The following is a 57,473-nucleotide window of genomic DNA, read 5'->3' as shown; positions in this document are numbered from 1 at the left end:
GACCACGCCGCCGGGCTTGCGCGCCGCTTCGATCCTCGCGTAAAGCGCCTGCTTGACGTCGAGGCGCTCGATCACCGCTTCGATGATCCAGTCGCAATCGCCAAGGAGGTCGAGATTATCCTCGACGTTGCCCGTGGTCACGAATTTCGCTGCGGCCTTGCTCATGAAGGGCGCGGGATCGGCCTTGAGCAGCTTTTCCAACGCGCCTTCGGCGATGGCGCTGCGGTTTGGATTGTCTTTTGCGACGATGTCCAACAGTACGACAGGGACGCCCGCATTGGCGACATGGGCGGCTATGCTCGCGCCCATCACGCCGGCCCCGATGACCGCGACCTTTTTGATCTCCGTCATTATACCGCCTCGAGAATGGTGGCGATGCCCTGGCCGCCGCCGATGCACTGGGTGGCCAGCGCATATTTGCCTTTCTCGCGCTTGAGGAGCAAAGCCGCCTTGCCGACGAGGCGCGCGCCCGTGGCGCCGAGCGGATGGCCGAGCGCGATGGCGCCGCCATCAATGTTCACCTGATCGGGCGAGAGCTTCAGCTCGCGGATACAGGCGATCGACTGCGAAGCGAAGGCCTCGTTTAATTCGACGACGTCAAGCTGGCTCACGTCGAGGCCGGCGCGGGCCAGCGCCTTCAGCGAGGCCCCGACCGGTCCTATCCCCATGATCTCGGGGGCGCAGCCGCAGACGGCGACAGACCTGATCGCGGCGAGAATTTCGAAATCGTGGCGTTTTGCATAGTCCTCCGAGCAGATCAGCAGGGCGGCCGCGCCGTCCGTCAGCGGCGAGGAGGTGCCGGCGGTCACGACGCCCTCGGCGCTGAAGGCAGGCTTGAGGGCTGCAAGGGCGTCAAGCGTGGTTTCAGGGCGGATGCAGCCGTCCTGCGTCACCGCGCCCTTCTTGCCTGTGATCGGTATGATCTCGTCCGCGAACCTGCCGGCCTCGCGCGCCGCCGCGGCGCGCTGCTGCGAACGCAGGGAGAACTCCTCCTGTTCGCGGCGGCCGATTTGCCATTTGGCGGCGACGTTCTCGGCCGTGTCGCCCATGCTGATATAGGCGCCGGGCATGGCTGCGGCCAAGTCTGGGTGTGGCAGGGGATTGAAGCCCATAATCGGCACGCGGCTCATGCTTTCGACGCCCGCGGCGATGAAGGCTTCGCCCGCCTCCATCTTGATGGCGCCGGCGGCGATATGCACAGAACTCATGGAGGAGCCGCAGAAGCGGTTGATGGTGGCGGCGCCGAGCGAGTTCGGAAGACCGGCCAGGAGACTGACAAGACGCGCGAGATTGAGGCCCTGCTCGCCCTCTGGAAAGGCGCAGCCGAGCAGGAGATCCTCGATGTCGCCCGCCGCAACGCCGGATTTCGCGACAAGCGCGCGAATCACCTGCGCCGCCAGTTCGTCAGGCCGAACGGAGGCTAAATCCCCCTTCTTCGCAAGCGTGAACGGCGAGCGCGCATATCCGGCGACAACTGCCTTGGTCATCAAAAATACTCCACCCGGTAATGGTTCCTGAGGGCAAGACTAGGCCATGATCCTCGCATAAGCGAATGGTCGGGCGTGTGACGCCCTTCAAAAGCTGGCGGCCGAAGGCAGGTTCGCCTTGGCAGGATAGCTCCCGCCCGTGACCCCAGCAACAGCTTTAAGAAGGTGGCAATAATCACACGTTTAAGCCGAGCTTCACGATTGATGTTTGGTTCATTCGCGGGCTGATCTCCCGTTGCAGCAATCCTCGATCAGAGTATGTTTTGTTCGATGACTGAATTTCCAAAAGACGGGTTCAGTTCTATGCTGAACACAGCGTCGTCGCGGCAATATCGCGCCTCGGAGAAGAGAAAGCTCACGCGTGAGCAGAACTGCGCCGCGATCCAGGCCGCCGCATGGCGCGTGTTCTGCTCGATCGGCATGGACGCAGCGACGGTCCGCGACATCGTCAATCTGAGCGGCGTTTCTCCGGGGACATTCTATAATTACTTCCGCACCAAAGAAGCGATCTTCGAGGTCCTTTCGCAAAACCTCTTCGAGAAGATCCGGATTGAAACCAGACAGGCGGCGGCCGAAGCCACGAATGCGGAAGAGCTTCTGTTTCTGACATACCGGGCTTATCTCGATCTGCTGCAGTCGATCGACGGCGCCATGGCTTTCATCGAGCGCAACCAGCACAACGTACGCGCGCAGCTCTATCGTTCGACAACAATCCGCGGGCTTTCGGCGAATTTGGAAGAAGATCTCCGGCGCTTCATTCCCGCCTCGATCCTGTCTCAACACGATCTGATGCTGGCGTCTTCGATTATCATCGCCGCCGGCGCCGAAGCGGTTTTTCACGGCGGCCGGCCGCTGGCCATCAGCGCGCCAGATCTGCACGAATTTTTGACAAAATTCATGATGGGCGGGTTGAATGCGTGGCTGGTCCCGGTAGGCCAGCGGCCAGGCTGAAGCGCGCTTCGCTATCCCTCTTCACGCCGCCTGCGCGTCATCCGCGCGGTCCCGGACGGCGGCGCGCTAGACCGCGACGGAATGACGAACAGGGGCGGCGCGAAGATAAGCGTCGAAAACCGAGGCGACGATGCGCGCGAAATGCATCGAATCCGGGGCGAGCGCCAAGCGGTCCTTCTCCTGGGAGATCACGCCATCGCCTTGCAGTTCAGCGAGCATCGTCTTCTCGACAGTCCACCACTCCTCCTCGAACCCAAAGGCGCGTCCGGCCGCTGAGAGATCAATTGCGCCATCGCACATGATACGTTCGATCACATGAGCGCGAAGCGCGTCCTCCGCGCTCATAGAATGGCCGCGCGCGACGGACAGCCGTCCCGCGGAAACGGCGCGTGACCAGGCCCCCGTCTCGGCGGCGTTCTGGACGTAGCCCTTCGGCGTTCGGCCGATGGAAGTAGCGCCGACGCCGATCAGCGTTTGGGCGGCGTCGCTCGTATAGCCCTGGAAATTGCGCCGCAGCTCTCCGGCGCGGGCGGCGATCGCAAGCGGATCGCCGGCAAGCGCAAAATGGTCGATGCCGATCCGCGCGTAGCCGCCGGAAACGAGCGCGGCCGCAGCGGCCTCCGCCTGAGCCGCGCGCTCCGTGCTCTGGGGCAGGGCGTCCTCTGGAATCATGCGCTGATTTTTGGCCATCCACGGAACGTGAGCGTAACCGAAGAGGGCGACACGATCCGGCCTCATCGCGACGCACTGCTCGACAGTCTGGCGAAGCGCCGTTGCGGTTTGATGCGGCAATCCGTAAATCAAATCGAAATTGATGCGCCTGACGCCAGCCGCGCGCAGGCCTTCCGTCGCCCGCGCGACCATTTCAGGCGGTTGTATCCGGTTGATCGCCGCCTGCACTTTAGGGTCGAATTCCTGCACGCCAAAGCTCGCGCGGTTGAAGCCAAGGGCGCCGATCCGCTCGATCATCGCATCGGTCAGCGTTCGCGGATCGCTCTCGATCGCCAGTTCGGCGCCGGGCTCCAATTGAAAGCGCTCTGCGATGCGCCCCATAATCGCGGCGAGATCGCCGGGATCGAGGGCGGTCGGCGTGCCGCCGCCGAAGTGAACATGTGCGACCCGCATCCGCGCCGGCAAGGCGCCCGCGACAAGATCGATCTCCGCGATCAAACATTCGACATAGGCGGAAACCGGGGCGTAGCGAGCCGACAGCTTCATATTGCAGCCGCAATACCAGCACATCTGCTGGCAGAACGGCACATGCAGATAAAGCGAAATGGGCTCATTCGGGTCGAGCCGGCCGAGCCACTCGCGATAGAGCGCTTCGGAGAACTCCGCTTTGAAATGGGGCGCGGTCGGATAGCTCGTATAGCGCGGCACGCTGCGCTTCGCGTATTTGTCGAAGACAGATGACATCGAAGCGTCTCTCAAATCGCGCAATCAACCCTGATCAGGGCCGCGATTTCTTGGCCCCGTTTAGCTCGATTACGCCGTTCGCGCGGCGTTGGCGTAATGGATCTGCTTTGCTGGATTGCATATGGCGCGTCCGGGCAAATTGACCAGGATCAAAGGGGACGAAAAGCCGCAAGCCCACGTAAATTCCCGGTTGAATGGAACTAAGCGTCCTCGCGGCGTCACGCTGAAAGGACGCTTTCGAGGTCGGTTTGCGAGAAGTCATTTCCGACAAACAATAAAGCGCAGGCATTTTCCCTGGCTGCTTCATAAGCGAAGCAATCGCCGAAGTTCAGCCCCGCCGGATGCGCGCCCTTTCCCCAACGCGCATAGGCCTCGGCTATCCGCCGCGCCGAAGCAGGGGTTACGGTGACGACCTCGAAGCCGAGGCCATCTATGAGCCTTGTCATTTCTTCGCCGACGTTACGGCGGCCTGCGACGATCAGGGCTTCCGCCAGCGTTCCCGCCGAAATCAGAACCTTCGGCTCGATTTCGAGCGCCCTGATGCAGGCGTCGGACTGAGCCTCGTTGAGAACGATCGCCATGAGCGCCGATGTGTCAATTGCGATCATGGACGGTCAGGCGCGCGCGATCATTCGGGCAGACCGTCCTCGCCGTAGAGGAAGTCCTGACTGCGCGCCGCGCCCGGTCCAGAACTCGCCTTGGCGCCCCCGCTGGCGCGGATCGCTTCAAGAAGCTTCCTGCGCTCTTTTGCCTCGGGGACTGCCTTGACCGGCACAAGGCGGACGGCGGCCTGCCCGTGGCGCGTTAAGATGATTTCGTCGCCCGCTTCGGCGCGGCGGACAAGATCGGTCAATTGCCCTTTGGCTTCGGTTACGGAAATCCTCATTGCTGTATCAAATGGACCAGTCGTTGGTCCATGTCAACCTCTGCCGGGCGAGGACGACCGCATAAGCGTGCCGCTGATTTTCTGAGAAAAATACTTATAAGTCCCCGCGTCTTTCGTCGGAATAGGCGGGAAGCGTCAGAATGCGCGGATCTTCGATCGGCGCCCCGACGGTAAAATGATAGAGGTCCTGAAACTGCGTTTCTGCGACGGGCAGGCCGAGCAGGGCGTGAACCTCGTCATCGAAGAAACAACCGATGCCGGTTCCAGAGAGCCCGGCAGCCGTCGCCCACAGATAAAGCGATTGGCCGATAAGTCCGGCTTCCCAGTGAAGGCGCCGGTAGCCAAAAGCGCCGTCTTCACGAAGAGTATGGTCGAAATCGGCGACCATGGCGAGGCTGAAACAGCCATTGCCCGAAATCGGCTGCAGGCAGGCAAGGCGCGTTGCTTCCTTTTCGACGGCGCCGCCGCGCAGGCGATACAATGGCGATCCGTCGAGATCGACGGGCGCCCAGTCGAACGCGGGCGCAGCCGCTCGCAGTCGCGCGGCGGCCTGCCGATTGCGCTCCAGCGCATATAATCCGGGCTCGACGCCGTCGACACGATGCACGAAGAGAAGCAATGTCAAGGCGGCGGGCCAGGGAAAAGCGGCAAGCAGCGGCTTGGCGCCCGGCGCCAAGGCGGCCAGCATCGCGCTAAAGGAGGCGCGCGGCAAAATCGCTTCCCCGTCGAAGCGTTGCGCGCTTCGGCGCCGGCGAACGACCTCGGCCACCTCGATCTTGCCAAAATCCGGCGCCGGCGTTGCGCTCTGATGCGATGGAGCCGGGTCTTGCGCGATCATGCGCGGCTTGCGGCAAAACTGCGCCGCGAGATCGACCAGCGGCCATCCGTCATGATCTTCACTCAGCCGATTGGCGGTCCCGCGCCAAACGCGCGCCGCATCGACCAATGGGCGCATATCGATAGGATGCATGGGCGCATCATCCGTCGCGACCCAAAGCAGAAGGTCCGGATGCTCCGGCTCGCGGCGATGCGCCGCGTCCGCCCGCGTGAGGCCGAGGAGCGCTGCAACATCTTCGTCGGAAGGCTCCGGCAAGAGGCGGGCGCTCCAGCCGAGCGCCGCGGCGGCTTGCGCAACGGAGCCAATCGCATGTCCCGCGTCGAGCTGACAATAGCGGAAGGCGCGCTCGCCATATTTCCATGCCTCCCGCCACGGGATCGAGCTGAGCGCAAGGGCGAAGCCGCGCGCCGGCAGGACGCGGGCGCCGGCATAGATTGCCCGTTCCTCCAGCTCATGGCCGAGCGGCGCATAGTGATAGAGCGCGGCTTTATCGCCGACGCCGGCCATACTGTCGATGACGAGATAGGCCTCGGTTGGATGCAGATTGCCGCTTGAGGGATTGTTGCGCAGCGCCCAGGTTGATCCTTCATAGTTCTTCCATGCGCTGAGCCCGAAGGCGAGCTCCAGAAACAGGCCAAGAGCGTCTTGATCGAGCGGCGCCGGCTCGGCGGCGGAGCCCGGAAACAGCGCGGTCTCTTTTGCGCTGGGCAGCGGCAACAACACACGGCGGCAGCCTTCGAATAAACGATAGGGCGATGGCTGCGACGTCCAATCGAGAAACGACGGCCCAAGGGCATAGCGGTTCGGCGCATGTTTGGTGCGCTGATGGTAGCCGCGAATGTCCGCCGGCATTCTATCGTCGGTGTGAGAATTCATTCAGATCCTCGCCGCGTCAAAACCAGTTGCTCTCGCTCGCCGCCGCGTCTTGTCTTAGCGATAACCTTCTTCCGCCAGAACCTGCCGGACTGCGGGCCGCGTCAACATGCGCCGATAGTGGGCGAGGCAATTGGACGGCAGCTCCATCTTCGTCTTGTCCGCCCAGAACTCGACGTAGAACAGAGCGGCGTCGGCGATGGAGAATGCGTCGGCGACGTAATCCTTGCCGGCCAGTTCGTCGTTCACCACCTCGAAGGCCTTGGCGACGATTTCGCGTCCTTCTCCCTTCACCGCCTCCACCGTATTTTTTTTCGAGGCGTATCGCTCAGGCGTAAAGACGCGGCGAAAACCCTCGCCGTGGATATGTTGCGTGTAAAACCGCAAGCTCGCCATCGCGGCTTCCGCCGCTCGCGGGTCGTTCGGCAACAACTGCCGGCGTGGATAGGCCTCGGCAAGCCATGTCGCAATAGCGACAGAATCCGTCAGAACCACGCCATCGTCACGGACCAATGTCGGAATTGTGCCACTGGGATTGATCGCGAGATATTCGGGCTTCAGATGATCGCCTTTCACAAGATTGACGATGTAAGCCTCGAAAGCCAGACCGGTCTCCTCGAGCAGAATGTGGATGCCTGTCGAGCAAGACCCCGGCGTCATGTAGAACTTCATTCAATCCGTGCCTTGTTGAGCGGGCCTGCATTGCAATGCGGACAAATCGCCTGTTGTCGAGCAATTCCGGCGCCAGGGATTTGCGGGACTGGAGAATATCAGGGCCGCATGGCTCAAGTGCGGCGCAGAACCTCTCTCGATTTATTCATGTCGGCGCCTCTGCGTCAATGTAGGAGATGACGGGCTTTCGCGCATTGTCTATGTAGGTGCGCGATAGAGGCTGCGTAACAACATCAAGGAACGATGTCATGACGGAAACGCCGAATCTCGAGGTCGAAGAGTCAATCAACAATTTGGTGCGCGAATTCTACCGCGAGGCGCGCCAGGATTCGCTGCTCGGGCCCATCTTCAACAGCGCCATCGAGGATTGGGACGTTCACCTGCGGATCGTCGCCGACTTTTGGTCGAAGGCGCTCTTGAAAACGGAGCGCTATAGCGGATCGCCGTTTCCGCTCCATATGAAAATGCCCGTCGAACTCGAGCACTTCGAACGATGGCTCGCGCTTTTCGAAGAAACGGCGAAGGCGACATTGCCAGCCGAATATGGAGCGAAGGCGATTGCGAAAGCGCGCCACATGGCGGAGAGCTTCAAGGCTGGCATCTTCATTTTCGTCGACAAAAACGGCAGGCCGGCGCGTCATCCCGGGTGAAAACGCCTGCAGCGAAGGTCCTTGGCGTTCACTACAATCGAACAAACCGGCCGCGGCTGTTATCGCCGCGCGCATGATGGCAAATCGGCTTGTCCCGTGCGATTGGCCGTTTCCGGCATAGCCGGTCAAGACCCGCGCGCCCTCGAAACGAAGGGCGCGCGACCTCATGCGTCGGGCGCTATCCTTACCCTCGCGACAGCTGGGCGGCGTCGAGCAGCTTCTGGCGCGCAGCGCCGATGCGGATGGCTTTCGCTGTAGCCTCGGCGATCGCGCGGCCCCTCTGGTCGGACCCCGTCCAGCTCGCTGCGCGGCCGCGAGGATCTATCTCAAGCAGTTTGACGCCGTGAGGCACAACGGTCGCGTCCCTGGCTACGCCCCGCAAAAAACCGTCCATCGGAGCGCAAACGGCAGCGCCGTCATGATTTCCAATGACCAAGCCTTTGAAGACACGCATGCCGATGTCGACGGGCGTCCGCCATAGGCCGTGACGGTCCGAATAAACGAAGCGGTCTTTGCCGACGCCGCCAAGGTCTCGCGCTCTGCCGTCCGCCACGGCGGTACGTCCGGTCTCGATCAATTTTCCCGTTGTGGTTGGATGCGTCTCAATAGCGACATCACAGTTGACGCCCACCTCGAAATGCGGTCCGAAACCGATCGTCAGCCGGGAAATGCCGCGAAGATCGGGAGTGACGCGGTATTTCTGCATCCGGGCGTCGATCAATACATCCGGCGTGCGCAGCGCGATGAGGTCGGTCAACTCGAGCGGGGTGACGACGACATGTCCGGGTTTCGCCAGAGCGCCGACGATCTCCATCACCGTCTCCGCCCGCTCCCCGGTGATTCCATCGACCTGCGCGCGATCCTCAAAGAGGGCGTCATGGAACGCCATCCCCCGGCGAATTACGGGCGGGTATGGATCATGGCTCAAAATGACGAGGTAACCGTCCCACGTCAGCCGCACGGCCGTCGCCGACGCGATTTCATTCGTTCCCAAAATAATGGCGAGCGATTGCGCCTCCGTGGCGAACAAGGATGCAAACTGCGCCTCTCGCATGGTCGAACCTCCTCTTCGGGCATCCACCCTGAGCAAACTTCGAGCCACGGCGAGGTGGTCGTAAAGACACCATAAATACGGTAAGTTACACCGATCTGGCGATGTTTTCTTCGAGAAGATTCTGCCGTTGAATCATAATTGTCGCAAAGACGACGATGACGCCATCCTGTATTGTTAGAAATATAGCACCGATGGCGAGGAAGGCGCTTTCTCAAGCGGCGTCGCGAAGCTCCCACGTCGGCGCCATTTCATCGAGGACCCGACGAATGGCGGGATGGCCGCCACTGCTTTCGACATAGCGGCCGAGCGGCGGGTAAGCCTCGAGAAGCGCTGGCTTGCCATAGGCGGCGGCGACCTTCGGAAGCATGAAGAGAGCGGGCGCGAGTTCGCAGTCGGCCAGCGTCAACTGCGAGCCAGCGGCAAAACGCTCAGCGCCCACATAGCTTTGCAGCGACGATAGTCCGCGTATGAGGCGCGTCAGCCATAAGGCCGCGCTTTGATCGCGCTTCGCCGGGTCGGCGTGGCGCCAGAGTTCGACGAGCGGCGTCATGATCTGCAGCTCGCCGATGCGTTGCAGCAACCGGACCCGCGCCTTCGCTTCCGGTTCTCCCGGCCGAAGGGACGGCTCCGGGAACTTATCTTCCAGATATTCCATGATCGCCGCCGATTCCGGCAGCGGCGTTCCGCTTTCGAGAATGAGGCACGGTATTGTCCCGAACGAATTGATGGCGTGAAACTTTGCCGACAGTAAACCGCCCGGTGGCGGTTCGATGTCGATTTTCAACCCTTTCGCGTAGATCGCGGTCCGCACCGGAGCGGAGAAAGGGGAGCTGTCTTCCGAATAGAGTATCATTGACGCCTCTCAGCGGATTGCGCCCCATCGCGCTTATCAACCGGAGCGGCTGGAGTCGAGCAAAACCGGAGCGGGCGCCGTTCACGTAAGCTGGCGCGCGCATCGGGGCTGAGACGACGCAGAGGCGAAGGCGGCGCCGCGCCCCCGCCTTTTGACGATCGGCCCGGCGCCGGGGAGCCGAGAAAGCTCTTTTCGAATTCGTGAAGGAACCCGCTGGCGCTCAAGCCGTTTACAAAGGGGAACCTTAAGCCACGGTCGCGATATGAGCGCAAAAGGTCCGCGTACACGCCTCATTGCGGCAAGCGTATTGATCGCGGCGGCTGTCGCGCCTCTCAAGGCTCAGACCGTGGCTGCGCCCGATGCGCCGCCTGTTGCCGCCGGGCGAGACCTGCCATCGAGCCTCGAGCAGTCAGCGGCGTTCGTCGGGGATGCATTCCCGAGCATCCATTTTCTCGATCAAGCGAGTCGTATGGCGATCGCTCATTCGAAAAATGACAAAATCCGCGATTTCGCCGAACACGTCGCCCAAGACGAAACGTCTGTCGGCAATTCCTTGATGCATTGGGTCCGTACGGGCGGAGCCGGGGCGGCCGACGAAACATCGTCGAGCAATCGTCTGGCGATTCGGATCAAGCCTCCGCGCATGTTGGCCTCACAAGCGAATTTCCTGCAACATCTGTCGGGTTTGCAGGGCCGCGACTTTGATGTGATGTATGTTTCAATTGAGAAAGACGCTTTGCAGAATCTTGCGTCCGTCTACGAGCTATATGTCCGCAACGGCCTCGACCCGGGGTTGCAGGCGATCGCGACGCGCGAATTACCTGAGGTAAAGCACCTGATTTCCGTGCTTGCCAGTCTTTAGCGCGCCCTCGCGCCGCGGCGCCGACGAACCCTCGCCGCTTTCAAAGAGAGCCGCAAGGTTTCGTCGAAAACGTCCTCACCAACGCTCCGGACAGATCGCGCATCATGCGCGTCTTGATCTTCGAATTGATGATCAACGGCAAAACAAGCTATAGCCTGTTAGACGCGAAAGAGGATATCGGAGACCTCTGGCCGCGGCGCGCCCCCCTCTGGGAGGGTGACGAGAAAGACGAGGAAGGACTCAAAGGATGAAAGCCATTGTGGCTGTGAAGCGCGTGGTGGACTATAATGTCAGGGTCCGCGTAAAAGCCGACAATTCCGGCGTCGAGACGAACAACGTCAAATTCTCCGCCAATCCATTCGACGAAATCGCCGTCGAAGAGGCTGTGCGTCTGAAGGAGGCTGGCGTCGTCTCCGAAATTGTCGCCGTCTCGATCGGCCCGGTTCAGGCGCAGGAAGTCCTGCGGTCAGCACTCGCCATCGGCGCCGACCGCGCCATTCTGGTGCAGACCGACGATGAAGTTCAGCCGCTCGCCGTCGCGAAGATCTTGAAAGCGCTCGTCGAGCGCGAAGCGCCGCAGCTGGTGATCCTTGGCAAGCAGGCTATCGACGACGATTCCAACCAGACGGGCCAATCCCTCGCGGCGTTGCTCGGCTGGCCGCAGGGCACATTCGCCTCGAAGCTCGTCCTGAAGGACGGCCGCGCCGAAGTGACCCGCGAGATTGATGGCGGCCTTGAGACCGTATCGCTGGCGCTGCCGGCGGTGGTGACCACCGATCTACGCCTCAACGAGCCGCGCTATGCGAGCCTTCCCAACATCATGAAGGCCAGGAAGAAACCGCTCGACATCATTCCCGCGGCTGACCTTGGACTCGACATTGCGCCGCGCCTGATTACCTTGCGCGTCGACGCGCCGCCGAAACGCAACGCTGGCGTCAAAGTGCCCGATGTTGCAACCCTCGTCGACAAATTGAAAAACGAAGCGAAGGTGATCTGACATGACCGCCCTGGTTCTGGCCGAGCATGACGGCCATGTCCTGAAACCGGCGACCCTGAACGCCGTCACCGCCGCCGCCCTCCTTGGCGGTCCAGTTCATTTGCTTGTGGTCGGCCATGGCGCCGGCGCCGCCGCCGAAGCTGGAGCGGCGGTCGCAGGCATCGAAAAAGTGCTGCTTGCCGACGATCCGCTCTATGCTCATCTCCTCGCCGAAACCGTCGCGCCGCTAGTGACACAGCTTGCAAAGAACTATGATGCGGTCCTAGCTGCGGCGACGACCTTCGGCAAGAACGTGCTGCCCCGCGTCGCAGCCTCGCTCGACGTGCAGCAGATCTCGGAGATCACGGCGGTCATCTCGCCCGACACTTTCGTGCGGCCGATCTACGCCGGCAATGCGCTGGCCACCGTGCAATCGAAGGATGCGCGGAAAGTTATCACCGTGCGAACCACAGGGTTTGAGCCCGTCGCCGCATCCGGCGGGACCGCGGGAATTGTCCCGATCGCGGCGGCGCCGGCCGCGGCGGATGCGATCTTCCTGCGGCAGGAGCTCGCCGCATCCGAGCGGCCCGAGCTGACCGCCGCCCGCATCGTGATTTCCGGAGGGCGCGGCATGCAGAACGCGGAAAACTTCGCAACCTATATCGAACCGATAGCCGACAAGCTTGGCGCCGCTATGGGCGCGTCGCGCGCAGCGGTCGACGCCGGCTACGCCCCCAATGACTGGCAGGTCGGCCAGACCGGCAAGATCGTCGCGCCGCAGCTTTATATTGCGGTTGGCATATCGGGAGCCATCCAGCATCTCGCGGGGATGGGAGACTCGAAAGTCATCGTCGCCATCAACAAGGACGAGGACGCTCCGATTTTCCAGATCGCGGACTACGGCCTCGTGGCCGATCTGTTCCAGGCCCTGCCTGAACTCAATGCGGCTCTAAAATCCTCCTGAGCCGCCACTTGGGACCGCCTTGTGGACCACTAAGATAATCCCCGAGGACGCTTCGACAAACTATCCGGGAGCATGACGCCGAAAAGCTGCAGACTTTCCTGACCCATATCATGCCGTAAAAACAACGGCTTAAGGAACATAATGCAACTCCGCCTCTGAGGCGTCATGGGCGGCGGCCGCCGCCGGGCCCGAGAGTTTCCCCAGCGATGGGACGCATCGCTCCGAGCTATCGACATTCCATAACTTATATTATGCGCATCATTGATGATGCGCTGACTCAAGCGCCATCACACGGATATGCCATAATCCCGGCGCAATAGCCTCGGTTCGTCTGCGCGGACTCGGCATCGTATCCAGCCGCCTTCTTTCGATCCGCCGGACGCGGCCATCGCGGCTGATCCATGCATTCGTGAAGCGTGCGCGCCCAGCGCGCGCAGCATCTGACGGCGTTCAACTGCGTCTTGACATGCATGAGCCGCCAACAAAGCTGCTCAATTCATGCTTAGGCCCGGCGCGCCAGGGATCGCAGAAATCCCTGATAGTCATCATTCAATTCCATGTCGACGGCAGGGGCTAGCTTGAGTAGCAAATTCGCGGTGAAAGCCTGGTCATTGCGGGCGTCTCCCAGCGCCTCGCGCAATACGGGAACATTGTCCTCGATATGCTGAAGGAAGGCGACGCCTTTGTCCAAGGTTTCTGTCCAGCGCTCGCGCGTCCATTTCGCCAGAGGATACATGATCTCATGCACGAAATTGGATGCGCGCGCCTTCTCGAAGAAGCGCAGACCCGTGCTCCAATTTTCCTTGGCGCGCAGCGGCGGCGGAGGGATGTCGCCAACGAGCAATTTCTTGCCGGATTGACCAACAAAATCGTCCAGCGTTTCTGGATTTCCAATATTCGCACGGAAATAGGACAAAGCGAATGATCCGGGGAATTCTTCTCCCATGCGCTCCGCCAGAGCGGCTTCGACTTTGTCCACAGCCGCCTTGTCCCCTTTCAGCGCCGCCGTCATGCAGAATGCGAAAATCGCGTCATTTCCGACATTCTGCACACCGGTAGTCTTCAACTGCTCCGCCGAAAGCCTTGGCGTTATCCCGTCGGCGGGGGCCTCGGCCTGCCCTGCCCGTTGCGCCGTTATAAAGGCGGTAATTTCCAGCCACCCCATCAGATGCGCGATGAAGGCGTCTGGATCCACATGCACGATCGCCAGATTGAGCGGCTCCTTGCGCTTTTTCAGTTCGGCCATATCTGTCATAACTAATCCCCGATGTATCCATGTTGTCTGTTTTGATGTGGCCCGGGATGGCGCGCGCAGCGATCGTCCACCGCCTCGCCGCCCGCCGGACTGAGGCCGATCCATTCCGCCACAAGCGCCATATCGAACCCAGCCTCGCAGCGATCGCCGACTTGCATCAACGGACGGCGGATCAGCAGCTTGTCTTGCAGCATCAAGGCGAGCGCGGCAGGCTCATCCAGCGTCTCCGGCCGCAATTCGCCTGACTTGACGCGCGGCGAGGCGCTGTTGAACCAGTCGCGCACGGGCCGGGCGCCGAAGAAAGCGCGTAGCCGCTCGGAGGTCCAGGGCTCTGCGAGCAGGTTGCGCGCGACCACCGCATGGCCCGAAGCGGCCAGCAGCTTTTTTTGCCGCGCATTGCCACCGCAGCCAGGCTTTTCCCAGAACAGGATTGTCGCCATTCGGACAAATCTCCAAAGTCTGCCCGCTGGCACGCAAGAAACAGGCCGCGGCGAAGCCTCCAGATCGACCGCATAAATCGGGAGGAGCCACGCGGGGAGCGGCCGCCCCCGGCATTCTTGAGCGGCGGGGGTTGGACCAGACCATCGGCATCGCCTGCGGCGCGGGTCAGCTCGGCATTTCGAGCCACGACCCGCCCGCATTCTTGCAACACGCCTTTGAAGTCCGGCCGGCGTCATGCAACATTGCGCACGCGGCGCTATCTGACGGGACGGCGTGCTTTTCTGGCAATTCACGAGATGCCCCGCTATTGGCCAGGCTCCATCGAGCGGCAGGAGATTTTCCATGACCCTTGCTTACGACCGCCAGTTTCTTGATCGTCTTGGCGTCGAGCATCCGATCATCCAGGCGCCCATGGCCGGAATCTCGACGCCGGCTCTCGCGGCGGCCGTATCCAACGCCGGCGGCTTGGGGTCGATTGGCGTCGGCGCCACCGACGCCAATGGCGCCCGCGACATGATTGCATCTCTCCGCGCGGCCACAAACCGAGGCTTCAACGTCAACGTCTTCTGCCACAGGCCCGCGGTCGCGAACGCCGCAATCGAGGAGGCCTGGCTCAAACGGCTGACGCCTGAATTCCAACGCTTTGGCGCCGCACCGCCAGCGCGCCTTAGCGAAATCTATCGAAGCTTCGTCGACGACGACGCCATGCTCGCTCTGTTTTTACAGGAAAAGCCCAAGGTCGTGAGCTTCCATTTCGGCCTGCCTTCGCCGCAACGCATCGCCGCACTCCGCGCGGCCGGAATCCTGCTCTTCGCCAGCGCGACAAATCTCACTGAGGCGCGCGCCGTCGCGCAGGCCGGAATCGACGCCGTGGTCGCGCAAGGCTATGAGGCTGGCGGCCACCGCGGCGTATTCGACCCTGACGCGCCGGACGATCGTCTCGGAACCATGGCCCTGACGCGCCTTCTCGTGCGCAATCTCAACATTCCAGTCGTCGCGGCCGGCGGCGTCATGGACGGCGCGGGCGTCGCCGCGGTCTTGCATCTTGGAGCCAGCGCGGCCCAGCTCGGCACGGCCTTTATCGACTGCCCGGAATCGCAGGCTGACGAATTCTACCGCGTGGCTTTGCGGAGCGAGGCGGCGCATCATACAGTGATGACGCAGGCAATCTCAGGACGTCCCGCGCGATGCCTCGCCAACCGCTTCACCGCTTTTGGGGAGCAAATCGACCGAGGAGCGGTCCCTGCCTATCCGATTGCCTATGACGCCGGGAAGGCTCTGAACGCCGCGGCGAAGGCGGCCGGCGAGCCGGGATATGGAGCGCAATGGGCGGGGCAAGGCGCACCGCTCGCGCGCGCCCTGCCCGCGGCGGCTTTGATGGCCGAACTCGTCTCCGAGTTGAACGAAGCGGCAGGGTAACGCCTGCCGCTCGGCCGCCGGCGGCGTTCGGGCTATGCGAATCCAGCCACTTCATGCGGCGTGTAGGGCGCTTCGAGCGCCGCGATTTCCTCCGGCGTCAGATTGAGCGAAAAGGCCGCGATGGCGTCGCTCAAATGATGCGGTTTCGAGGCGCCGATGATCGGCGCCGTAACGGCGTTTTTCTGCGCGACCCAGGCCAGAGCCACCTGCGCGCGGGGAACGCCGCGCGCTTTCGCAATCTTGCCGACCGACTCGATAATCTGGCGATCGGAATCGGTTATATGAGCGTAGAGAATTTTGCCGAACTCATCAGTCTGCTGGCGCTCGCTCGTTTCGTCAAAGGCTCGCGTCAAGCGGCCGCGGGCGAGCGGAGACCAGGGCAACACGGCAACATTCTCATCGGCGCAAAGAGGCAACATCTCGCGCTCCTCCTCGCGATAGAGAAGGCTCACGTGATTTTGCATGCTGACGAATTCGGTCCAGCCATTGAGCCGCGCCGTATAGAGCGCCTTGGAGAATTGCCACGCATACATTGATGAGGCGCCGATATAGAGCGCCTTTCCGCTTTTCACGACGTCGTGAAGCGCCTCGAGCGTTTCTTCGATCGGCGTCCCATAGTCCCAGCGATGGATCTGATAAAGATCGACATAGTCCGTGCCGAGCCGCTTCAGGCTGGCGTCAATCTCGGTGAAGATGGCTTTTCGCGAAAGGCCGCCGCCGTTCGGCCCAGGACGCATGCGAACATACACCTTCGTGGCGAGAACGATCTCGTCCCGGCGCGCGAAATCCTTGATCGCGCGGCCCACGATCTCCTCGGAGGATCCGTCCGAGTAGGCATTGGCCGTATCCAGAAAATTGACGCCGAGTTCGATCGCCTGCTTGATGATCGGCCGGCTTTTTTCTTCGTCGAGCGTCCAGCTGTGGGGGCCCCGATCAGGCTCGCCAAAGGTCATGCAGCCGAGGCAAAGCCGCGAAACCTCAAGTCCGGTCGAGCCGAGCTTTACATAGTCCATCGTCAATACTCCTGACGGCAAGGCTCAGGTCAAAGAGCGCCTTGATCACATGCGCGCCGCCGGTTGGCAAAACACTTTCGCCGGAGCAACGCGCAAGCGCCGCAGCAGAAGAGCGCCGCCGCAGCGGGAGAATGCGCTCAACTGGAGTCACGTCCTCTCAAGCCGTTGTTAGAACAGTCTGAGGCTTTCCGGCATCGTGCTTTAGCGCCAAAGGTTCGTGCGCGCGAGATCGAGCACTTCGTCGGCGCGCCCGTTCATCACCGCCTTCACCATGTAAAGCGTGAAGCCCTTGGCCATCTCGGCCGTCACTTTCGGCGGCATGGCGAGCTCCATCCGGTTCACCACGGCGTCGATGAGCACTGGACCTTCATGAGAGAGCGCCTCGGCGACGCCGGCTTCGACGCTTGCGGGATCCTCAAGCCTTATTCCGCGTATGCCGACCGCTTCCGCCATAGCCGCGAAATTCGGGTTCTTCAGCTCGGTCCCGGTGTCCACGAAGCCGCTCGACTTTTGCTCGAGTTCGATAAAGCCCAGCGAGCCATTGTTGAACACAACGACTTTCACCGGCAGGCCAAGCTGCGCGAGGCTGAGAAAATCGCCCATCAACATGGTGAAACCGCCGTCGCCCGAGAGCGAGATCACCTGACGTTTCGGGAAGGCGGATTGCGCGCCGATGGCCTGCGCCATCGCATTCGCCATCGAGCCGTGCCAGAACGACCCGATGAGCCGACGCTTGCCATTCATCGCGAGATAGCGAGCGGCCCAAACGGTCGGCAGACCGACGTCGCAGGTGAAGATCGCGTCATCCGACGCGAGGTCGCTGAGGGCGCGGGCGACCTGCTGCGGATGGATCAGTCCTTTGCCGCGGGTTCCGCGCGCCTGATCGTCAAGGCCCTGGCGCGCCTTGCGATAATGCTCCTGCGCCTGATCGAGACGCTTGCGGTCGGTCTTTTCCTTAAGCAGCGGCAACAAGGCTTCGAGCGTCGCTCCGACGTCGCCGACGAGGCCGAGATCGACCGAAGCCCGGCGGCCGATCTGTTCCGGCCTGATGTCGATTTGCGCGATGCGCGCCGCATCGGCCTTCGGATAAAATTGGCGATAGGGAAAATCGGTCCCGAGCATCAGAAGAACGTCGCAATCATTCATGGCGTAATAGCCGGACGAAAAGCCGATGAGGCCCGTCATGCCAACGTCATAAGGATTATCCCATTCGACGTGTTCCTTGCCTTTGAGCGCATGGACCATCGGCGACTTAAGCCGCTCGCCGAGCGACAACAGTTGATCATGCGCGCCCTGACAGCCGGAGCCGCATAACAAAGTGATCCGCTCGGCGCCGTTCAGCAAGTCCGCCAGCTGCTGCAGCTCCGCCGGCCCCGGCCTCACCACAGGCCGGGGCGCGAGCAGGCCCGCTGGCTTTGCCGTCGGCGCGTCCGACGCGGCCTGCAGCGCGACGTCGCCAGGCATCACCACGACTGAAACGCCGCGCTTGGCGACAGCCGTGCGAATGGCGATTTCGAGCACGCGCGGCATCTGGTTGGCGCCGGAAACCAGTTCGCAATAATCGCTGCATTCGCGGAACAGATCCTGCGGATGAGTCTCCTGAAAATAACCCGAGCCGATTTCAGCGGAGGGGATCTGCGCCGCGATAGCCAGCACGGGCACGCGTGAGCGATGGCAATCGAACAGACCGTTGATGAGATGCAGATTGCCGGGTCCGCAGCTGCCGGCGCATACGGCGAGCTCGCCGGTCAGATGCGCTTCCGCGCCAGCCGCGAAGGCTCCAACCTCCTCGTGGCGCACATGAATCCACTCGATCTTGCCCTGGCGGCGCATGGAATCAGTCAGGCCATTCAGGCTGTCGCCGACGATGCCGTAAATGCGCTTCACGCCGGCGGCGGCCAGCGTTTCAGCGAATTGATCCGCTACAGTCTTCATGATCCCATCCCTTAAAGCTTGCATCAACGCGGAGAGTGAGACCGGGGCGCCGTCGCTTCCGCGAGAGGGTAAGTCGTCGAGCTATCACCTGTTACTGGATCGAGGCTTGTCCTTGAAAGCGTGACCGCTGCCCCTGCTTTTGTCCACGAATGCTGATAACGGTCAAGTTGCAAACGCGGACGCCTCGTATAACCTTGTCAGCGGCAATGTGGGCCATCAACTCAAATTCTCGCATTTGTTTAAGCCACCCTTCATCCTCCCGAGAATAAGGGCCTGATTGCGGAAATTCGTGAGATTCGAAAAACGCGGCGGCCGCCCGAAGGATCCGCGCCGCGATCCAAGACGCCCGAGTTGATTGTCGGGACCTTTAGCGAGCGTAATACAAGGAGGAGACATATGGCGACCGGACCTGACTTCAACAGTCCAATAGAAACCGATCTGACCGACTTCAACCTCATCAATACGCCTATGCTGAACAAGGGAACCGCCTTCACGGAGGCGGAGCGCGGCGTCTTCCATCTGCATGGGCTGCTGCCGCCTCACGTTGGCGCGCTGGACGAGCAAGTGGCGCGCCGCCTTAAGGTCTTGCACGCTTTTGAAACGGATTTCGAGCGTTACGCTTTTCTGCGCGATTTGCAGGATACCAATGAGACGCTGTTCTATGCTCTGCTGGTGCGCAACCTTGAGGAGATGCTGCCGCTGGTCTACACGCCAACCGTGGGCGAGGGATGCCAGCGCTTCAGCGAGATCTGGCGCAAGCCGCGCGGCGTGTTTTTGAGCTATGCGAACAAGCATCGCATTCGTGAGATCCTTTCAAATCCACGCTTCGATCATGTTCGCGTCATCGTGGTAAGCGATGGCGAGCGCATCCTCGGCCTCGGAGACCAGGGCGCCGGCGGCATGGGCATACCGATCGGCAAGCTGTCGCTCTATACGGGCTGCGCCGGCATTCACCCCGACATGACGCTGCCGATCCTGCTCGACGTCGGGACCAACAACAAGGAGCGCCTCGCCGATCCGCTCTATGTGGGCTGGCGGCATGAGCGCGTGACCGGCGCGGAGTACGACGATTTCGTCGAAGCTTTCGTCGAAGCCGTCGCCGATCGCTGGCCGGACGTTCTTCTCCAATGGGAGGATTTCGCGGGATCCAGCGCCAGCCGCCTGCTCCTGCGCTACCGCGACCGGCTCTGCACCTTCAACGACGACATCCAGGGCACCGCCGCCGTCGCCGCCGGAACCCTTCTGGCCGCGATCAACGTGACTGGCGTGAAACTGACAGAGCAGCGCATTGCTTTTCTCGGCGCCGGCTCGGCCGGCTGCGGCATCGCGTCTCTCATTTTGCAAGCGATGATCGATGATGGCGCGAGCGAGACGGAGGCGCGCAGCCGCTTCTTCATGGTCGACCGCAACGGTCTCCTCATCGAGGGCATGCAGGGGATCACTCCGGCCCAGACGCCCTTCGTGCAGAAACGGGAGGCGGTCGCCGGGTGGTCCCGGCAGACGCCAAACGAGATCAGTCTCCTCGACGTCGCGTCAAACGCCAAGCCAACCGCGCTGATCGGCGTTTCGGGCCAGGCCGGCGCCTTTGCCGAGGCTGTCGTTCGCGCGATGGCGCAGCATGTGGAAAGGCCTGTCATCTTCCCGCTGTCCAATCCGACCTCGCGCAGCGAGGCGACGCCGGAACAGCTCATCGCCTGGACTGATGGACGCGCGCTGATCGGCTCCGGCAGTCCCTTCGCGCCCGTCGAATGGAAGGGCAGGACGATCCCGATTGACCAGACAAACAATTCGTACATCTTTCCGGGCGTCGGGCTCGGCGTCCTCGCTTCCGGGGCGCGAAGAGTGACCGATGCGATGTTCATGGCCGCGGGCAAGGCCCTCGCCAAAATGTCGCCGACGATAGACGACAAGAACGGACGGCTGCTGCCTACCGTCGATCGGCTGCGCGCGGTGTCGCTCGCTGTCGCGAACGCCGTCGCGCGTCAGGCTCAGGCCGACGGCGTCGCCGATCGGTGCGACGAAGCCGCCTTGTCGGGGCGCATCAAGGCTTACGTCTGGGAGCCTCAGTACCGGCCCTACCTCAAGCGTGGTTGAGCCGTTCCGATATTGATCGCCCGGCCGCCCTTGCCGTGCGGCCGAGCGTCCCGGCAAAACCCTCGCCGCGGCGCTCTCAGCGGCTCCAATCACACATCCGCACAAGTTCGGGAAACATACAATGAACGATCTTCGCACGGAAACCGACAGTCTCGGAGAGGTCCTGGTGCCGGCCGACAAGCTCTGGGGCGCGCAGACGCAGCGGTCTCTCGAGCATTTCAGCATCGGCAAGGATCTGATGCCGCGCGAGATGATCACGGCTTTCGCCATTTTGAAGAAGGCGGCGGTCATCGCAAACAAGGCCGGCGGCCGGCTCGATGAGCAAAAACACGGGTTGATCATCAAGGTCTGCGACGAGATCCTCGCCGGTCAGCATCAGGAGATGTTCCCGCTGCATGTCTGGATGACCGGCAGCGGCACCCAGTTCAACATGAATGTGAACGAGGTGATCGCAAATCGCTGCTCCCAGCTCGCGGGAACGCCGCTCGGCAGCAAGACGCCGGTTCATCCGAATGATCACGTCAACATGTCGCAATCGTCGAACGACACATTTCCGTCGGCGATGTATATCGCCGCCGCGGTGAATGTCGCGCACCGGCTGATCCCGGCGGTGAAAGAGCTGCGCGACGCGATCGCGTCAAAGGCCGCCGAATGGGCCGATATCGTCAAGATCGGCCGCACCCATATGCAGGATGCGACGCCGATCACGTTGGGCCAGGAATGGTCCGGCTACGCAGCCATGCTGGAGGACGATCTCGAACGCATCGACGACGCGCTGAAGGGCGTCTACCGTCTCGCGCTCGGCGGCACGGCGGTCGGCACGGGAATAAATGCCGCGCCCGGATTCGCGGAAGCCGCGGCGGCCGAAATCGCAAAGCTGACGGGCCTGCCCTTCGTCACCGCGCCGAACAAATTTGCCGTGCAGGGCGCACATGACGCCCTTGTGCAGCTCTCCGGCACGTTCCGCACGCTCGCCGTCTCGCTCTACAAAATCGCGAACGACATTCGGCTGATGTCTTGCGGCCCGCGCGCCGGCTTCGCCGAGCTGGTCATTCCGGAAAATGAGCCTGGCTCTTCGATCATGCCGGGCAAGGTCAATCCGACGCAGGCGGAGGCGCTGACCATGATCGCCGTGCAGGTCATGGCAAACGACGTGGCCGTCGGCTTCGGGGGCGCCGGCGGCTACCTCGAGATGAACGTCTATAAGCCGCTGATGATCCACAACATCATGCATTCGATCACGATCATGACGGACGGATGTGTGAACTTCCGCAAATTCCTCGTCGAGGGGACGAAGCCGAACCTCAAGCAGATCAAGGGTTATGTCGATCGTTCGCTGATGCTCGTCACCGCGCTCGCGCCGGTGATCGGCTACGACAAGGCCTCAATGATCGCGCATTACGCCATGGATCACGATTTGACCCTCAGGGAAGCGGCGCTGAAACTTGAGTTGGTCACCGAACAGGAGTTCGACCGCATCGTCGATCCCGCCAAGATGGTGAAGCCTTATGTCGCCACTGAGTAAATGGTCGGCTCGCGCAGAAGGGTCGGGGGACGGCTAAGGAATGTCCGATCGTTCTGGCCAGCTTCTGCCCGCGGTCTCGCCGCCGCCAAAGCGCGTAGACCCGCCACAGCGGGAGGCTATGGATATAGTGTTGGCTTGCGCCAGGCTCCTGTTCGTCAATGGTCAGACAACGGAACACACGATCGCGGGCGCGACGCGCCTTGCGCAAGCATTCGGCTATCGCGCGACCGTCTTTGTGCATTGGGGCGAATTGACCTTGCGCATCGAGGACGACGCCGGCGCCTTTATCGACATGATCGAGGCCGCGCCACTCGGCGTCGACATGAACAAGGTCGCCGCGACCACGAACTTGATCGACGCGGTTTGTGAAGGCCGCGCAAGCGCGGCGGCGATGCGACCGGGAATAGAGACGATCGCGTGCCTGCCGCCCGTTTCGCTATGGCGCTTCACCTTGCTGGCGGGCGCGGGAGCGGCGGCGCTCGGGGTGATTTTTGGCGCGACTCATTTCTTAAGCCTCATCCTGATCGCGCTCAGCGCCGGCGCGGGAGCCTTGTTGCGGCGCGGCCTGACGCTGGCGAGCCGCAACCCGTTTGCGCCGCCTTTCTGCGCCGCCCTGCTCGCCGGCGTCGTCGGCGCGATCGTCGTGCGGCTCGATCTCAGCTCCACGCTTCGGCTCATCGCCGTTTGCCCCTGTATGGTGCTTGTTCCCGGGCCCCATCTCCTCAATGGCATGCTCGATCTCGCCAGGGCGCGCATCGCGCTCGGCGGCGCCCGCATCGGCTTTGCCAGCCTCATCATTTTGATGATTTGCGCGGGGCTTCTTGTCGGGCTTGCGCTCGGCGGAACGAGCCTGCCCGTCTCGGGCGCCTCGCGTGCGGTTCCGCTCGGCTATGACATAATCGCCGCGGGCGTCGCCGTCGCGGCCTATGGCGCTTTTTTCTCCATGCCGTGGCGAATGCTGCCGATACCAATTTTGGTCGGAATGCTGGCGCATGCTTCTCGCTGGGCGATGCTTGCGATAGCGGGCGCCAGCGCCGAGGCGGGAGCGTTCGCCGCCTGCCTGATCGTCGGAACCATTATGACGCCGATCGCGGATCGGCTCCGATTGCCGTTCGCGGCGGTCGCTTTCGCCTCGGTCGTGTCCCTCATACCCGGCGTCTTTCTGTTCCGAATGGCCGGCGGGCTGGTCGATCTGATGAGCCTTGGCCCTGACGCGCCGCCCCACCTGCTGGCGGCCGCCCTCACCGACGGCGCGACGGCTTTCCTCATCATTATCGCAATGGGTTTTGGCCTCATCATTCCAAAATTGTGCATCCAATATTTTGTGGCCGCTTTCGTGAAGCCCAAATCGCCCCGCCTTCGCAAAGACGCCGCGTAGCTCTTAATGAGCCTCGACCGGCGCCTTTGATCGCGGCGGCCTGCGTAACAGCGTGATCGCCGCGAGGCTGACTATGAGCCCGACGCCGACGACCCAGAAAGCGTCGGAATAGGCCGTTACGTAAGCCTCCCGGCGAACCTGCGTCGCGATCGACGCCAGCGCCTGCGCCCTGGCGATGATGGGATCGGCGATGACGCCCCGCGCTCCGGCCATCAGCATGGCGATCCGCTCCTGGGTCCGCACGGCGTTCTGCGTCATCCCTTCGGCAAGAATCGAGAAGTGGAAATGTTCGCGCCGCTCGATGATCGTCGAAAGCAGGGCGATGCCGACTGATCCGCCAAGATTGCGCATCATGTTTGATAAGGCCGACGCGTCCGCCGTCTCCCTTGGAGGAAGATTGGCGGTCGAAAGCTGCGACAGCGGGATTGAAAACAGCGGCTGGCCGGCGGCGCGCAAAAGCTGCGGCAGGATCAACTGGTCCATGCCGACGTCATGGGTCAGGTTCACATTGATGAAGCAGCTCGACGCAAAAAGCAGCGTGCCGACGACGACGAGAATGCGCGGATCGACCCGCTTCATGAGGAACGGCATGGCCGGAAACAAAACCAGCTGCGGCAGTCCGCTCCACATCACGACGTAGCCGATCTGCTCGGCGTTATAGCCTTGAATTTGTGCGCAGTAGAGCGGAATGACATAGGTCGAGCCCAGCGAGACGGCGCCAAGCACAGCCATTAAGGCGCTGGAGGCGCCGACCGTCCTGTTGCCGAGCACGCGCAGGTTGATGAAAGGCCTCGCCGCCGTCAGCTCGCGCAGAATGAAAAGCAGGACGCCGGCGCCCGCCGCGATCGACAATCGGATGATCATATCCGATTCGAACCATTCCTTGCGCTGGCCTTCCTCGAGCACGAAAGTGAGGCTCGAGAGTCCGATCGCCATCGCGGCGATGCCGAACCAGTCGCCCTTTGGCAGTTCGGCCCACCGGGCGGCTTGCTTTGGCAAAGCTGTGAGCTGGATGACGGCGGCGATCGGCCCCGGAATAAGGTTCAGGTAGAAAATATAGTGCCAGGAAAAACTATCGGTCAGCCAACCGCCAACCGTCGGGCCGAGGGCTGGAGCAAGGGTCGCCGTCAGTCCGAAGAAAGTGATGCCGACCCCTTGTTGCGACTTCGGCAGCCGCGTCCGGACGATGGTGATGGCCGTCGGGATGAGGACGCCGCCCGTAAACCCCTGCGCGGCGCGGAAAATAATCAGTTGCGGCAACGACGTCGACAAGGCGCAAGCAATCGAAAAGACGACAAAAAGGCTCGTGTTGACCGAAAGGTAGCGGCGAAGGCCAAAGATCGACCCAAGCCAGCCCGTGAGCGGAATCACGATGATCTCGGCCATCAGATATGCGGTCGAAATCCAGCTCCCTTGCTCCGCCGACGCGCCGATCGCGCCTTCGATGTCGGCCAGCGACGAATTGGTGATCTGGATGTCGAGAATGGCGGTGAAGGCCCCCAGAATGGCGCCGGCAACGGCGAGCCAGTCCCCGGCGCTCGCCTTCGCCTCCTCACTCCCGCTCATCGTCCGCCTTCAACGCGATGGCGCCGGCGTGGTCCTTTCCGGGCCGCGCGCGCGTGTCGATCGTCGCCTCAACCGAGAGCCCTGGCCGCAGGCGCTGAATCAAGGGATCATCGCCGTCAAGGATGATCTTCACCGGGACGCGCTGCACGATCTTGGTGAAATTTCCGGTCGCGTTCTCCGGCGGCAGCAGCGCGAATTGCGCGCCTGTCCCCGGCGCAAAGCTGTCGATGCGGCCATGAAACACGTGATCGCCATAGGCGTCGACGGTGAAGGACGCGGGCTGTCCCTCGACCATCGCGCCGACCTGCGTCTCCTTGAAGTTGGCGATGAGATAGATCGATTTGCCCATCGGCACGATCGTCAGGAGATTGGCGCCTGGCTGGACGAGCTGGCCCTTGCGCAGCGACCTGTCGCCGACGACGCCGTCGATCGGCGCTCTGATCGTCGTATATTCGAGATTGAGCTTGGCCTGATCGAGATTGATCTCGGCTCGCTGCAGGCTGGCGCGCGCGGCTGCCTCGAGGGAATGCAGGGCGTCGGTCTGTTTCTGGGCGGCGTCATAGCTGGCTCGCGCCTTGTCGAGCGCAGCCTGCTTCTGCAGAAGGTCCGAGGTCGCCTGATGCGAGCGCTGGATCGTGCCGGCTCCGCTGTGCAGAAGGTCGCCATAGCGCTTTTGCTCTTCCGTTGCGAAATCAAGCGCCGCCGTCATTGTGGCGACATCCGCTTTTGCTTCCTCGATCTTTGCCTGTTGCTGGATCAGCGCCGCGGCGACTCCCTCAAGACCGGCCTTCGATCTGTCGAGATCGGCCTGCGACTGAAAAAGAGCGATGCGATAGTCACGCTCGTCGATCCGCGCCAGGACCTCGCCCGCCTTCACCGGCTGATTGTCCGAGACAAAAACCTCGGCGACGAATCCCCCGACTTTCGGCGCCGCCACAACCTTGTCAGCTTGCAAAAACGCGTTATCGGTCGTCTCCTCAAAACGGCCGGCCGTCCACCAGCGCCAGCCGAACCAGCCAGCGGCGCCGAATGCGAGCAGGAGCGCAATGACGGTCAATAGGCGTTTGCGGCGGGATCGAACGGGCCTCTGTCGAGAGCCGGCCGCGGCTTCGCCCTCAGAAGGAGGGACAGATGTCGGAGCGCCCTCGCGCAAACGAATGATAGCCTCGGCGTCCCTCACGGGCGTATTTTCAGGGGAAAGTGATCGGGTGCGAGGAAGAGAACTTGCGGATGAATCCATGAGTCTGCCATAATGGAACGGAACGGTACCGTTTTATACCGGCGGCTGACATTCGGCAAGCCAGGATTTCGAGACATGCGATGAAAACGACTTCAACAGACGGGCGCGGCGAAGGACGGAGGGACGATTCCTCCCCACGGAGCGGGCGCCCAACCAAGGCGGCGGCGGCGCAGCGGGATGAACGCCTGCTGGAGATCGCAACCGACATGTTCCTGAAGCATGGTTTCGACGGGACGTCGATGGAGCGCCTGGCCGAGGCCGCCATGATCGGCAAGGCGACGCTTTATGCGCGCTATGCCGATAAGGGTCAGTTATTCGCCGATGTTCTGCGCCGGCGCATCCTTACGATCTACGCCCCCATCGAGGCCGAATTCGCAAAAGGCCTCAGCGGCAAATCCCTGGAAGAAACGCTTACGATTCTGGCGCTGCGCTTTATCGATTCATCCCTGTCGCCAGCATCAATCGCTCTCCTTCGTATCCTCACGGCACAGAGCGAGCGTTTTCCCGAACTCGGCAAGCTCGCCGTAGAGGAAGGAACAAACCGGAAGATCAGGCTTGTCGAAGGCATCCTCACGCGCTTTTCCGCCGGGCGCCGTTTCGCGATCGACGATATGGCGCTCGCCGCGGATCTGTTCCTTGGCATCGTCCTCGGACGGGTCTCGCGCATAGCCTTGCTCGGCGTCCAGATGGACCCCGAAGCGCTCGATCGCCAAACCCGCGAGGCCGTGCGGATATTTGTGCGGGGCCTTGTCAAGGATGACTGACGAGTCGTTGACGCAATATACTGGAGCTGGCCTCCTGAACTCGCCTTTTTGAAGGCCAACTCGCCATGATCTCGTCGAAACGCGCGCGGCGCCCTTCATCCAAATTCGTGATCTACGCTGCGATCGTCGGCAATCTTCTTGTCGCCGCGACGAAATTCGTCGCCGCCGCCCATACCGGCAGCTCCGCGATGCTGAGCGAAGGCGTGCATTCGCTCGTCGATACCGGAAATGAACTGCTGCTTCTTTATGGCCTTCATCGCGCGACGGCCCGGCCCGATCGCCAGCATCCTTTAGGTTACGGCCGCGAAGTCTATTTCTGGAGTTTCGTCGTCGCGCTTCTGGTTTTCGCGCTCGGCGCCGGGATCGCTTTTTATCAGGGCGTGGCCCAGGTCATTGCTCGGGAGCCGATCGAGAACCCGTCCGTCAACTATATCGTGCTCGCTTTTTCGGCGATGTTCGACGGCGCGACGTGGTGGATCGCGTTGCGTAATTTCAAAGGCAGAAAGCCATACGGCGCGCTGTTCCGCGCGGTGCGGGACAGCAAGGACCCGCCGTCCTTTATGGTTCTCTTTGAGGATAGCGCGGCTCTCATTGGTCTTTTAATCGCCTTCGCCGGGTGCTTTCTGTCAGTCAGTCTGCGCAGGCCCGAATTGGACGGCGTCGCCTCGATCCTGATCGGCGTCGTGCTCGCCCTGACCGCGGTGGTGCTGGCGCGCGAAACCAAGGGGTTGCTCATCGGTGAATCCGCTGACCCTTCAATCATCGATGCGATCCTGCGCCTTGCCGGCGAGATCGACGGCGTCGCCAACGCCAATGGCGTGCTGACGATCCATTTGGCGCCCGATCAAATTCTCGTCGCGCTCAGTCTCGAATTTGCGGACAATTTGACGACGCCGATGATCGAAGCCCGCGTGCTCGAGTTGGAGCAGCGCCTGCATGCGAGCCACCCTTCCGTCGTCGCGATTTTTGTCAAGCCGCAAACGCCCGACTCTTTCAAGACGACCTTCGAGCGCCGGTTTGGCCAATCCCCTCCGAAAAGACAGCCTTTGCGTCGGGGCTCGGAAGCTGAACATCGCGGCAATGACGACATCCGGCGCGATGTTCTGGATTGAACTTGAAAAAGACCCTTCGGGAGCCGCCGTTCAGGCCTCGGCGTGCGCCGGCTCCTTGACGCGGAACATCGCGACATAGAGCGCCGGCAGGACGATCAGCGTCAGCATGGTTGCAACGAACAGGCCGCCCATGATGGCGAAAGCCATCGGGCCCCAGAACACCGTCGGGGCGATGGGAATGAAGCCGAGCACCGTCGAAATCGCCGTCAGCATGATCGGGCGAAAACGTGAAAGCGTGCCCTCGACGACGGCGTTCCAGACGTCGCGCCCCTGCGCCCGCTCGGTCTCGATCTGCTCGATGAGGATCACCGCGTTGCGCGCGATCATGCCCATCAGCGCCAGAATGCCGAGGATGGCGACGAAGCCGAGCGGCCGGCCGGAAATCAACAAGGCCGCGACGATGCCGATGAGGCCCATCGGCACGACGCTCACGACGAGAGCCAGCCGGCTGAAGCTATGTAGCTGAGCCATCAGGAACAACACCATCAGGAACAGCATCAATGGAACCTTGGCGAAGACCGAGGCCTGCGATTGCGCGCTTTCCTCCACTGTGCCGCCGACGTCGATATGATAGCCTGCCGGAAGGCTTTCGCTCAGCTTCTGCACAACGGGAGCGAGCGAGCGGACAGCGGTTTCAGGCGTCGCGCCAGCCTGCACGTCGGCCTGCACCGTCAATGTCGGGACGCGCTGGCGCCGCCAGATCAAGGGATATTCCTGATCGAAGTCGAAGGTCGCAACCTGGCTCAGCGGCACCATGCGTCCGTTCGGAAGCGGCAATTGCAGCGCGCGCAGAGTTGACAGCGAAACGCGCTGCTCGTCCTTCGCCCGCACGACGACGTTGACGAGATAGATGCCGTCCCGCACCTGCGTGATCGGCGTTCCGGTCATCACCGTATTCAAAACCTCGGCGAGCGCCTGCGAGCTCAGGCCCAGAAGCCGCGCCTGATCCTGATCGATCTTGATGCGAACCTGCCGCGACGGCTCGATCCAGTCAAAGTTGACCTCTTTGACATGCGCATCCGCGCCCATTGCCTGAGCAAGCCGCAAGGCGATCGCGCGCACCTGCTCGATGTCCGGGCCGCTGACCCTGTATTGCACCGGCCAGCCGACAGGCGGCCCAAGCTCCAGCGGCGACACCCGGGTGACGGCGCTCGGCAGCTGCTCGGCGAGCTCCTTCTCCAATTTCGCATGAAGCCGATCGCGCGCCGCCACATCCTTGGCGACGACGACGGCCTGCGAGAAGAAGTCATTGGCCAATTGCACATTGAGCGGAAGATAGAAGCGGATGGCTCCGCGTCCGACATAGGTGCTCCAGCTGGCGACGTCGGGATCACCCTTCAACATCGCATCGAGTTTCGCCGCGGCTTCATCGCTGGCGAAGATCGACGCGTTTTGCGGCAGCGTGAGATCGACGACGAGCTCCGGGCGGTCGGATGCCGGAAAAAACTGCCGCGGCACATAGGGCATCGCCAGGATGGAAGCGACGAAACAGGCCAGCGTCACGGCGATGGTGAGCCAGCGCATCCGCATCGCGCCAAGAAGAATGCTGCGGAAAATGCGCAGGACCAGGCCTTGTTTCTCGGGGGCCCCAGCCGCCGGCTTCTTGAGAAGGGCGACGCCAAGCAAAGGCGCGAACAGAACGGCGACGAACCAGGAAACGATCAGCGCGATGGTTACGACGGCGAAAATCGAGAAGGTATATTCCCCCGCGGCGCTGCGCGCGAAACCGATCGGAACAAAGCCGGCGGCGGTGACGAACGATCCCGTGAGCATGGGGAACGCCAGCGTCTTATAGGCGAAAGTCGCCGCCTGCTCCTTGCTGTCGCCCTGCGCGAGACGCGATGTCATGACGTCGACGGTGGTCATCGCGTCATCGACCAGAAGGCCGAGCGCGATGATCAGCGCCCCGAGGGAAATGCGCTGGAGGTCGATGCCGAGAAATTCCATAATCGGGAAAATGATCGCCATCGTCAGCGGAATCGAGAGCGCCACGACCGCGCCGGGCCGGAAGCCGAGGCTGACGATGCTCACCGCCATGATAATGGCGATCGCCTGCCAGAGCGATTCCATGAATTCGCCGATGGCGGTTTTGACGACGACCGGCTGATCGGACACAAGCGTCGCGTCGATGCCGAGCGGCAGATCGGCGACCGTCTGATTGATCGCAGTTTTCACGTTGCGGCCGAGCGCCAGAATGTCGCCGCCATCGCGCATCGCTATGGCGAGGCCGATCGCCGGCTTGCCGTTGACGCGGAACATCGGTTGCGGCGGGTCGGAAAAGGCGCGGCGCACCTCGGCGATATCGCGCAGCCGGATCATCCGGCCGTTCGACAGAAAGTTGACGTCGAGAATGTCTTGTTCGGAGCGAAAGGCGCCGGAAACCCGGAGCGAAAGCTTTTCGGCGCCGGTCTGGATGGAGCCTGACGGGCTCACCGCGTTCTGCGCCCGCAAGGCCGCGATCAAAGCCGCCCGGTCGATGCCGAGCCCTGCAAGCTGTTGGATCGAGAATTCAACGAAGATCTGCTCGTCCTGCGCGCCGAGGATATCGATTTTCGAGACGTCCGGAACCTGCAGCAAGCGCGAGCGAATGTCCTCGACATAGTCACGCAGCTCACGATGAGTGAAGCCGTCCGCGGTAAAGGCGTAGATCAGCCCATAGGTGTCGCCGAAATCGTCGTTGAACCCGGGGCCGATGACCCCGACCGGGAGGGTGTGGCGAATATCGCCGACGTTTTTGCGGACCTGATACCAGATGTCCGGCACTTCGGCGGCTGTCGTCGATCCCTTGAGAGTAACGAAGATCGTCGTAAGGCCGGGCTTCGTGTAGCTGCGCAGGAAATCAAGACCTTTGGTCTCTTGCAGCTTGCGCTCGAGCCGTTCCGTGACCTGCTGCAGCGTTTCGTCGAGCGTCGCGCCGGGCCAGGAGGCCTGCACGATCATCGTCCGGAAAGTGAAAGCCGGGTCCTCGCTGCGGCCAAGCCGGAAGTAGGAGGCAAGTCCGGCGACAGTCACCGCGATCATCATGAAGATGACGAATGACTTATGCTTCAGCGCCCATTCGGAGAGATTGGGACCCATTACGACGCCGACCCCAGAAGACGGATCTTCTGACCCGGATGAAGCGCCTGCACCCCGGCGGTGACGACAATCTCGCCGCCTTCGAGCCCTTGCGAAACGACGACCGATCCAGGATCGAAACGCTGCACGTCGACGTTGCGCAGCGAAACGGTGAGGTTCGAGGGATCAACGATCCAGACGGCGGGCTGGCGATCGCTATTCGTGAGGGCGCTCGCCGGAATCGAGATGCCGGGCGCCGACTCCAGTTGCATACGCCCGGTCACCGTCGCGCCGAGCCGCATCGCGGGCGGCGTGTCGATCAGGCTGACGCGCACCCGGAACGTGCGGGTGACGGGGTCGGCCTGCGGATCGACCTGCCGCACGCGACCCTGCGCCGTCACGGACGGATCATCGGTCAAGGTCACGATGACTTTCGGATTCGGCGGCGCGGATCGTATCACCTGGGCCGGCACGTCAAATACGGCGTCGCGCCCGTCCTGCCGGGCGACCTGGAAGATCATTTGCCCCGGCTGCACCACTTCGCCCGACTCGGCGCCTCTGGCGGTGATCGAACCTGTCACATTCGCCTTGAGCTCCGTATAGCTTACGCGATCCTCGGCGATATGCAGCTGCGCGTGCGCATCATCGACCTGGGACTGCGCCGTGCGCAGCCCCTGCTCCGCCTGATCGAACAGGACCTTGGTCGTAAACCCGCGCTGCAACAAGGTATTCTGGCGATCGAAGGTGTTTCGGGCCTGCACCAATTGTCCCTGCGCGGCGGACAGAGCGGCCTGCGCGGAGCGCAGGGCGTTTATCTCGTTCTGCGGATCGAGTTTCGCCAGCACCTGATCAGGTTCGACATGATCGCCGACGCCGGCCAATCGTTCGATGATGCGGCCCCCGATGCGAAAGGCGAGCGAGGCCTCGTTCTCGGCCAGGATTTGTCCGGTCAGCACGACGGTTTCGCCGACTTCGCTCTTTTCGACGGTCACGGTTCGCACAGGCCGCGGCTCTGGAGCTTTGGCTTCCCTCTCCTGCTTGCACCCGGCAAGAAGCAGCGCGAACGCCGGCGAGGCCAGCAGCGCGAACGCCAGGCCGCGTCTTGTTTTAGGAGAGATAGTGCGGGCCAAAGTGCCGTCCTCTAACTGGAATATCTCAAATCATCAGGAGCAGCCGGCGCGCGGCGCTGCAACGCGCCGGTTATAGCTTTCCGGGCCCGGCGTGGGATGAGCATCAAATCCCATTGCTAGGCCTAAAATCCCAAATCCTAGCGCAAACATTGACCGCAATGGGAGTGAGCCGCATGGGCCGTCAGACATGAAGACCCCGCAGAACATCGCCAAGTTTGCCCGTCGCTGCGGGCCACGCACGCCTTCCCGCCTGCGGCGCGGGCAGACCAATCACGCCGGCGGCGCGCGCCGCGCTGGGGCTATAACCGAATTCTTTTTTGAAGGATCGGCTGAATCCGGAGGCGTCGCTAAAACCAAGCCCCTCCGCAATCTGCACGATCGGGCGATCATTGCGGCGATCGGAGAGCCGTTCATGCGCTTTCTGCAGACGCTGGCGCTGGACCGCGTGCGCGACGCCGCCCGAAGGCTCGAAAAGGCGATAGAGCCGCGAGCGGGAAACGCCAAGCGAACGGCATAAAAGGTCCGCCCCGAGATCGGGCGAGCCGAGATTGGCTTCGATGATCTGGCGCGCCCGCTCCAGCAAGGTCGTGGCGATCGCATTCTGCGCGGCCGCCCTGTGATCGAGCGTCGGCGCGAGGCAAGCCATGATGATGGAGCGGGTCGCTTCATCGATCTGCGGCAATTCCGCCCGCGTCATGCCGGGGAGTCGACGCTGGAGCGAGACCACGAAGTCAGCCAGAACCGCGCCAAGGCCCGCATCCGGAATGACATTGTCCGCCGCGTCAATCATGTCCGTCATGCCTCGGAAGACATCGCGGGGGACGAACAGAGAGAGTACGTCGGAATCCGCCGCCGCGCCTTCAAAAGGACGCCCCAGCGAGCGAAATCCAATCAGCCGCGGCTCCTCGCGGCCGGCATGGCCGGCGCCGGAGTTTTGCACCACCACCACGAGGCACCAGTGATCGAGCGGGTCCTTATCGAGATGGCGCCATGTGCGTGAAACGCCGCGCGGCATGGTCGCCCGCGTAAGCGCGAAACGACCAAGGTCCCAGACCTGCTGCTCAGCTTCAAATCCCTGATCGCGCGGTTCGAGAAGGGAAAGATCTACTGTTGAGGAAATAAACTCGCGCCATCCACCGAATTGTTCCTGTTCAGGAAGATCTTTCGTGGAATAGGTTAAATGTGAAATAAGATTTGGCGAATTATGGTCGGATGCGTCTGGCGAGGTTCGGGGTTGTTCGACCACCGTCGATCTCCTTCGACTCCTGAAGCTCCACATATAGACTCGATAAGCTTTGCCTTTCAAGCTGCTAATCAGACTGCCAAGGCGGCCGGCGCGACCCCGGCAACTTTGCCTTTCGAGGGTTGCAAAGTTCCAGAAACTAAGCTTCGCTCTCGCTGCTTGGCCCCATCGCGGGCGTCTTCTGGCGTTTAATCTCGTCCAGACGACCTCGTCGCGCTCACGGACTTTCGATGACGACGCTCGAAGCCCCCGGCTTTCTCACCTTCACAATTTCGATCATCGTCTTCTTTGTTGGCGCCGGGCTGAACCGCCTGATCGCCCCGCTTCGGCGCTGGAGCATTCCGGACGCCGTAACCGGCGGCTTGCTCGCGGCCCTCGCGACGCTCGTCGCACATGAGGCGTTCGGACTCGAAATCATTTTCGATCTCGACGCCCGCGACATGCTTCTCCTTTATTTCTTCACTGGCATCGGTCTCAACGCCAAGCTGGGGGATCTCCTCGTGGGCGGTCGCCCCCTGCTCATCCTGTTGGGGCTGACGCTCGTATTCCTCGTGATCCAGAACCTCATCGCCGCCGGAAGCGCCACGGCGCTCGGCCTGCCCGCGGGAATTACTGTTCTGCTCGGCTCGGCGTCGCTCATCGGAGGGCATGGGACCGCCATCGCGTGGGCGCCGCTGATCGCCCAGCGATTTGGACTGGCCAACGCCATGGAGATCGGCGCCGCCGCCGCCACGCTCGGCCTTGTGATCGCAAGCCTCATCGGCGGCCCTGTCGCGCGCTTTCTGATTTCGCGCCATAAGCTCCACGGCCTCGAGGACGCCGCGCCCATGTTCGGACTTCCCGACGAGGAAGCCAAAGACGATTTGAACCATATCAGCCTGTTGTGGACCGTGCTGATCCTCAATGTGGCGATACTCATCGGCTTTATCGTCCATGAAGCGCTCGTCGGGCTCGGATTGAAGCTGCCCCTGTTCGTCGCATGCCTGTTGACCGCCATCGCAATCACCAACATCACGCCGCGACTGCTGCCGCGATTGCAGTGGCCGGCGCGCACGCGTTCGCTCGCGCTCGTCTCCGATCTCGCGCTCAACGTCTTTCTCGCGATGTCCTTGATGAGCATGCAGCTCTGGACGCTTGGCGGCCTTGGCCCCGCCCTCGCCGCGGTTCTGACGCTGCAGACCATCGCCGCCATCGTCTATATCGTGTTCGTAGTGTTTCCGGCGATGGGCGGCGACTATGAAGCTGCGGTCATCGCGGCCGGCTTCAGCGGCATCAGCCTCGGCGCGACGCCAACGGCGATCGCCAATATGACCGCCATCACGAAAGCCCATGGCGCGGCTCCAACGGCCTTCATTATTTTGCCTCTGGTGTCGGCCTTCTTCATCGACATCGCCAACGCCACGGCGATTGGCGTCCTCGTCAGGTAAGGTTTCGTTGGGAGCGCTCGGCGCGGCCCTCACGCATCGAAAAGACGAGGCGAGCTGAAGAGACCGGCTTCTGCTCTACGAGCCCTTCGACGCTTCTGGCCGGCCGATGATCCGCGCCCGCTGCCAAGTCAAACCGCGGCTCCAGCTCTGCCTTGGCCACTGACGGCGGCAGGACAAAGTCATAAGAAAAGCCCTTCGCGTCCCTTTTTCCCCGCGTTTTTGGATGCAGTCATCCGCCGCGACACTGTTGCGCGCGTGTTTCAAATCGCTACGCCGCTACAGCATAACATTTCATGTTAATATCAACAATTTCGTCAACACATTGATTTGGATCAAATTTCCCTTCTGGCCCGACCTTTGCTGCAAGTTGGCGCCGATAAATGACGGGCTGATCAATGCGCCGCAAATTCGGGAGGGGATTTTATGCGTCAATCGCCGCGTATGTTTCGGAGTCGGCGCCGTATGGCCCGCACTCTGTTTTGCTGCCTTGTCGGCGCTGGGGTAATGGCGAACGCCGCGCGGGCCGACACAACCGACGACCTGATCGAGCAGCTCAAGGCCAAGGGTATTTTGTCCAAAGGCGACTATCAAAAGCTGAAGCAGCGCCGCGCAGTTGAGGCCAAGCGCAAATCCGCAGAACCAAGCCGTCAAGCCGTCGTCAGCAAAGGGGCTCCGATATCGGCAGATCGCTACATCACCGCCCTCGATAAGGGCGTTGGCGTGCGCGTCGGCGACGTCGACGTCAAGATATCGGGCGGCATAGATTATTTTTCGGTCGAACAATTCAAGGGGCAGACCACCGGCACAGCAACGGCTGGCGGCGTGGTTGGCGGCCTCGTCAACATCGGAACCAGCATCTACAACAACAGCAATTCCATTCGCGGCGGCATGCTTGGCAGCTCGCTCGTCGTCAGCCTCGCGACAAATCAGATGGGATATGATATCGGGGCGACATTCGGCGCCTACAGCGTCGGCACGAATATCAACGTCGGGGCGTCGCCTTTCAACGCGAATAGTTTCGGCTATGCAACGGCGCTCGGAACGCCGTCCATCGACATGCGTCAGATTTTCGGAACGATTGGCGCGCCAGACGTCGGCACCTTCAAGATCGGCCGCGATCTCGGCTTTTTCGGCGGCGACGTGATCCTCTATGATGCGATGCTTCTCGGCGTCGGCCTGCCGTTCAGAAATTCGCAGCCGGGCTTCACCTCCGGTCATATCGGCAGCGGCTATGTCTATGCCGATTGGATTCCGCAGATCAGCTACACGACGCCAACATTTTATGGCCTCACCGCCTCGGTCGGCATCTTCACGCCCTATGATCAGCTGGCTGTGTTTACCGGGACGGACTCAGGCAATCTCACGGCGCATGACCAGCCCATGTTTCAGGCGCGGCTGAGATATACGGGCGAGATCGCGCCAGCGGTCAAGTTGACGGCCTGGACCGCCGGCATAACCGAGCAGCAGCGCTCCGAAGGATTTGGCGTCGGCGATGCATTGCCGGTTGGGCAGGCCATCCGAGCCTCCGCAATCGATGGCGGCCTGAAGCTTGACGTCGGCGACGCGAGCTTCCTCGGCTACGGCTACTACGGCAACGGCCTTGGAACCAGCGTGCTGTTCTTCGACGGCATCAGTCCAAACGGTCAGAAGCGCGACTCCTACGGCTGGTTGACCCAGGGCAGCTACACCTTCTTCGACAAACTGACGCTGGGCGCGAATTACGGCATCAGTTACCTTCAGGCCAATAGCTACGACGCCACCCAGAACTACGACGCCTATATGCTTCGATCGTATGAATCCTATGTCGCCTTCGCGCGCTATCAATTGACTTCGTGGGTCATGCTGGAAGCAAATTTGTTTCGTGGCATTGCAAGAAACCAATCCGGTGGAACATTCAGTTCAAACGCTCTCGCTGTCGGCACGCTGTTTTCGTTTTGACGCGTCGCAAGCTTGACGCAAGAGAAACCGTCCGGGTTTTAATCTTCCTCCCCCCTCGACGCCGGATGGTCCGCCATCCGGCGTTTTTTTTGCGCGCCCTCGCCTTCGATGCGGCGACGCACAACGAACGTCCAAGAGCGAGATCCCGATGGCCCCGCGGCTGATGACTGTCGCGACAATGTTTCACCTCGCAACACTCGGACACTGAAGCGCACAGCCGCCGCGCGCCACTTTGTCTCTACATAATTGATTTATAACACGTATCTCTTTTGGCACGAGTGTTGCGGTCATATCGTGGGCGGCGCTGTGACAAACAAAAACATCCAGCGCTGCGCTTCGAGCCGAACGGAGCTTGAACCGGCCTACGGAGAAACGTCCGAGAGCAGCCATGCGACAGGCCGCTCCAATCGTGCATAAAGGGAGGACTTAGAATATGTCACTGTCGTTAAGCAGTATTACGCAACAGAAAGGCATGCCGATCGCCGAGGCGACGCGCAGGATCTCCGATCTCGGCTGGACGCCTTCCTATGTTCAGGAGGCGATGACATTTCCGACGGACTATAAGATTTCGAAACATCCCAAGGACCCGATGAAGCAGGTCCTTCGCTCCTATTTCCCGATGCAGGAAGAAAAGGACAATCGGGTTTACGGCGCTCTCGACGCCGCCCTGCGCGGCGACATGTTCAGCAATGTCGAGCAGCGCTGGGTCGAATGGATGAAACTGTTTCTGGCGATCATTCCGTTCCCCGAGATTTCCGCGGCCCGCTCCATGGCGATGCTCGGCCGTCTTGCGCCAGGAGATGATCTGCGCACCGGCTTCACGATGCAGATGGTAGATGAATTCCGCCATTCCACCATTCAGATGAACCTGAAGAAGTGGTATATGGAAAATTACATCGATCCGGCGGGCTTTGACATTACCGAAGCCGCCTTCGGCAAGTGCTATGCGACGACGATCGGGCGTCAGTTCGGCGAAGCCTTCCTGACCGGCGACGCCGTCACCGCCGCGAATATCTATCTCCAGGTCGTCGCCGAAAGCGCGTTCACCAATACGCTCTTCGTCGCCATGCCGTCGGAAGCCGCGCGCAACGGCGACTATGCTTTGCCGACGGTCTTTCTTTCGGTGCAATCGGACGAATCGCGCCACATCGGCAACGGCCATTCCTTCCTGATGTCGGTCATCAACAACCCCGACAATCACCTGCTTCTCGAGCGCGATATTCGTTACGCCTTCTGGCAAAATCACGGAATCGTCGACGCCGCCGTCGGCACCATCGTCGAATATGGCACCAAGCATCGGGACAAGAAGAAAGAGTCCTACGCCGAGCTCTGGCACCGTTGGATCTACGAGGATTACTACCGTACCTATATGCTTCCGCTCGAAAAATACGGCATCAAGATCCATCACGACGACGTTCACGCCGCCTGGGATCGCATCGTCAAGCAGGGCTATGTGCATAAGGTGGCGCAGTTCTTCTCCGCCGGGTGGTGGGCGAATTTCTGGCGCCTCGAAGGACCGGACGAGCGCGATTTCGAATGGTTCGAATATAAATATCCGGGCTGGTACAATGAATATGGGGCGTGGTGGGAGAACTACCGCAAGCTCTCAAAGCCCGGCAGCGTGCCGATCACCTTCGCCGACACCGGCTACGTCTATCCGCACCGCTGCTGGTCAAACCTCGTCCCCGCCGTCATTCGCGATCAGTTCACGACCGACGTCGTCGACGGACAACTCTACACCTATGGCCACGAAGTCGACCGCTGGACACACAAGGAGGCCTTCGCCGCCGAATACCAGGGCCGTCCCACGCCGGCGATGGGCCGCTTCAGCGGCAAGCGTCAATGGGAGGAGCTCTATGACGGCTGGGACGTCGCCGACGCAATCAAGGACATGGGCTTCGTGCGTCCCGACGGCAAGACGCTGATCGCTCAGCCCCATTTGTCTCTCGAGGAGAAGGACATGTGGACGCTCGATCACGTGCGGGGCTACACGATCAAAGCGCCGATCACGGCGTTGCGCGCGCTCTCGCCCGCCGAACGCGAGAAGCACATCGCCGAATATCGAAAGGGCTTCACTATCAAGCGTCTCTGATTTCAGACCTCCTGAACCGGCGCAGGCACAGCAGCGTCACGCCGCTGTCCTGCGCCGGTCCGCAGGCAAAAAAAGCAGATGATGGATAGATCCAGCTGGCGAGACGCCAAACGGTTGGAAGGAGGCTATTTTGGTAAGCAAGCCCGATACGAGCAAGCCGCTGCACACGGTGCGGCTGCAGCCGACCGGCACTGAATTCGGGGTATACGAAGGCGAGACCGTCTTGAACGCCGGCTTCCGGCAAGGCGTAGCGCTGATCCATGGTTGCAAAGAAGGTCAGTGCTCAGCGTGCAAGGCCGTGTTGCTGGATGGCGACGCCGAAATGCTGAAATACTCGACATTCGCGCTGCCCGAATCAGAACGCGACTCCAATCACGTTCTACTGTGCCGCACAATTCCCTTCAGCGACCTCGAAATCGAACTTCTTATGTTCGATGAGGAACTCCTGTCGCACTCGGTGGCCGTCAGCGAGTTCAGCGGCAAGGTCGAGACTGTTGAAGCGCTGACGCAAGATATTCGTCGACTTGTTCTTTCCCTCGACAGGCCGATGACTTTCTTCGCCGGCCAATATGCAGACATTACCCTGCCCGATCGCTCAACGACGCGGTCGTATTCGATGGGCAATCCGCCGAGCGACCCATCCCGGCTCGAATTCATCATCAAAAAATATTCGGGCGGCCGTTTTTCGTCACGTCTTGACGGCGATCTGGCGAAAGGCGCCAAAGTCGCAGTCAGCGGCCCTTACGGCACATGCTTCCGTCGCGAGCACCGCGACGATGCGCCCCTGGTTCTGATCGGCGGCGGATCCGGGCTCGCCCCGCTTCTGGCAATCCTCGAAGACCAAATAGCGGAGGCGCCGCAACGGCAGATCCGGCTCTACTATGGCGCACGCACGCAGGCGGACCTGTTTTGGCTCGACCGCTTTCAATCGCTCGAAGCAGAACTGCCCGACTTCCGTTTCATCCCGGCTCTGTCCGCCGCGGCGGATGACAAGCAATGGGAGGGCGAGCGAGGCTTCATCCACGAAGTGGTGCAGCGTGGGCTCAGGGCCGAATCGATTGGGGACGGCGCGGACGCCTACGCCTGCGGGCCGCCTCCATTGATCGACGCAGTGCTTCCAGTTCTACAAATGGCGGGGGTCGAACCGGAGCGCATTTATTTCGACAAATTTACCCCTGCAACCAACAACGAAAAAGTTGAGGAGGAAACAGCGCTATGAACATTAAAGTCGATGTCGAAGAGTCCATTTCCGGCGCCGCGGGTGCGAAAACCTTTCCCGGATCGGACAGCCGCCATTACAACTACTTTCAGCCGAAGGGCCGTAAAGCGACGCATTACGAGGACGTCACAGTCGACGTCCAGCCTGATCCCGAGCGCTACCTCGCCCAGAACTGGATCATCGCCTTCGCCAACGGCGATCCGACCTACAGCAAGGATTGGACGAAAGTCAAAAGTTCGGACTGGCATGTGTTCCGCGCGCCCGATCAGGAGTGGGAGCGCACCCATTATCAGCGCCAGTCGACCATCATCGGCATGGTGCTCAACGTTGTTCAGAACGGCAGGCGCTCAGGCGCGCCGCAACGCTTCGACAAGCAATGGGTCAAAATTCTGCAAGATCATCTCGGCGCCTATAAGCACCTCGAATACGGGCTTGGCATTTCGCTGATGCACGCCCAGCGTTTGGGCTACACGCAGATGGTCAATAATGCGCTGCTGACGAACTGTTCATACAAGATCCGCTTCGCTCAGGACATCACCCTTTATCTCGGCGATCTCAACCTTGACCTGCCCGACCTCGATCTTGCCGCCGGCAAAAAGCATTGGCTCGAAGACGAGCTCTGGCAAGAGACCCGCGCCACCATTGAAGGGGTGATGGGAACGAACGATTATATTGAGCAATATTTTGCCACCAATGTCTGCGTCGAGCCGCTCCTTGGAGAACTCTTCCGCAGCGGATTCATCATGCAGGTCGCCGCCGCCCAAAACGATTTCATGACGCCGTCGGTGATTTCGTCAGGCGAGGCCGACTATGAGCGCAACCTCGCCAACACGGTCGAACTGCTGACGATGTTGGCCTCCGATGTGAAATATGGGGCCGAAAACCGCAAGCTTTTCGAGAAATGGCTTCACCAGCATGGCGGACAGGCGCTCGCCGCGGCGCGGCAATTGCAGCCGATCTGGTCGCTGCCCGTCAACAAGCGGGCGCGGTTCGATGATGTTCTAGAAGCGCAGCTTGCGCGGATAGATTCCATCACAAACGCCATTGGCGTCGAAAAACTCCCACGGTGAGTTTTCTTGAATTGACAACGGCGCGGCGCGCAGCCGCGCCAACATGCCTGTTTACGCGAATTGAAGGGACCCCACCGTGAGCACAGATCACACCGCAAATATATTCAAGCCAATGGATCAGATCACATTCGATGAAACAATCTCGCATCAATGCGGCGTCACCATGAACGACAGTGTCGAAGCGCGGGCCATCGCCGAAGTGATGGAGGCAAAGCCGGGCATCAAGGTCACCTATATGCCGGCGATGATCCGCATTGACGGCGAAGGCAAAATCACTTTCGACATGAAGGAGCTGACCGAGGCCCTGGGTCGCGAGATGACCCCCCACCTATTCGAAATCTCGACTTCAACCCACTATGGCCGCATGGTTATGATTGATGATGACACGGTCGTGCTTTTCGGCAACATGGACGACGCCATGGCGTATGAATAAGCGCGGCGCTGGCTAAAGACTGGATAAGGGCAACGGTCGCTTCCGGCGGCCGTTGTTTGCGTCTCACAAACTTGGCCGCCAACCCCTAACGCGACGCCGGCGGCTTATCCGGCGTGGAAAGCAACAAGCAAGAAGATCGAAACGATCTCAGTTGAAATGGTTTTGGGAGGATATAATGGCAAAGCTGATGTTGCACGGATCGGAAGCGCGCGCGGCGCTGGCGCGAGGGGTCGAAAAGCTTGCGACCGCGGTCGGCGGAACTCTCGGGCCGCGCGGCCTGAACGCCATCATTGCGCGACCGCAGGGCACGCCCATCGTCTCGCGCGACGGCGTCAGCATTGCGGAGGAAATCGAGCTCGAATGCCGCTTCGAAAACCTTGGCGCGCAGATCGTCCGGGAAGTCTCCAAGCAGACCGCTGACGTAGCCGGCGACGGGACGACCACGGCGACCGTGCTGGCAAACGCTCTTATTCAGCAGGGCGTCGCGATTCTGTCTCAAGGCGGCGCCGCCGCGGCGGATCTTATCGAGGGATTGGACGACGCCGAAGAGGCAATGGTCGAGGCGCTCGCAACACGCGCGCGGCCTCTCGCCGGACCGCACCAGCTGCGATCCGTCGCGACAATTGCAGGGACCGATAAAGCGCTCGGCGATATCGTGGCCAAGGCGCTGGAAGCGGTCGGGCCGGACGGCATTATCACGCTCGATCAAGGCTCCGCGGTCGAGGATGTGATCGAAGTCATCGAAGGATTTTCATTCGATCGCGGCTATGTCTCGCATCACATGATCACTGACGTTCCGACGATGCGGGCGGTGCTTGACGACGCCTATATTCTCTTGACCGATCAGAAGATTCTTCGGTTTGAGCAGATCCAGCATCTCGTCGAAGCGATCGAGGCGAAGGACGCGAGCCTGCTCATTATCGCCGAAGAGGTCGATCCAAAGGCCCTTATCGGCCTGCTGGCGAGCCGCTCCAGAGGACGTGGGCGTTTCGTCGTCGTCAACCCGCCGGACTTTGGTCATTGGCGCAGGCAGATGATGGAGGATATCGGCGTCCTGACCGGAGGCGAAGTCATCTTCGGCGATCTCGGCTATGCTCTGGAGCGTACGAGCCTCGAAAATCTGGGGCGCGCCGAATGCGTTGTCGTGTCGCAATTCGAGACAATGATTTTGCGAGGACGCGGCTCGCCCGAAGCGGTCGAGGCCCGGCGCGCGCAGATCCGTCAGCAGATCGACCTGGCGCCGCAAAACATCGAACGCGACAAGCTCGATGAACGCATGTCCAAAATGACCTCCGGAACCGTGCGGATCCTCGCCGGGGGCGTGACGCCAGCGGAGCGCCGGCGACGTCTGCAGCTTCTTGACGACGCTTTGTGCTCAGGGCGGGCGGCGCTCCTCGATGGAGTGGTCGCAGGAGGCGGAACGACGCTGCTCGAACTGGCCGCCACGATAAGGCCAAAAGGCAATGGCGCGGCCAATGAAGGCGCCGCCATAGGCGTCGCTCTTTTCCGTTCCGCGATGCAGCGGCCCCTCGCTCAAATCGCCGAAAACGCGGGACGCGATCCCGAGGCCACCATCGCCGCGGTGGCGAAGGCGCCCGGCGGCGTCGGTTTCGACGCGAGGACCGGGCAATTGGCCGACATGTTCGAAGCTGGCGTCATCGATCCGGTCCGCGTGACAATCGCCTCCGTCCGTAATGCGGTGTCCTCCGCCAAACTCATTTTGGGAACCAATACGCTGATCGTTGATCGCGGCGACTACGTCGATCCGACCACCGGTCCAGCGCGCGGCGGTGGTGGAGAACTGCTCGGCCGCGCCTGAGAATTGAACGCCGCGAAAGGGAGCGCTTCCGGTTTGAAGCGCTTTCTTCGGTTCGCTTTTTTGGCAGTCTTGCAATGTCGAGCTTAAGCGTGTGAATAGCGAGCTGGTGGTTTGAATTAGCGATTGTCTCGAGAGAGGGGAAGGAATAAGTTGCTCTTTTAACGCTCTCCGCAGAGAGAGCGAACGGCAATAAATTGCCTGATAAGGGATGGGAATTGGCTCCGGGGGACATTCGAGGCGATGCATCTCGACCAGTTGAATGAATGGGCGGGGACGCCCGAGCAATCGACGGGATTTGGTCCCGGCGAAGAACGCACCATCATGAAAGCCTGGGAAGATTATCTGGCTGGCACATCGCGTCAGCTCAAGGTGCGTAACGTCGTGGCGCAATCCTGGGAGCGATGCGCAGCGATAGGCATCGATCACAAGCTTCCCGGCTCCAAGACAATTATCGAGCAACGCGAGTTCGAGCAGAGGCTGCAGCGCAATCGTCTGCTCCTACAGGCCGCGGCAAAAGTGTTGTCGGAAGCGCAACAACTGCTGATCGGCAGCGGATCCATGCTGCTTCTCACCGATGTTGACGGAGTCGTGCTCGACGCGGTCGGCGATCCCGGCACGCTGGAGGCCGGCCAGGACATCAACCTCGTCGTCGGGGCGGATTGGAGCGAGGCCAACGCGGGAACAAATGGAATCGGCACGACGCTGGCGTCGCGCGCTCCGGTTTTGATTCACGGGCCGGAGCACTTCTGCGCCCTGACGAAAAATTGGACCTGCGTTGGCGCGCCAGTCCGCAACCCGCTTGACGGGGCCCTGCTCGGCCTCGTCGATATGTCCGGCGCGAAGAGCACCTTCCAGCAGCATAACCTTGCGTTCGCGGTCATGGTGGCGCGCGGAATTGAAGCCGCGCTGTCGCTGCAACTCGAGGTTGAGCGCAGAATGCTGTTGGAATACAGCTCCGGGATCGGCAGGGGCTGGTCAGACGGCGTCATTGTCGTCGACCGCGGCGGTCAGGTCGTGCTGGCTAACGAACATGCCCCCCGCCTGATGGCGATGCGGGCCAAGGCGCGCGAGTTTGCGGACGGATCTTTCCATTCGGATCAACCGCTTCTAACGCTGAACAAGGACGGTAGAAGCTTCGATCTCGCCGCCGCCGCGCGCTATGGCATCAATCCGGGCAATCTTCTGCCGGTCCATCACGATGGCGCCTTGATCGGCGCGGTCGTCATCGCCGCCGCGGCGCAGCGGCCGCCGGCTCCTGCGGTCATACGCTCCAAAGCCTTTGAGCCAATCGTCACCAATTGCGCCATTATGCTGGACGCCATTCACCGCGCAAGCCGGCTCGCCATCTATCAGGCCCCGGTTCTCATCGAAGGCGAAACAGGCGTTGGCAAAGAGCTGTTCGCGCGGGCAATCCATGACGCAAGCCCCTGCGCCGATGGACCGTTCATCCCATTCAACTGCGGCGCCATTTCACGCGATCTGATCGCAACAGAACTTTTCGGCTATGTGAAGGGCGCGTTCACGGGCGCTGCCTCGAATGGCAACATCGGCCGCTTCGAGCGGGCCAATAATGGCACGCTCTGCCTCGATGAGATCGGCGAACTGCCGCTGGATCTCCAGCCGTTTCTCCTGCGCGTTCTGGAGGAAGGCGCGGTTTGCAGAGTGGGCGACGCGACGCCGCGCCCGATCAAGGTCCGGCTCATCGCGATGACCAATCGCGATCTTCGCGAAGAAGTCGAAAAAGGGCGATTCCGTCGCGATCTTTTGTATCGACTCAACGTTTCGACGCTCAAGGTTCCTCCTTTGCGCAAACGCGATGGCGACGCGGTCTTGCTGGCGCAACATTTCCTCAACCATCTTTCAAAGAAGCATGATCTCGGCCTGCGCTGTTTCGCCCCGGACGTGCTCCGTCTTTTCAAGACCTATCCGTGGCCCGGCAATATTCGCGAACTTCGCAATGTAGTGGAGAGCGCGCTCCTGCTGTGCGACACGCCGGTTATCGGCCGCGGGTGGCTCCCTGAAGAGATTGTGGACTACCGTCTGCCGGAAGAACGTTCGGATCTGTCCGCTTCTTGTAGACTGCCTCGCCTCCGCGCTGACTCATGTTCACTGGACGAAGAATTGCCGCGAGCAAGTGATCTGCGTAGCCTCGGCAAGCAGCACATAGAGAACGTGTTGCATCGCTTTCAGGGAAACATCAGCCTGACCGCAGCGGCCCTTGGAATAGCGCGCACGACGCTCTACCGCCGCCTGAAAGCCTATGGGCTCGATATGCCGCGCGATAGCGGTTCAGCGCCGGACGCCGATCGCGTTGCGGAGTAATTCGACGGCCGCGTGGACCGGGCCAGCGTCGCAAGCTTGTTGCCCCCACCGTCTTGCGACGTTTGCGTTGCCGTCGCACTCGACCAAGACGGTAGGCTGATAAGGAGGATTGAATGTGCAAGATCTTCTGCGAATTGGACGCAACATCTTATCAGTGTCAGACCCGCTCGATCCGGCTCGGCGGTCATGTGACGTCGATCCGGCTCGAAGCGCTGTTTTGGCAGATCCTGGAGACGATCGCGGCATCGGAAGGCATGACGCTCGGTCGTTTTCTGACCAGGCTGCATGATGAGATTCTGGAATTTCACGGCGAAATCGGAAACTTTACAGCCTTGTTGCGCTGCGCCTGCATTCGTTATGCGGTCGAGATCGGCAGTCAGGCAAGTCTGCCGGCTCTGATCAATGCGGCGCCAGGTAGTTTCGCCAATCTTCGCCTCGACCTGAGCAAAGCCGCCTTTCTCGACTGATAGCCGCCTCGCGCCAATCTGATGGCCTAGCCGGGTGGCCGATCGCCTCGACCAACGGGCGCCGATCTCCCAATCATGCGTTGCCCGCCACCTACAGGGCGCTTTTTCACAATCGGGCGAAATTCGCAAAGGTAGTAATCAATTACTACCCTATCCCTGCTTGCAAAATATAGCTTCAACACGCCAGTCGAAAAGGTGGCGGCGGGCCGCGCATGGAAGGCAGCATTGATGAGAGATTTGTCGAAGGTCTTCGGACCCCGCCGCTGCGCCGTTGCTGTGTGCGCCAGTCTGTTGACGCTCTATGCCGTTTCCGCCCGCGCCGAGGACGCCGCCGCGGGCAAACAACAATTCCTGACGAGTTGCGGGGTCTGTCATTCGAGCGATCCAGCCGCCGGCGCGCGCCAGGGACCCAATCTCTTCGGCGTCTACGGACGCAAGGTTGGCAGCATTGCGGGTTTCAAATATTCGAATGCGCTGCAATCCGGCGATTGGGTCTGGAGCGAGGCGACGCTCGATCCCTGGATAACGAACTCTCAGGAAGCCCATCCAGGCACGTTCATGAATTACCGGCAGACAAATCCGGAGAAACGGAAGCTCGTCATCGAATATTTGAAATCTCTATCAGCTCCAAAATGAGAACGTCGCATGACCAAAGCCATTCATATGATGATTCGGGTATTGGAGGAAAAGCGGTCGGTCGACTTCTACAGCGCGGCATTCGGCCTTGAAGTCGCCGATCGCTTTCCGTTCGACGATTTCACCCTGGTCTATTTGCGGAGCCCCGACGCCGACTTCGAGATCGAGCTCACGATCAATCATGACCGAAAGCAGCCCTACGCGCTCGGCGACGCCTATGGGCATGTCGCCTTTGTCGTCAATGATCTCGACAAGGAGCACACCCGGTTCGAGGCGAAGGGACTGAAGCCTAATCCGGTCAAGGAGTTTTTTCGCGGCGGCAGTCTGATGGCGCGCTTTTTCTTCGTTCAGGATCCCGATGGCTACAAGATCGAGGTTCTTCAAAAGCATGGCCGCTATCGTTAGAAGGCGCCTCTGCATACCAAACAATAAAAGCAAATTGATACAAAATTGGAGGAACGCCATGAAGGCGGGCGAGACAAACAGTTCTATGCCAGAGACAATCGACCGGCGGCGATTTCTTGCGGGGTCGGCGACGATTTCCGCGGCGATCGTCGTTTCAGGCTCCGCGCTCATTCACGCCGGCGAGGCCTGGGGACTCGAAGTCAACAGCCTGAAGCCGGGAACCATGCTGACTCTTGTCAAGATCGCTCGCGATATCTACCCGCATGACCGGCTGACCGACAAATATTACGCCATCGCGGTCAAAGGCTATGACAAAAAGTCAGCGGATAATCCCGCCGTCAAGGCCATGATCGAAGATAGCGTAACGCTTATCGACGGCATCGCCAAGGCGCGGCACGGCGTCACCTATGCTGAGATCGGTTGGGAGGAGCCGCGCGTTGCGATCCTCAAGGAAATCGAAGCAGGTCCGTTCTTTCTCATGATTCGCTCCGGCCTCGTCGTCGGACTTTATAACCAGAAAGAGATCTGGCCGTTGTTTGGATATGAGGGCGAAAGCGCGTCGGAAGGCGGCTATCTGCACCGCGGTTTCAACGATCTGACCTGGCTCTGACTAGCCATAAGAATATGAGGACGCATCATGGCTAAATTTGATCTCAACGACGATTCGGTCGTCGTGATCGTCGGCTCCGGCGCAGGCGGCGGAACGCTCGGCGCGGAGCTGGCGCTGAAAGGCGTGAAAACCGTTATTCTCGAAGCTGGACAACGCTTCGAGATCGAGGATTTCATCAACGATGAATGGGCTTCCTTCACGCAGCTCTCCTGGTCGGACATGCGCACAACGTCCGGCTCCTGGCGCATCCATCGCGATTTTCCCAATTTGCCCGCCTGGATCGTCAAGGCCGTTGGAGGCACCACGGTGCATTGGGCTGGAGCCTCGCTTCGCATTCAGGATTACGAGTTTCAGACCCGCAGCCATTACGGGCAGATCGAGGGAGCGCATCTGCTTGATTGGCCGCTCACCTTGAAAGAGCTCGAGCCCTATTACGAAAAGGCCGAGAACAAGATGGGCGTCACCCGCACCAACGGGATCCCTGGCCTTCCCGGCAATAATAATTTCAAAGTCCTCGAAGCCGGCGCGAAAAAACTTGGCTACAAGGAGGTGCACACCGGCCGCATGGCGATCAACTCCGAGCCGCGTGACGGACGCGGCAGCTGCCAACAGATCGGTTTCTGCTTTCAAGGCTGCAAGTCCGGCGCTAAATGGTCGACGCTGTATACAGAGATCCCGAAAGGGGAGGAAACCGGGAACCTAGAGGTGCGGCCCGACAGTCAGGCTGTCCGAATCGAACATGACGCATCCGGCAAAGTCACCGGCGTCGTTTATGCAAACAGCGCCGGAACGCTGCAACGGCAGAAGGCGCGGGTTGTCTGCGTCGCCGGCAATTCGATCGAAAGCCCGAGGCTGCTGCTTAATTCCGCCTCGTCTCTGTTTCCGAACGGCCTCGCCAATTCGTCAGGTCAGGTCGGCCGCAATTACATGCGTCATACGACAGGCGCCGTCTTCGCCATATTCGACGAGCCTGTTCACATGTATCGCGGCACGACGATGGCGGGCATCGTCCGCGACGAGGCGGCGCACAAGCCAGAACGCGGCTTTTCCGGCGGCTACGAATTCGAAACAATCTCTGTCGGCCTGCCCTTCATGGCGGCCTTTCTTGATCCGGGGGCCTGGGGACGCGAGTTCACCTCTGCGCTTGATTCCTACCAGAACATGGCGGGTCTCTGGATCGTCGGGGAAGACATGCCGCAGGAGACCAATCGGATCACTCTGGACCCTGTTGCGAAAGACAAGTTCGGCCTTCCGGTCGCCAATGTGCATTATGATGATCACGCCAATGACGTCGCCATGCGCAACCATGCCTATCAGCGCGCAACGGCGCTTTATGAGGCTGTCGGCGCCACCCGCGTGTTCCCCCAGACCCCATATCCGTCGACGCATAATCTCGGCACAAACCGCATGTCCGAGAAGCCGCGCGATGGTGTTGTGAACAAGCATGGCCAGACGCATGACATCAAGAACCTGTTCGTATCGGACGGCTCTCAGTTCACGACAGGCGCCTGCGAAAATCCAACGCTGACCATCGTCGCCCTGGCGATCCGCCAGGCAGATCATATCGCCAAAGAGATGAGCGCAAATACGATCTGACAATCCGCGAGACCGTCGATACGTTGCGCCCACGGGCCCGCATCGCCTGACTTTGGCGCGCGCCGGATGTTGCAGGATAGGCGGCGCGCCTTGAGCAGAATGCGTTCAAACGGAAACGCATTCTGCTCTTTAGGCCTCTTACAGCATGACGCCGTCCCAGAAAGTCTTCAACTTTTCGGCGTCATACTTTAGCGCAACGGAAGCACTTCGGACCGCTTGACCTGACCGAGCGCGAAACTCGTTTCGATCGAGGCGACGCCATCGAGACGTGTCAGCTTGTCTTTGAGGAAACGCTCGTAGGCTTCAAGATCGCGTACTACGATGCGCAGCAGATAATCACGTTGGCCGGTCATCAGGTAGCAATCGGCGACCTCCGGCCAGCGCGCGACGGCATGCGCGAAACGATCGAGATCTGCTTCGCGCTGACGTTCGAGCTTTATCGACGCGAAGGCGCTGATCGGCAACCCGACCTTCGACTGATCGATGATCGCCGTATATCCCTTGATGATGCCGCTGTCTTCCAGCGTCCGAACGCGTCGCGCGCAAGGCGACGGCGAAAGGCCGACGCGGGCGGCAAGCTCATGCGTCGTGATCCGGCCGTCGTTTTGAACGGCGGCGATAATCTTCCGATCGATTTCATCAATATCCCGCATGAGCCGATGCTCGCGATTTTCCAGCCCACATTAGCTGATTCAGCCAAAACTGATTGGCTTGCCGGCGCAATTTAGCTCCAATCGCCAGCGCTGGCCACCTAAACTAGGGCTTCAAAGGAGCTAGCGCATGACCGATCTCCGTCTACCTGTTCTCGCAGAGATTGAATGTAAAGTCTTGTGGCTCGCAACGTGGATGATTCACAACGCGAACCATCTGCGCGCAAATGTGGATGGCCTGAAGGTCGGCGGCCATCAGGCCTCTTCGGCGTCAATGGCGACGATCATGACGGCGCTCTATTTTGCGGTGTTGAAGCCCGAAGACCGGGTCGCCGTGAAGCCGCACGCCAGCCCGATTTTCCACGCGATCCAATACCTGTTCGGACATCAGACTCGAGAGAAACTTGAGAATTTCCGCGGCTACAAAGGCGCCCAATCCTATCCTTCCCGCACCAAAGATATTGATGACGTCGATTTTTCGACCGGATCTGTCGGTCTCGGCGTCGCCCAAACGCTCTTTGCGTCGCTTGCGCAGGATTATGTAAGGGCCAAGGGCTGGGGGACCGATCTGCCGGAAGGACGCATGATCGCCCTGATCGGCGACGCCGAAATGGACGAAGGCAACATCTTTGAAGCGCTCCTTGAAGGCTGGAAGCAGGGCCTCAGAAACACATGGTGGATTGTTGATTATAACCGCCAGAGCCTCGACGCCGTGGTGCGCGAGGGGCTTTGGGCGCGTTTCGAATCGATGTTCCAAAACTTCGGCTGGGATGTCGTCATCCTCAAGTACGGGACGCTACAACAGCAGGCCTTCGCAGAGCCCGGCGGCGAAGTATTGCGTGATTGGATAGACCGCTGTCCGAACCAGCTGTATTCAGCGCTGACTTTCCAGGGACCCGGCGCGTGGCGAAAGCGTCTCCTTGATGATCTTGGCGATCAAGGCGCGGCCTCACGCCTCATCGAACGGCGCAGCGACGACGAACTCCTCCGGCTGATGAGCAATCTCGGCGGCCATGATCTGCCCTCGCTGCTCAAGGCCTTTGAGGATGCCCGGACACATGACCGTCCGGTCTGCTTCATCGCTTACACGATCAAAGGCTTCAGTCTGCCGCTTGCCGGCCACAAGGACAACCACGCGGGCTTGATGACCCCCGCGCAGATCGAAACGCTACGTCAGGCGATGAACATCCGCGAGGGTCACGAATGGGATCTCCTCGAGGGGCTCGACCGGTCGCCGGAGGAAATCGAAGCGTTCGTGGCGAACGCGCCCTTTGTTCAGCGGGGGCGGCGGCGCTTCGAGGCGCCGGCGATCAACGTTCCCGACATCGCCGCCCCGGCGCAGACAGCGATGTCAACGCAGCAGGGCTTCGGCGTTCTGATGCATGAAATCGCCAAGGCCGATACGGAGCTGGCGAAGCGCATCGTCACGACCTCGCCGGACGTCACGGTCTCGACGAACCTCGGCGCCTGGGTTAACCGACGCGGGCTATTTGCTCGCGAGGAGATCGCCGACACATTCAAGGCCCAACGTATTCCCTCGACATTCCATTGGACCTTCTCTCCCGCCGGACAACACGTCGAACTCGGCATTGCCGAGATGAACCTGTTTTCCATGCTTTCCGCGCTCGGGCTGTCGCACACGCTCTTTGGCGAGCGTGTCCTGCCCATCGGCACGCTCTACGATCCGTTCATCGAGCGCGGGCTCGACGCCTTGAATTATGCCTGCTACCAGGACGCCCGCTTTATCCTCGTCGCGACGCCTTCCGGCGTGACGCTGGCGCCAGAAGGCGGCGCCCATCAGTCAATCGCAACGCCACTCATCGGCATGGCGCAGGACGGCCTCGCCAGCTTCGAGCCCGCCTTCGTCGACGAGCTGGCGACCATCATGCGCTGGTCGTTCGACTATATTCAGCGCTCCGGCGAAGGAGAGCCGGACCAAACGAGCTGGCTGCGGGACGAGCGAGGCGGCGCGGTCTATCTGCGCCTCTCAACCCGTTCGCTCGAGCAGCCTCAAAGAATTCTCACCCCCGCCCTCTCGCGCGACATTATCGACGGCGCCTATTGGATGCGCAGGCCCGGCCCGAATGCGCAGATCGTCGTCGCCTACACGGGCGCCCTCGCCCCGGAGGCTATCGCCGCCATCGGCCTGATGGCGGAAGACCGGCGGGACGTTGGCCTCCTCGCCGTCACCTCGGCCGATCGGCTCAACGCCGGCTGGACGGCGGCAAGCCGCGCGCGCGAGCATGGCGTCGCCACGGCGCGAAGCCACATAGAGCGCCTGCTCACTGAGGTTCCATCCCATTGCGGCCTTGTCACGGTCCTCGACGGCCACCCCGCGACGCTCGCGTGGCTTGGTTCCGTCCTCGGCCATCGCACCCGATCACTGGGCGTCGAGCACTTCGGCCAGACCGGAACGCTGGCCGACCTCTACCGCCATTTTGGCATTGATGCGAAGGCCATTGTCATGGCGGCGCAAACCATCGCGCCCGGGCGGCCGATAAGGCATGCGCGGATGGCCTCATAGATCAGCCGTCACGCCGACACAAAACCATTCTCAAAGTCGACTCTGCATCGCGCCAATAAAGGGGAGGCGCGGCAGCCCTAAAAGGCGCGCGCGCCAGCCTCGGCCAACGCAATATCCTGATCCTTCATGCCCCCGCTGACGCCAATCGCGCCAACAATCTCATCGCCCTTCCTGAGCGGAACGCCCCCGGCAAAAATCATGACCCGCCCGTGATTACTGGCGAGGATGCCAAAAAATTGGCCGCCCGGCTGGCTCAGCTCGCCAAGCTTTTCAGTCGATATGTCGAAGGCTCTCGCAGTGAACGCCTTGTTGATCGCAATATCGATGCTGCCCATCCAGGCTTTATCCATCCGGGCAAAGGCGACGAGATTTCCGCCGGCATCCACCACCGCGATGTTGGACGGCTGACCGATTTCCTGCGCTTTTGTTTCCGCCGCGGCGATCACGCGGCGCGCATCGTTCAATGTAACCATCATCAAATCCCTCCTTGTCTGGATTGAGCTCGTAACGCCGCGGCGCGCACCCCGTTCCCTCGCGTCCGCCGCATGAACCGCACAGTCCGGAACCAACATCAAATAGCGACGTTTACCGCCGGATTTGATCACCAGGCGCCGGGCGCATGAGCGAATTTCCGCTGAATTATCTGACAGGATACGGCTCCGGCGCTTCCGCGATCGCGCCGTTAACGCGCGGTCTTATCGCTGTTTCGCTGGGTATAATCATCATTATCAGCGCTCTGATTCTTTTCGCTATTTTCCGGCGGCGACCCATCGAACAGGCAGACCGGATTGTGCAGACCAACACGCCGCTCAGCTGGATATACGCTGGCGCCGGGCTGACGGTGGCGGTGCTTGTCGGGCTGCTCGTGTGGACCCTGACGACCATGGCGGCGGTGAACCGCTCGAATAGGGCGCCGGCGCTCGACCTCGAGGTGACGGCGCGGCAATGGTGGTGGGAGATTCGCTACCTCGACAAGGACGCCTTCCGCATCTTCACCACAGCCAATGAAATACATATTCCAGTCGGCGAAGCCGTCCGAATTCGCTTGCGGGGCGGTGACGTCATTCATTCGTTCTGGGCGCCCGCCCTGAATGGCAAAACAGATATGATCCCCGGTCAAATTAACGTGACATGGCTACGGGCCGATAGACCCGGCGTCTACCGCGGACAGTGCGCCGAATATTGCGGAAAGCAACACGGCCATATGGCGTTTACCGTGGTCGCTGAAAGCCGCGACAGTTTCGACGCATGGCGCGCCGGGCAGGTGAAGGGAAAAACGCCGCTCGCGTCTGAGCCGGCGGCGATCGGCCGAAAGGCGTTTCAGAGCCATTGCTCCGTCTGCCATACCGTCCGCGGCTCCCTGGCGGGAGGCGCGGTTGGGCCAGATCTGACGCATCTGATGAGCAGAGCCACCATCGCGGCTGGAGCTCTGCCCAATACGCCCGGAGCGCTGGCCGGCTGGATCGCAGATCCGCAGCACATCAAACCTGGGGCCAAGATGCCGAGGCTCGACATGTCGGGCGCGCAACTTCATGCGGTGACAACTTATCTCGCGACCCTGAACTGAACAAAATCCGGAAGGACGCTGCATGGTCGATCAAGAGAGAGTGATCCGGTTGCCGGCTCTCGTTGCGCCCTCTCCCGAACTCGAAGGCCGTTTGCATGCGCTATGGGAAACCGCGCCGGGCTGGCGCGGCATTTTCGTCACTGTCGATCATAAGGAAATCGGCCTGCGCTACATCGTGACCGCCTTCGCGTTTTTGATTGCCGGGGGTCTCGAGGCGCTCGCCATGCGTCTGCAATTGGCGGGCCCCAATCTACGGCTGCTGACGCCGGAACAGTATGACGAACTCTTCACCATGCATGGCGTCTCGATGATTTTCCTCTATGCAATGCCGATCCTCTCGGGCTTTAGCAATTACCTCTGGCCATTGCTGCTCGGCTCGCGCGATATGGCGTTTCCGCGCGTCAACGCTCTGTCGTATTGGACTTTTCTCTTCTCCGGTCTTTTCATTTACGCGAGTTTTGTGCTTGGCGTCGCCCCGAACGCCGGCTGGTTCAATTACGCGCCCTATGCGGAAAAAGCCGCAAATCCGGGGGTCAATATCGACTTCTATGCCTTGGGGATGATCTTTCTCGGCATTTCGACGACGGTCGGCGCCATTAATTTTGTGGTGACCATCATGCGCACGAGGGCTCCCGGCATGTCGATCAATCGATTGCCGATCATCGTGTGGGGAACGCTGACCGCGTCAGTCGCAAACATCCTCGTCGTCCCGAGCGTCAGCCTCGCTTTCCTGATGCTCTGGCTCGATCGTAATTTCGGGTCGCATTTCTTTACGGAGGGCAATGGCGGACAACCGCTACTCTGGCAGCATCTCTTCTGGATGTTCGGCCACCCCTGGGTCTACGCCGTCGTGTTGCCGGCCATGGGCTTCGTCTCGGACGGCTTGCCTATCTTCTGCCGCAGGCCGCTGGTCGGCTACACGCTGGTCGCCCTGTCGACCGTCGCCACCATGGCGCTCGGCTTTGGCGTCTGGGTGCACCACATGTTCGCGACTGGCATTTCGAGCATGGCTCTTGCGTTCTTTAGCAGCGTATCTTTCGTCATCACCGTACCGAGCGCCATCGCCGTCTTTTGCTGGATCGCCACCATATGGACGGGGCGCCCCCAGGCAACCGCGGCGTTCCATTTCTACGCGGGCATGATCGCGCTTTTCGTCATCGGCGGCGTCAGCGGCGTGATGACGGCGTCGGCTCCCGTCGATTGGCAACTCACGGACACTTATTTCATTGTCGCCCATCTGCATTATACGCTGATCGGCATCAACGTCTTTCCTGTCATCGGCGCGTTTTACACCTGGCTGCCGAAAATGACGGGACGCATGCTCGACGAGCAATTGGGCAAATGGAATTTCTGGCTGATGTTCATCGGCTTCAACCTCGCCTTTTTTCCAATGCATATTTCGGGTCTTCTCGGAATGCCCCGGCGAGTCTACACCTACCCGGCCGACATGGGCTGGTCCTCGCTCAATCTGATTACGACGATTGGATCGTTCCTTTTCGCGTTCGGCATTCTTCTCTTTATCATCAACGTGTTTGTGAGCCTGCGCCGGGGGGCCGTCGCCGGCGCCAACCCCTGGGACGCGGGCACGCTCGAATGGCTGACGCCTTCGCCTCCGCCGCCCTATAATTTCGCCGCCATTCCGCAAGTGGGCAGCCGTCATCCTTTATGGGAGGACCGCCTCGGCGACGCCGGCGCGTCGATCCTAGATCGCGGCCTTGCTCTGGACGATGGGCGTGAGATCGTCGCGACAACAGTCCTCGATGGCGAACCCGACCGCGTGCTGCGGATGCCGGGGGACAGCTGGCTGCCGTTCCTTCTCGGCGTTGCAACCACTTTTGTCTTCATCGGTTTGCTGGCGCATGTCTGGGCGCTCGCAGCAGGAGCGACGCTTGCCTGCGCTGTTGTTCTCATCGTCTGGCTGCAGCCAAATCCGGCGCCGCCGCTGATCATCACCGGAGAGGCTGAGCATGTCTGAGATTGCGCTCGGAGCCAACGGCGCCGGACGGGCGGCGATCAAAGGCGTCCCCGGCGTCGACCCGAACGGTCGCGCGTCCGGCTGGTACGGAGCGTGGCTGATCGTCGCGACGGAAGGCTCGCTCTTCGCCTATGTGCTCTTCGGCTACTGCTATTCCTTACTTCAGTCAGCCGAAAAATGGCCCGCGGACGGCTTGCCGCCGCTCGCTTTGGCGAGCGCAAGCACGATCGTTCTGATCGCCAGCAGCGCCGCTTTGGCATGGGGCCAGCGGTGCGTCGCAACCGGCGCGACGGACCGGCTGGTCCAGGCGCTGGCGCTGACGCTTGCCTTGGGCGTAATCTTCGTCGGTCTTCAGTCCCGTGACTGGCTGCACCAAAGCGCGACAATTTCGGCTGACGCCTATCATTCATTCTATGTGCTGACGACCGGGTTGGACATCGTCCACGCGACCGCCGGCGTCATCGCGCTGGCGGCGCTGCTGGTCTGGGCGCGACTGGGCCGCTTCGATGCAAACCGCGGCGGCGCCGTCTCCATCGTCGCAATATACTGGCACTTCATCGTCATCGTCTGGCTTTTCATTTTCGCAACGTTCTTTCTCGTGCCCTATTTGAGGTGACGGCATGGCGCAAGATCAACTCGCGGCGTCCGACATAAGTCATCCGGCTCCCGCGCGCGGTGAGGAGAAGATTGTGGCTCTCGCCTTTGGCCTCATGGGCGCGCCGCTCATCTGGGCCCTGCATCTTCTGGTCAATGTCAGCGTCGCGGGTCAGGCTTGCGCCGGAGCAGAGCCGCGCCTTGACGCGACGATGACGCCCGGCGCCAGCCAGACTTTCCTGCTGGCGGTCGACGGACTGGCCTGCGCCGTCGCGCTCGCAGCTTTGTTTGTCTCCTATCGCGCCTGGCGCGCGACGCGCCGTGAAAACGCCACCAAACAACCCAGGCAGAGCGGCGCGACTGCTGCGCAGCATACCACTGAGATCGGCGAGGGGCGCACCCGGTTTATAGCCCTTGGTGGCATTTTGATGAGCAGTCTGTTTCTGATCGCAATCCTTTTTGACTCGCTCGCAGC

The 57,473-nt window shown here is 61.2% G+C and carries 50 protein-coding genes (2 of these 50 cut by a window edge); 30 read left to right on the top strand and 20 right to left on the bottom strand.

What is annotated here, in order from left to right:
* Both SIN04_RS02000 and SIN04_RS01995 read right to left on the bottom strand, forming a co-directional pair.
* Positions 1-351: the 5' end (the start) of a 3-hydroxyacyl-CoA dehydrogenase/enoyl-CoA hydratase family protein gene (locus SIN04_RS02000; protein ID WP_322847392.1), read on the bottom strand. 1,971 nt of this gene lie to the left of the window's left edge; only the first 351 of its 2,322 coding nucleotides appear in the window; its start codon is at positions 349-351; its stop codon lies off the left edge, out of view.
* On the bottom strand, positions 351-1,487 hold the full coding sequence (locus SIN04_RS01995; RefSeq protein WP_322847391.1) for a thiolase family protein: 1,137 nt from the start codon (positions 1,485-1,487) through the stop codon (positions 351-353). The genes SIN04_RS02000 and SIN04_RS01995 overlap by 1 nt, the downstream gene beginning before the upstream one ends.
* Positions 1,488-1,790: 303 nt before the next feature.
* Here SIN04_RS01995 and SIN04_RS01990 point away from each other — a divergent pair, with 303 nt between their 5' ends.
* Positions 1,791-2,438: a TetR/AcrR family transcriptional regulator gene (locus tag SIN04_RS01990; RefSeq protein ID WP_166796062.1), complete on the top strand. Its 648-nt coding sequence runs from the start codon at positions 1,791-1,793 to the stop codon at positions 2,436-2,438.
* A gap of 66 nt (positions 2,439-2,504) precedes the next feature.
* Here SIN04_RS01990 and hemN read toward each other — a convergent pair whose 3' ends face one another.
* The 5 genes from hemN to SIN04_RS01965 form a co-directional block, all read right to left on the bottom strand.
* Positions 2,505-3,854 (bottom strand): oxygen-independent coproporphyrinogen III oxidase, encoded by a 1,350-nt coding sequence (hemN, locus tag SIN04_RS01985; protein ID WP_134492960.1) that lies wholly within the window; start codon positions 3,852-3,854, stop codon positions 2,505-2,507.
* Between the two features lie 218 nt (positions 3,855-4,072).
* On the bottom strand, positions 4,073-4,462 hold the full coding sequence (locus tag SIN04_RS01980) for a type II toxin-antitoxin system VapC family toxin (protein ID WP_134492958.1): 390 nt from the start codon (positions 4,460-4,462) through the stop codon (positions 4,073-4,075).
* Positions 4,463-4,482: 20 nt separating this feature from the next.
* Complete coding sequence (locus SIN04_RS01975; RefSeq protein WP_134492956.1) at positions 4,483-4,740, bottom strand: type II toxin-antitoxin system Phd/YefM family antitoxin; 258 nt, start codon at positions 4,738-4,740, stop codon at positions 4,483-4,485.
* 94 nt (positions 4,741-4,834) lie between these two features.
* Positions 4,835-6,454 carry a SagB/ThcOx family dehydrogenase gene (locus tag SIN04_RS01970; protein ID WP_134492954.1) on the bottom strand — a complete coding sequence of 540 codons (1,620 nt, stop codon included), beginning with the start codon at positions 6,452-6,454 and terminating at the stop codon, positions 4,835-4,837.
* Positions 6,455-6,508: 54 nt separating this feature from the next.
* Positions 6,509-7,123, bottom strand: coding sequence for a glutathione S-transferase family protein (locus SIN04_RS01965; protein WP_134492952.1), 615 nt, complete (start codon positions 7,121-7,123; stop codon positions 6,509-6,511).
* A gap of 248 nt (positions 7,124-7,371) precedes the next feature.
* On the opposite strand from SIN04_RS01965, the gene SIN04_RS01960 reads away from it, so the two are divergent.
* Positions 7,372-7,773, top strand: a complete 402-nt coding sequence (locus SIN04_RS01960; protein WP_134492950.1) for a group III truncated hemoglobin — start codon at positions 7,372-7,374, stop codon at positions 7,771-7,773.
* 184 nt (positions 7,774-7,957) lie between these two features.
* Here SIN04_RS01960 and SIN04_RS01955 read toward each other — a convergent pair whose 3' ends face one another.
* Entirely contained in the window at positions 7,958-8,827 is an 870-nt protein-coding gene (locus SIN04_RS01955) for a xanthine dehydrogenase (protein ID WP_134492948.1), read from the bottom strand.
* A 211-nt stretch (positions 8,828-9,038) separates the two neighbouring features.
* Complete coding sequence (locus SIN04_RS01950) at positions 9,039-9,680, bottom strand: glutathione S-transferase family protein (protein ID WP_134492946.1); 642 nt, start codon at positions 9,678-9,680, stop codon at positions 9,039-9,041.
* A gap of 346 nt (positions 9,681-10,026) precedes the next feature.
* On the opposite strand from SIN04_RS01950, the gene SIN04_RS01945 reads away from it, so the two are divergent.
* The 4 genes from SIN04_RS01945 (at position 10,027) to SIN04_RS01930 (ending at position 12,482) form a co-directional block, all read left to right on the top strand.
* Positions 10,027-10,542, top strand: a complete 516-nt coding sequence (locus tag SIN04_RS01945; protein ID WP_210234737.1) for a DUF4142 domain-containing protein — start codon at positions 10,027-10,029, stop codon at positions 10,540-10,542.
* A gap of 104 nt (positions 10,543-10,646) precedes the next feature.
* The gene (locus tag SIN04_RS01940) at positions 10,647-10,793 is read left to right on the top strand and encodes a hypothetical protein (protein WP_166796060.1); all 147 of its coding nucleotides are present in this window, start codon (positions 10,647-10,649) and stop codon (positions 10,791-10,793) included.
* On the top strand, positions 10,790-11,539 hold the full coding sequence (locus SIN04_RS01935) for an electron transfer flavoprotein subunit beta/FixA family protein (RefSeq protein WP_134492942.1): 750 nt from the start codon (positions 10,790-10,792) through the stop codon (positions 11,537-11,539). The genes SIN04_RS01940 and SIN04_RS01935 overlap by 4 nt, the downstream gene beginning before the upstream one ends.
* Position 11,540: 1 nt before the next feature.
* Positions 11,541-12,482: an electron transfer flavoprotein subunit alpha/FixB family protein gene (locus tag SIN04_RS01930; protein WP_134492940.1), complete on the top strand. Its 942-nt coding sequence runs from the start codon at positions 11,541-11,543 to the stop codon at positions 12,480-12,482.
* Positions 12,483-12,984: 502 nt separating this feature from the next.
* On the opposite strand, the gene SIN04_RS01925 is transcribed toward SIN04_RS01930, so the two are convergent.
* Together SIN04_RS01925 and SIN04_RS01920 are read right to left on the bottom strand one after the other, a co-directional pair.
* Complete coding sequence (locus tag SIN04_RS01925; protein ID WP_134492938.1) at positions 12,985-13,737, bottom strand: hypothetical protein; 753 nt, start codon at positions 13,735-13,737, stop codon at positions 12,985-12,987.
* Between the two features lie 2 nt (positions 13,738-13,739).
* Entirely contained in the window at positions 13,740-14,177 is a 438-nt protein-coding gene (locus SIN04_RS01920) for an ArsC/Spx/MgsR family protein (RefSeq protein WP_134492936.1), read from the bottom strand.
* 343 nt (positions 14,178-14,520) lie between these two features.
* Here SIN04_RS01920 and SIN04_RS01915 point away from each other — a divergent pair, with 343 nt between their 5' ends.
* The gene (locus SIN04_RS01915) at positions 14,521-15,597 is read left to right on the top strand and encodes an NAD(P)H-dependent flavin oxidoreductase (RefSeq protein WP_134492934.1); all 1,077 of its coding nucleotides are present in this window, start codon (positions 14,521-14,523) and stop codon (positions 15,595-15,597) included.
* A gap of 32 nt (positions 15,598-15,629) precedes the next feature.
* Here SIN04_RS01915 and SIN04_RS01910 read toward each other — a convergent pair whose 3' ends face one another.
* Both SIN04_RS01910 and poxB read right to left on the bottom strand, forming a co-directional pair.
* The gene (locus SIN04_RS01910; protein WP_134492932.1) at positions 15,630-16,610 is read right to left on the bottom strand and encodes an aldo/keto reductase; all 981 of its coding nucleotides are present in this window, start codon (positions 16,608-16,610) and stop codon (positions 15,630-15,632) included.
* Between the two features lie 201 nt (positions 16,611-16,811).
* On the bottom strand, positions 16,812-18,545 hold the full coding sequence (gene poxB, locus SIN04_RS01905; RefSeq protein WP_134492930.1) for a ubiquinone-dependent pyruvate dehydrogenase: 1,734 nt from the start codon (positions 18,543-18,545) through the stop codon (positions 16,812-16,814).
* A 396-nt stretch (positions 18,546-18,941) separates the two neighbouring features.
* Here poxB and SIN04_RS01900 point away from each other — a divergent pair, with 396 nt between their 5' ends.
* From SIN04_RS01900 to SIN04_RS01890, 3 genes are all read left to right on the top strand, one after another.
* A complete protein-coding gene (locus SIN04_RS01900; protein WP_134492928.1) occupies positions 18,942-20,639 on the top strand; it encodes an NAD-dependent malic enzyme in 1,698 nt (565 codons plus the stop codon).
* A gap of 121 nt (positions 20,640-20,760) precedes the next feature.
* A complete protein-coding gene (gene fumC / locus SIN04_RS01895; RefSeq protein ID WP_134492926.1) occupies positions 20,761-22,164 on the top strand; it encodes a class II fumarate hydratase in 1,404 nt (467 codons plus the stop codon).
* Between the two features lie 40 nt (positions 22,165-22,204).
* Positions 22,205-23,542 (top strand): threonine/serine ThrE exporter family protein, encoded by a 1,338-nt coding sequence (locus tag SIN04_RS01890; RefSeq protein ID WP_244606032.1) that lies wholly within the window; start codon positions 22,205-22,207, stop codon positions 23,540-23,542.
* 3 nt (positions 23,543-23,545) lie between these two features.
* On the opposite strand, the gene SIN04_RS01885 is transcribed toward SIN04_RS01890, so the two are convergent.
* Positions 23,546-25,108 carry an MDR family MFS transporter gene (locus SIN04_RS01885; protein WP_134492924.1) on the bottom strand — a complete coding sequence of 521 codons (1,563 nt, stop codon included), beginning with the start codon at positions 25,106-25,108 and terminating at the stop codon, positions 23,546-23,548.
* A complete protein-coding gene (locus tag SIN04_RS01880; RefSeq protein ID WP_244606031.1) occupies positions 25,095-26,165 on the bottom strand; it encodes an HlyD family secretion protein in 1,071 nt (356 codons plus the stop codon). The genes SIN04_RS01885 and SIN04_RS01880 overlap by 14 nt, the downstream gene beginning before the upstream one ends.
* A 263-nt stretch (positions 26,166-26,428) precedes the next feature.
* On the opposite strand from SIN04_RS01880, the gene SIN04_RS01875 reads away from it, so the two are divergent.
* Entirely contained in the window at positions 26,429-27,112 is a 684-nt protein-coding gene (locus SIN04_RS01875; RefSeq protein WP_322847389.1) for a TetR/AcrR family transcriptional regulator, read from the top strand.
* 65 nt (positions 27,113-27,177) lie between these two features.
* Positions 27,178-28,224 (top strand): cation diffusion facilitator family transporter, encoded by a 1,047-nt coding sequence (locus SIN04_RS01870; RefSeq protein WP_134492918.1) that lies wholly within the window; start codon positions 27,178-27,180, stop codon positions 28,222-28,224.
* Positions 28,225-28,254: 30 nt separating this feature from the next.
* Here SIN04_RS01870 and SIN04_RS01865 read toward each other — a convergent pair whose 3' ends face one another.
* The 3 genes from SIN04_RS01865 to SIN04_RS01855 form a co-directional block, all read right to left on the bottom strand.
* Positions 28,255-31,302: an efflux RND transporter permease subunit gene (locus tag SIN04_RS01865; protein ID WP_322847388.1), complete on the bottom strand. Its 3,048-nt coding sequence runs from the start codon at positions 31,300-31,302 to the stop codon at positions 28,255-28,257.
* Positions 31,302-32,399: an efflux RND transporter periplasmic adaptor subunit gene (locus tag SIN04_RS01860; protein WP_134493201.1), complete on the bottom strand. Its 1,098-nt coding sequence runs from the start codon at positions 32,397-32,399 to the stop codon at positions 31,302-31,304. The genes SIN04_RS01865 and SIN04_RS01860 overlap by 1 nt, the downstream gene beginning before the upstream one ends.
* Positions 32,400-32,592: 193 nt before the next feature.
* A complete protein-coding gene (locus SIN04_RS01855) occupies positions 32,593-33,657 on the bottom strand; it encodes a helix-turn-helix domain-containing protein (protein ID WP_166796058.1) in 1,065 nt (354 codons plus the stop codon).
* A 227-nt stretch (positions 33,658-33,884) separates the two neighbouring features.
* Between SIN04_RS01855 and gltS the strand changes: the two genes are divergently transcribed.
* The 13 genes from gltS (at position 33,885) to SIN04_RS01790 (ending at position 49,688) form a co-directional block, all read left to right on the top strand.
* Complete coding sequence (gene gltS / locus SIN04_RS01850) at positions 33,885-35,081, top strand: sodium/glutamate symporter (RefSeq protein WP_322847387.1); 1,197 nt, start codon at positions 33,885-33,887, stop codon at positions 35,079-35,081.
* A gap of 462 nt (positions 35,082-35,543) precedes the next feature.
* Positions 35,544-37,019, top strand: a complete 1,476-nt coding sequence (locus SIN04_RS01845; RefSeq protein ID WP_244606030.1) for a porin — start codon at positions 35,544-35,546, stop codon at positions 37,017-37,019.
* A gap of 433 nt (positions 37,020-37,452) precedes the next feature.
* Positions 37,453-39,111 (top strand): methane monooxygenase, encoded by a 1,659-nt coding sequence (locus tag SIN04_RS01840; protein WP_134492912.1) that lies wholly within the window; start codon positions 37,453-37,455, stop codon positions 39,109-39,111.
* 130 nt (positions 39,112-39,241) lie between these two features.
* Entirely contained in the window at positions 39,242-40,330 is a 1,089-nt protein-coding gene (locus SIN04_RS01835) for an FAD-binding oxidoreductase (RefSeq protein ID WP_134492910.1), read from the top strand.
* On the top strand, positions 40,327-41,400 hold the full coding sequence (locus SIN04_RS01830; protein ID WP_134492908.1) for a toluene hydroxylase: 1,074 nt from the start codon (positions 40,327-40,329) through the stop codon (positions 41,398-41,400). The genes SIN04_RS01835 and SIN04_RS01830 overlap by 4 nt, the downstream gene beginning before the upstream one ends.
* Before the next feature lie 112 nt (positions 41,401-41,512).
* Entirely contained in the window at positions 41,513-41,833 is a 321-nt protein-coding gene (locus SIN04_RS01825; RefSeq protein ID WP_134493197.1) for an MmoB/DmpM family protein, read from the top strand.
* A gap of 175 nt (positions 41,834-42,008) precedes the next feature.
* A complete protein-coding gene (locus tag SIN04_RS01820) occupies positions 42,009-43,652 on the top strand; it encodes a molecular chaperone GroEL (protein WP_322847385.1) in 1,644 nt (547 codons plus the stop codon).
* A gap of 240 nt (positions 43,653-43,892) precedes the next feature.
* Positions 43,893-45,974 (top strand): sigma-54-dependent Fis family transcriptional regulator, encoded by a 2,082-nt coding sequence (locus tag SIN04_RS01815; protein WP_134492906.1) that lies wholly within the window; start codon positions 43,893-43,895, stop codon positions 45,972-45,974.
* Positions 45,975-46,087: 113 nt separating this feature from the next.
* Positions 46,088-46,441: a ribbon-helix-helix domain-containing protein gene (locus SIN04_RS01810; protein WP_134492904.1), complete on the top strand. Its 354-nt coding sequence runs from the start codon at positions 46,088-46,090 to the stop codon at positions 46,439-46,441.
* A 228-nt stretch (positions 46,442-46,669) separates the two neighbouring features.
* Positions 46,670-47,077, top strand: coding sequence for a c-type cytochrome (locus SIN04_RS01805; RefSeq protein ID WP_134492902.1), 408 nt, complete (start codon positions 46,670-46,672; stop codon positions 47,075-47,077).
* Positions 47,078-47,086: 9 nt separating this feature from the next.
* Positions 47,087-47,482, top strand: coding sequence for a VOC family protein (locus tag SIN04_RS01800; protein ID WP_134492900.1), 396 nt, complete (start codon positions 47,087-47,089; stop codon positions 47,480-47,482).
* Positions 47,483-47,567: 85 nt separating this feature from the next.
* A complete protein-coding gene (locus tag SIN04_RS01795) occupies positions 47,568-48,092 on the top strand; it encodes a gluconate 2-dehydrogenase subunit 3 family protein (protein ID WP_166796057.1) in 525 nt (174 codons plus the stop codon).
* Positions 48,093-48,119: 27 nt separating this feature from the next.
* Positions 48,120-49,688: a GMC family oxidoreductase gene (locus tag SIN04_RS01790; RefSeq protein WP_134492896.1), complete on the top strand. Its 1,569-nt coding sequence runs from the start codon at positions 48,120-48,122 to the stop codon at positions 49,686-49,688.
* A gap of 188 nt (positions 49,689-49,876) precedes the next feature.
* Here SIN04_RS01790 and SIN04_RS01785 read toward each other — a convergent pair whose 3' ends face one another.
* Positions 49,877-50,341 carry an Lrp/AsnC family transcriptional regulator gene (locus SIN04_RS01785; RefSeq protein WP_134492894.1) on the bottom strand — a complete coding sequence of 155 codons (465 nt, stop codon included), beginning with the start codon at positions 50,339-50,341 and terminating at the stop codon, positions 49,877-49,879.
* A 127-nt stretch (positions 50,342-50,468) separates the two neighbouring features.
* Between SIN04_RS01785 and SIN04_RS01780 the strand changes: the two genes are divergently transcribed.
* Entirely contained in the window at positions 50,469-52,862 is a 2,394-nt protein-coding gene (locus tag SIN04_RS01780; RefSeq protein WP_134492891.1) for a transketolase, read from the top strand.
* Between the two features lie 77 nt (positions 52,863-52,939).
* On the opposite strand, the gene SIN04_RS01775 is transcribed toward SIN04_RS01780, so the two are convergent.
* Positions 52,940-53,335 carry a GlcG/HbpS family heme-binding protein gene (locus tag SIN04_RS01775; RefSeq protein ID WP_134493195.1) on the bottom strand — a complete coding sequence of 132 codons (396 nt, stop codon included), beginning with the start codon at positions 53,333-53,335 and terminating at the stop codon, positions 52,940-52,942.
* 146 nt (positions 53,336-53,481) lie between these two features.
* Here SIN04_RS01775 and coxB point away from each other — a divergent pair, with 146 nt between their 5' ends.
* The 4 genes in view from coxB to SIN04_RS01755 are tightly spaced (at most 22 nt apart) and all read left to right on the top strand, a layout consistent with a single transcriptional unit that may run on beyond the window.
* The gene (gene coxB / locus SIN04_RS01770; protein ID WP_134492889.1) at positions 53,482-54,429 is read left to right on the top strand and encodes a cytochrome c oxidase subunit II; all 948 of its coding nucleotides are present in this window, start codon (positions 53,482-53,484) and stop codon (positions 54,427-54,429) included.
* A gap of 22 nt (positions 54,430-54,451) precedes the next feature.
* Complete coding sequence (gene ctaD, locus SIN04_RS01765; RefSeq protein ID WP_322847383.1) at positions 54,452-56,404, top strand: cytochrome c oxidase subunit I; 1,953 nt, start codon at positions 54,452-54,454, stop codon at positions 56,402-56,404.
* Positions 56,397-57,020 carry a cytochrome c oxidase subunit 3 gene (locus tag SIN04_RS01760; RefSeq protein ID WP_134492887.1) on the top strand — a complete coding sequence of 208 codons (624 nt, stop codon included), beginning with the start codon at positions 56,397-56,399 and terminating at the stop codon, positions 57,018-57,020. The genes ctaD and SIN04_RS01760 overlap by 8 nt, the downstream gene beginning before the upstream one ends.
* Positions 57,021-57,024: 4 nt before the next feature.
* A protein-coding gene (locus SIN04_RS01755) for a hypothetical protein (protein ID WP_134492885.1) crosses the window boundary here: on the top strand, positions 57,025-57,473 show its 5' portion. 28 nt of this gene lie beyond the right edge of the window; only the first 449 of its 477 coding nucleotides appear in the window; the start codon lies at positions 57,025-57,027; its stop codon lies beyond the right edge, outside the window.

Origin of the sequence: Methylocella tundrae, assembly GCF_038024855.1 — a bacterium.
In the GTDB taxonomy this organism is placed as follows: Bacteria; Pseudomonadota; Alphaproteobacteria; order Rhizobiales; family Beijerinckiaceae; genus Methylocapsa; species Methylocapsa tundrae.
This window is presented reverse-complemented; position numbering and strand designations above follow the sequence as displayed.

Bases quoted from the DNA above. Each gene is read 5' to 3' on its own strand.
- SIN04_RS01910 (WP_134492932.1), bottom strand. From the start codon at position 16,610: ATGGACTATGTAAAGCTCGGCTCGACCGGACTTGAGGTTTCGCGGCTT.
- coxB (WP_134492889.1), top strand. From the start codon at position 53,482: ATGAGCGAATTTCCGCTGAATTATCTGACAGGATACGGCTCCGGCGCT.
- SIN04_RS01980 (WP_134492958.1), bottom strand. From the start codon at position 4,462: ATGATCGCAATTGACACATCGGCGCTCATGGCGATCGTTCTCAACGAG.
- SIN04_RS01890 (WP_244606032.1), top strand. From the start codon at position 22,205: ATGTCCGATCGTTCTGGCCAGCTTCTGCCCGCGGTCTCGCCGCCGCCA.
- SIN04_RS01925 (WP_134492938.1), bottom strand. From the start codon at position 13,737: ATGACAGATATGGCCGAACTGAAAAAGCGCAAGGAGCCGCTCAATCTG.
- SIN04_RS01990 (WP_166796062.1), top strand. From the start codon at position 1,791: ATGCTGAACACAGCGTCGTCGCGGCAATATCGCGCCTCGGAGAAGAGA.
- SIN04_RS01885 (WP_134492924.1), bottom strand. From the start codon at position 25,108: ATGAGCGGGAGTGAGGAGGCGAAGGCGAGCGCCGGGGACTGGCTCGCC.
- hemN (WP_134492960.1), bottom strand. From the start codon at position 3,854: ATGTCATCTGTCTTCGACAAATACGCGAAGCGCAGCGTGCCGCGCTAT.
- SIN04_RS01930 (WP_134492940.1), top strand. From the start codon at position 11,541: ATGACCGCCCTGGTTCTGGCCGAGCATGACGGCCATGTCCTGAAACCG.
- SIN04_RS01870 (WP_134492918.1), top strand. From the start codon at position 27,178: ATGATCTCGTCGAAACGCGCGCGGCGCCCTTCATCCAAATTCGTGATC.
- SIN04_RS01900 (WP_134492928.1), top strand. From the start codon at position 18,942: ATGGCGACCGGACCTGACTTCAACAGTCCAATAGAAACCGATCTGACC.
- SIN04_RS01845 (WP_244606030.1), top strand. From the start codon at position 35,544: ATGGCCCGCACTCTGTTTTGCTGCCTTGTCGGCGCTGGGGTAATGGCG.
- SIN04_RS01780 (WP_134492891.1), top strand. From the start codon at position 50,469: ATGACCGATCTCCGTCTACCTGTTCTCGCAGAGATTGAATGTAAAGTC.
- SIN04_RS01875 (WP_322847389.1), top strand. From the start codon at position 26,429: ATGAAAACGACTTCAACAGACGGGCGCGGCGAAGGACGGAGGGACGAT.
- SIN04_RS01785 (WP_134492894.1), bottom strand. From the start codon at position 50,341: ATGCGGGATATTGATGAAATCGATCGGAAGATTATCGCCGCCGTTCAA.
- SIN04_RS01940 (WP_166796060.1), top strand. From the start codon at position 10,647: ATGCGCGTCTTGATCTTCGAATTGATGATCAACGGCAAAACAAGCTAT.
- SIN04_RS01935 (WP_134492942.1), top strand. From the start codon at position 10,790: ATGAAAGCCATTGTGGCTGTGAAGCGCGTGGTGGACTATAATGTCAGG.
- SIN04_RS01810 (WP_134492904.1), top strand. From the start codon at position 46,088: ATGTGCAAGATCTTCTGCGAATTGGACGCAACATCTTATCAGTGTCAG.
- SIN04_RS01790 (WP_134492896.1), top strand. From the start codon at position 48,120: ATGGCTAAATTTGATCTCAACGACGATTCGGTCGTCGTGATCGTCGGC.
- ctaD (WP_322847383.1), top strand. From the start codon at position 54,452: ATGGTCGATCAAGAGAGAGTGATCCGGTTGCCGGCTCTCGTTGCGCCC.
- SIN04_RS01970 (WP_134492954.1), bottom strand. From the start codon at position 6,454: ATGAATTCTCACACCGACGATAGAATGCCGGCGGACATTCGCGGCTAC.
- SIN04_RS01960 (WP_134492950.1), top strand. From the start codon at position 7,372: ATGACGGAAACGCCGAATCTCGAGGTCGAAGAGTCAATCAACAATTTG.
- SIN04_RS01825 (WP_134493197.1), top strand. From the start codon at position 41,513: ATGGATCAGATCACATTCGATGAAACAATCTCGCATCAATGCGGCGTC.
- SIN04_RS01955 (WP_134492948.1), bottom strand. From the start codon at position 8,827: ATGCGAGAGGCGCAGTTTGCATCCTTGTTCGCCACGGAGGCGCAATCG.
- SIN04_RS01760 (WP_134492887.1), top strand. From the start codon at position 56,397: ATGTCTGAGATTGCGCTCGGAGCCAACGGCGCCGGACGGGCGGCGATC.
- SIN04_RS01950 (WP_134492946.1), bottom strand. From the start codon at position 9,680: ATGATACTCTATTCGGAAGACAGCTCCCCTTTCTCCGCTCCGGTGCGG.
- fumC (WP_134492926.1), top strand. From the start codon at position 20,761: ATGAACGATCTTCGCACGGAAACCGACAGTCTCGGAGAGGTCCTGGTG.
- SIN04_RS01965 (WP_134492952.1), bottom strand. From the start codon at position 7,123: ATGAAGTTCTACATGACGCCGGGGTCTTGCTCGACAGGCATCCACATT.
- SIN04_RS01840 (WP_134492912.1), top strand. From the start codon at position 37,453: ATGTCACTGTCGTTAAGCAGTATTACGCAACAGAAAGGCATGCCGATC.
- SIN04_RS01830 (WP_134492908.1), top strand. From the start codon at position 40,327: ATGAACATTAAAGTCGATGTCGAAGAGTCCATTTCCGGCGCCGCGGGT.
- SIN04_RS01865 (WP_322847388.1), bottom strand. From the start codon at position 31,302: ATGGGTCCCAATCTCTCCGAATGGGCGCTGAAGCATAAGTCATTCGTC.
- SIN04_RS01800 (WP_134492900.1), top strand. From the start codon at position 47,087: ATGACCAAAGCCATTCATATGATGATTCGGGTATTGGAGGAAAAGCGG.
- SIN04_RS01995 (WP_322847391.1), bottom strand. From the start codon at position 1,487: ATGACCAAGGCAGTTGTCGCCGGATATGCGCGCTCGCCGTTCACGCTT.
- SIN04_RS01775 (WP_134493195.1), bottom strand. From the start codon at position 53,335: ATGGTTACATTGAACGATGCGCGCCGCGTGATCGCCGCGGCGGAAACA.
- poxB (WP_134492930.1), bottom strand. From the start codon at position 18,545: ATGAAGACTGTAGCGGATCAATTCGCTGAAACGCTGGCCGCCGCCGGC.
- SIN04_RS01915 (WP_134492934.1), top strand. From the start codon at position 14,521: ATGACCCTTGCTTACGACCGCCAGTTTCTTGATCGTCTTGGCGTCGAG.
- SIN04_RS01815 (WP_134492906.1), top strand. From the start codon at position 43,893: ATGCATCTCGACCAGTTGAATGAATGGGCGGGGACGCCCGAGCAATCG.
- SIN04_RS01920 (WP_134492936.1), bottom strand. From the start codon at position 14,177: ATGGCGACAATCCTGTTCTGGGAAAAGCCTGGCTGCGGTGGCAATGCG.
- SIN04_RS01795 (WP_166796057.1), top strand. From the start codon at position 47,568: ATGCCAGAGACAATCGACCGGCGGCGATTTCTTGCGGGGTCGGCGACG.
- SIN04_RS01820 (WP_322847385.1), top strand. From the start codon at position 42,009: ATGGCAAAGCTGATGTTGCACGGATCGGAAGCGCGCGCGGCGCTGGCG.
- SIN04_RS01805 (WP_134492902.1), top strand. From the start codon at position 46,670: ATGAGAGATTTGTCGAAGGTCTTCGGACCCCGCCGCTGCGCCGTTGCT.
- SIN04_RS01975 (WP_134492956.1), bottom strand. From the start codon at position 4,740: ATGAGGATTTCCGTAACCGAAGCCAAAGGGCAATTGACCGATCTTGTC.
- gltS (WP_322847387.1), top strand. From the start codon at position 33,885: ATGACGACGCTCGAAGCCCCCGGCTTTCTCACCTTCACAATTTCGATC.